The 55690-nt window shown below is 47.7% G+C and carries 45 protein-coding genes; 14 read left to right on the top strand and 31 right to left on the bottom strand.

The annotated features are described in order from the left end of the window. The 5 genes from OYT88_RS19255 to araD all read right to left on the bottom strand — a co-directional run. Positions 1–299, bottom strand: a 299-nt coding sequence (locus tag OYT88_RS19255; RefSeq protein WP_527194302.1) for a thiamine pyrophosphate-binding protein, incomplete at its 3' end; no start/stop codon positions are given. A gap of 147 nt (positions 300–446) precedes the next feature. Continuing rightward, positions 447–1169 (bottom strand): transaldolase, encoded by a 723-nt coding sequence (locus OYT88_RS19250; protein ID WP_274401989.1) that lies wholly within the window; start codon positions 1167–1169, stop codon positions 447–449. Next, positions 1150–1803: a sugar O-acetyltransferase gene (locus tag OYT88_RS19245; protein ID WP_274401988.1), complete on the bottom strand. Its 654-nt coding sequence runs from the start codon at positions 1801–1803 to the stop codon at positions 1150–1152. The genes OYT88_RS19250 and OYT88_RS19245 overlap by 20 nt, the downstream gene beginning before the upstream one ends. A gap of 339 nt (positions 1804–2142) precedes the next feature. After that, positions 2143–3567, bottom strand: coding sequence for an L-arabinose isomerase (gene araA, locus OYT88_RS19240; RefSeq protein WP_274401987.1), 1425 nt, complete (start codon positions 3565–3567; stop codon positions 2143–2145). Between the two features lie 23 nt (positions 3568–3590). After that, the gene (araD, locus tag OYT88_RS19235; RefSeq protein WP_274401986.1) at positions 3591–4295 is read right to left on the bottom strand and encodes an L-ribulose-5-phosphate 4-epimerase; all 705 of its coding nucleotides are present in this window, start codon (positions 4293–4295) and stop codon (positions 3591–3593) included. An 815-nt stretch (positions 4296–5110) separates the two neighbouring features. On the opposite strand from araD, the gene OYT88_RS19230 reads away from it, so the two are divergent. Together OYT88_RS19230 and OYT88_RS19225 are read left to right on the top strand one after the other, a co-directional pair. After that, positions 5111–6511: a sugar porter family MFS transporter gene (locus OYT88_RS19230; protein ID WP_274401985.1), complete on the top strand. Its 1401-nt coding sequence runs from the start codon at positions 5111–5113 to the stop codon at positions 6509–6511. Between the two features lie 39 nt (positions 6512–6550). After that, complete coding sequence (locus tag OYT88_RS19225; protein ID WP_274401984.1) at positions 6551–8152, top strand: xylulokinase; 1602 nt, start codon at positions 6551–6553, stop codon at positions 8150–8152. An 807-nt stretch (positions 8153–8959) separates the two neighbouring features. Here OYT88_RS19225 and OYT88_RS19220 read toward each other — a convergent pair. Beyond that, entirely contained in the window at positions 8960–10066 is a 1107-nt protein-coding gene (locus tag OYT88_RS19220) for a GntR family transcriptional regulator (RefSeq protein WP_274401983.1), read from the bottom strand. Between the two features lie 447 nt (positions 10067–10513). Here OYT88_RS19220 and OYT88_RS19215 point away from each other — a divergent pair, with 447 nt between their 5' ends. Continuing rightward, complete coding sequence (locus tag OYT88_RS19215; protein WP_274401982.1) at positions 10514–11551, top strand: aldose epimerase family protein; 1038 nt, start codon at positions 10514–10516, stop codon at positions 11549–11551. Between the two features lie 286 nt (positions 11552–11837). Here OYT88_RS19215 and OYT88_RS19210 read toward each other — a convergent pair whose 3' ends face one another. The 8 genes from OYT88_RS19210 to pfkB form a co-directional block, all read right to left on the bottom strand. Continuing rightward, positions 11838–13136, bottom strand: coding sequence for a WxL domain-containing protein (locus OYT88_RS19210; RefSeq protein ID WP_274401981.1), 1299 nt, complete (start codon positions 13134–13136; stop codon positions 11838–11840). A 30-nt stretch (positions 13137–13166) separates the two neighbouring features. Beyond that, positions 13167–14162: a WxLIP family cell surface protein gene (locus OYT88_RS19205; protein ID WP_274401980.1), complete on the bottom strand. Its 996-nt coding sequence runs from the start codon at positions 14160–14162 to the stop codon at positions 13167–13169. A 46-nt stretch (positions 14163–14208) separates the two neighbouring features. Then, positions 14209–14853 carry a WxL domain-containing protein gene (locus tag OYT88_RS19200; RefSeq protein ID WP_274401979.1) on the bottom strand — a complete coding sequence of 215 codons (645 nt, stop codon included), beginning with the start codon at positions 14851–14853 and terminating at the stop codon, positions 14209–14211. A gap of 602 nt (positions 14854–15455) precedes the next feature. Further along, positions 15456–16319, bottom strand: a complete 864-nt coding sequence (locus OYT88_RS19195; RefSeq protein ID WP_274401978.1) for an aldose epimerase family protein — start codon at positions 16317–16319, stop codon at positions 15456–15458. A gap of 136 nt (positions 16320–16455) precedes the next feature. Then, positions 16456–17220, bottom strand: a complete 765-nt coding sequence (locus OYT88_RS19190; RefSeq protein ID WP_274401977.1) for a DeoR/GlpR family DNA-binding transcription regulator — start codon at positions 17218–17220, stop codon at positions 16456–16458. A gap of 84 nt (positions 17221–17304) precedes the next feature. Beyond that, positions 17305–18309, bottom strand: a complete 1005-nt coding sequence (lacD, locus tag OYT88_RS19185) for a tagatose-bisphosphate aldolase (RefSeq protein WP_274401976.1) — start codon at positions 18307–18309, stop codon at positions 17305–17307. Positions 18310–18382: 73 nt separating this feature from the next. Further along, positions 18383–18856: a PTS sugar transporter subunit IIA gene (locus tag OYT88_RS19180; protein ID WP_274401975.1), complete on the bottom strand. Its 474-nt coding sequence runs from the start codon at positions 18854–18856 to the stop codon at positions 18383–18385. Between the two features lie 17 nt (positions 18857–18873). Further along, complete coding sequence (pfkB, locus tag OYT88_RS19175) at positions 18874–19800, bottom strand: 1-phosphofructokinase (protein ID WP_274401974.1); 927 nt, start codon at positions 19798–19800, stop codon at positions 18874–18876. 617 nt (positions 19801–20417) lie between these two features. Here pfkB and OYT88_RS19170 point away from each other — a divergent pair. Further along, positions 20418–20612: a hypothetical protein gene (locus OYT88_RS19170; RefSeq protein ID WP_274401973.1), complete on the top strand. Its 195-nt coding sequence runs from the start codon at positions 20418–20420 to the stop codon at positions 20610–20612. A 173-nt stretch (positions 20613–20785) separates the two neighbouring features. Here the strand turns inward: OYT88_RS19170 and OYT88_RS19165 are convergent, their stop codons facing one another. The 3 genes from OYT88_RS19165 to OYT88_RS19155 all read right to left on the bottom strand — a co-directional run bounded on the left by OYT88_RS19165 (position 20786) and on the right by OYT88_RS19155 (position 22328). Beyond that, on the bottom strand, positions 20786–21181 hold the full coding sequence (locus tag OYT88_RS19165; protein ID WP_274401972.1) for a hypothetical protein: 396 nt from the start codon (positions 21179–21181) through the stop codon (positions 20786–20788). A 120-nt stretch (positions 21182–21301) separates the two neighbouring features. Further along, complete coding sequence (gene lacB / locus OYT88_RS19160; RefSeq protein WP_274401971.1) at positions 21302–21829, bottom strand: galactose-6-phosphate isomerase subunit LacB; 528 nt, start codon at positions 21827–21829, stop codon at positions 21302–21304. Between the two features lie 46 nt (positions 21830–21875). After that, positions 21876–22328, bottom strand: a complete 453-nt coding sequence (locus tag OYT88_RS19155) for an RpiB/LacA/LacB family sugar-phosphate isomerase (RefSeq protein ID WP_274401970.1) — start codon at positions 22326–22328, stop codon at positions 21876–21878. A 505-nt stretch (positions 22329–22833) separates the two neighbouring features. On the opposite strand from OYT88_RS19155, the gene OYT88_RS19150 reads away from it, so the two are divergent. Further along, positions 22834–23139, top strand: coding sequence for a PTS sugar transporter subunit IIB (locus OYT88_RS19150; protein ID WP_274401969.1), 306 nt, complete (start codon positions 22834–22836; stop codon positions 23137–23139). A 45-nt stretch (positions 23140–23184) separates the two neighbouring features. Next, positions 23185–24591 (top strand): PTS galactitol transporter subunit IIC, encoded by a 1407-nt coding sequence (locus OYT88_RS19145; protein WP_274401968.1) that lies wholly within the window; start codon positions 23185–23187, stop codon positions 24589–24591. A gap of 67 nt (positions 24592–24658) precedes the next feature. Here the strand turns inward: OYT88_RS19145 and OYT88_RS19140 are convergent, their stop codons facing one another. Both OYT88_RS19140 and OYT88_RS19135 read right to left on the bottom strand, forming a co-directional pair. Then, on the bottom strand, positions 24659–25360 hold the full coding sequence (locus OYT88_RS19140; protein ID WP_274401967.1) for a YukJ family protein: 702 nt from the start codon (positions 25358–25360) through the stop codon (positions 24659–24661). Positions 25361–25694: 334 nt separating this feature from the next. After that, on the bottom strand, positions 25695–27287 hold the full coding sequence (locus tag OYT88_RS19135; protein ID WP_274401966.1) for an APC family permease: 1593 nt from the start codon (positions 27285–27287) through the stop codon (positions 25695–25697). 351 nt (positions 27288–27638) lie between these two features. Here OYT88_RS19135 and OYT88_RS19130 point away from each other — a divergent pair, with 351 nt between their 5' ends. Together OYT88_RS19130 and OYT88_RS19125 are read left to right on the top strand one after the other, a co-directional pair. After that, positions 27639–28724, top strand: coding sequence for a GerAB/ArcD/ProY family transporter (locus tag OYT88_RS19130; protein WP_274401965.1), 1086 nt, complete (start codon positions 27639–27641; stop codon positions 28722–28724). Between the two features lie 38 nt (positions 28725–28762). Next, entirely contained in the window at positions 28763–28921 is a 159-nt protein-coding gene (locus OYT88_RS19125) for a hypothetical protein (protein ID WP_274401964.1), read from the top strand. 139 nt (positions 28922–29060) lie between these two features. Here OYT88_RS19125 and OYT88_RS19120 read toward each other — a convergent pair whose 3' ends face one another. The 5 genes from OYT88_RS19120 to OYT88_RS19100 all read right to left on the bottom strand — a co-directional run bounded on the left by OYT88_RS19120 (position 29061) and on the right by OYT88_RS19100 (position 36463). After that, positions 29061–30251, bottom strand: coding sequence for a Ger(x)C family spore germination protein (locus OYT88_RS19120; protein ID WP_274401963.1), 1191 nt, complete (start codon positions 30249–30251; stop codon positions 29061–29063). 13 nt (positions 30252–30264) lie between these two features. Continuing rightward, positions 30265–31860 carry a spore germination protein gene (locus OYT88_RS19115; protein WP_274401962.1) on the bottom strand — a complete coding sequence of 532 codons (1596 nt, stop codon included), beginning with the start codon at positions 31858–31860 and terminating at the stop codon, positions 30265–30267. 971 nt (positions 31861–32831) lie between these two features. Continuing rightward, positions 32832–33245 carry a fluoride efflux transporter CrcB gene (crcB, locus tag OYT88_RS19110; protein ID WP_274401961.1) on the bottom strand — a complete coding sequence of 138 codons (414 nt, stop codon included), beginning with the start codon at positions 33243–33245 and terminating at the stop codon, positions 32832–32834. Positions 33246–33550: 305 nt separating this feature from the next. Beyond that, on the bottom strand, positions 33551–34912 hold the full coding sequence (locus tag OYT88_RS19105; protein ID WP_274401960.1) for a C1 family peptidase: 1362 nt from the start codon (positions 34910–34912) through the stop codon (positions 33551–33553). Between the two features lie 150 nt (positions 34913–35062). Beyond that, on the bottom strand, positions 35063–36463 hold the full coding sequence (locus OYT88_RS19100; protein ID WP_274401959.1) for an MATE family efflux transporter: 1401 nt from the start codon (positions 36461–36463) through the stop codon (positions 35063–35065). A 711-nt stretch (positions 36464–37174) separates the two neighbouring features. On the opposite strand from OYT88_RS19100, the gene OYT88_RS19095 reads away from it, so the two are divergent. From OYT88_RS19095 to OYT88_RS19085, 3 genes are all read left to right on the top strand, one after another. After that, a complete protein-coding gene (locus tag OYT88_RS19095) occupies positions 37175–37678 on the top strand; it encodes a glycosyl-4,4'-diaponeurosporenoate acyltransferase CrtO family protein (RefSeq protein WP_274401958.1) in 504 nt (167 codons plus the stop codon). Positions 37679–37692: 14 nt separating this feature from the next. After that, positions 37693–38835, top strand: a complete 1143-nt coding sequence (locus OYT88_RS19090; RefSeq protein WP_274401957.1) for an MGDG synthase family glycosyltransferase — start codon at positions 37693–37695, stop codon at positions 38833–38835. Between the two features lie 347 nt (positions 38836–39182). Next, the gene (locus tag OYT88_RS19085; protein WP_274401956.1) at positions 39183–40100 is read left to right on the top strand and encodes a lysylphosphatidylglycerol synthase domain-containing protein; all 918 of its coding nucleotides are present in this window, start codon (positions 39183–39185) and stop codon (positions 40098–40100) included. 1737 nt (positions 40101–41837) lie between these two features. Here OYT88_RS19085 and OYT88_RS19080 read toward each other — a convergent pair. Further along, on the bottom strand, positions 41838–42191 hold the full coding sequence (locus tag OYT88_RS19080; RefSeq protein ID WP_274401955.1) for a DUF4260 family protein: 354 nt from the start codon (positions 42189–42191) through the stop codon (positions 41838–41840). Between the two features lie 54 nt (positions 42192–42245). After that, entirely contained in the window at positions 42246–43367 is a 1122-nt protein-coding gene (locus OYT88_RS19075; protein WP_274401954.1) for an alpha/beta fold hydrolase, read from the bottom strand. Between the two features lie 153 nt (positions 43368–43520). On the opposite strand from OYT88_RS19075, the gene OYT88_RS19070 reads away from it, so the two are divergent. Further along, entirely contained in the window at positions 43521–44075 is a 555-nt protein-coding gene (locus tag OYT88_RS19070; protein WP_274401953.1) for a TetR/AcrR family transcriptional regulator, read from the top strand. Between the two features lie 770 nt (positions 44076–44845). Here OYT88_RS19070 and OYT88_RS19065 read toward each other — a convergent pair. Next, positions 44846–45352, bottom strand: a complete 507-nt coding sequence (locus OYT88_RS19065; protein ID WP_274401990.1) for a DUF3189 family protein — start codon at positions 45350–45352, stop codon at positions 44846–44848. A 1150-nt stretch (positions 45353–46502) separates the two neighbouring features. Here OYT88_RS19065 and OYT88_RS19060 point away from each other — a divergent pair. Continuing rightward, positions 46503–47717: a CynX/NimT family MFS transporter gene (locus OYT88_RS19060; RefSeq protein ID WP_274401952.1), complete on the top strand. Its 1215-nt coding sequence runs from the start codon at positions 46503–46505 to the stop codon at positions 47715–47717. A gap of 757 nt (positions 47718–48474) precedes the next feature. Here OYT88_RS19060 and gap read toward each other — a convergent pair. The 3 genes from gap to OYT88_RS19045 form a co-directional block, all read right to left on the bottom strand. After that, positions 48475–49479: a type I glyceraldehyde-3-phosphate dehydrogenase gene (gap, locus tag OYT88_RS19055; RefSeq protein ID WP_274401951.1), complete on the bottom strand. Its 1005-nt coding sequence runs from the start codon at positions 49477–49479 to the stop codon at positions 48475–48477. A gap of 733 nt (positions 49480–50212) precedes the next feature. Then, a complete protein-coding gene (locus tag OYT88_RS19050) occupies positions 50213–51076 on the bottom strand; it encodes a class I SAM-dependent methyltransferase (protein ID WP_274401950.1) in 864 nt (287 codons plus the stop codon). A 254-nt stretch (positions 51077–51330) separates the two neighbouring features. Then, a complete protein-coding gene (locus OYT88_RS19045; RefSeq protein WP_274401949.1) occupies positions 51331–51921 on the bottom strand; it encodes a TetR/AcrR family transcriptional regulator in 591 nt (196 codons plus the stop codon). A gap of 171 nt (positions 51922–52092) precedes the next feature. Between OYT88_RS19045 and OYT88_RS19040 the strand changes: the two genes are divergently transcribed. Further along, positions 52093–53973 (top strand): MFS transporter, encoded by a 1881-nt coding sequence (locus OYT88_RS19040; RefSeq protein WP_274401948.1) that lies wholly within the window; start codon positions 52093–52095, stop codon positions 53971–53973. Between the two features lie 1230 nt (positions 53974–55203). Here the strand turns inward: OYT88_RS19040 and OYT88_RS19035 are convergent. After that, on the bottom strand, positions 55204–55434 hold the full coding sequence (locus tag OYT88_RS19035) for a hypothetical protein (protein ID WP_274401947.1): 231 nt from the start codon (positions 55432–55434) through the stop codon (positions 55204–55206). Positions 55435–55690 lie beyond the last annotated feature (256 nt).

Here is a 55690-nt window from a genome sequence, read left to right as displayed (position 1 = left end):
GGCGTCCGGCTGCCCCACTGGCGGAACTGCTTCAGTTCCTCAAGCGGCAGCCCGTAGCCGAACAGGTGCAGCAGGCTGTAGAGCAGCATCGAGCCGTGGCCCGCCGACAGGACGAAGCGGTCGCGGTCGAACCAGTCCGGATGGGCCGGATTATGGTTCATCTCTTTCGCCCAAAGGGTATAGGCCATCGGCGCCGCCCCCATCGGCAGCCCCGGATGGCCGGAGTTTGCTTTCTCGATCGCGTCGATCGACAGCGTGCGAATCGTATCAATCGATAATTGTTCAATCTGTGTGGTCATACATCTGCATCTCCTTTAAACAGTCGTCCATCAGTCGTCGGATGGACCCTTTCCGACAAACGGCCTGTCCATCCATCATGACCGTTTATCGTGCAAAAACGAAGTTCACGTCCCGTAGCCCGTTTTACCGGCCCATTCGGCGGGCGTTCATTCCGTTAAAATGGAGAAGCCTAATTTCTGAATGTCCCGGTTAAAGCCGATCACCGTGTCCAGCGATAACTGCTCCGGCGTCTTGCCGACCTTCTTCAGCTTTTCAATGACGGCGGGCGGGCAGGTGATGATGTCCACCCCGAGCCGGTCGGCCTCATAGACGTTGAACACTTCCCGGGTGCTGGCCCAAAGCAGCTTCGCTCCCTTTTTCGTCCGGCAGATCCCGACGGCTTTCTTCATATAAGGAATCGGGTCCGCCCCCGAGTCGGCGATCCGCCCGGCAAAGACGGAGACAATATTTTCAACGTCCGGATTGAGCGCCGCGACCGTCTCTTCCACCTGTTTCGTCGTGAAGATCGCCGTGACGTTGAGCGAATAGCCTTGGTCCTCCAGCTTCTGAATCAGCGGCACGGACGATTCGCCCTTCGTATTCGTAATCGGGATTTTGATGAAGACGTTTTTCCCCAGTGCATGGATTTTTTCCGCTTCTTTCTCCATCGTCGCGAAGTCGTCGGCGAACACTTCGAAGGAAAGCGGGAGATCCGGGATCGCCCGGACCACTTTCGCGGCAAACGCGACATAGTCCGTCACGCCCGCTTTCTTCATTAAACTCGGGTTGGTTGTGAATCCGGAGACAAAACCGGTCCGGTAAGCAGCCAGCATATCGCTAATGACGGCCCCATCCGCATAAATCTTCACCTTAACATTTAAATGGCTCATCTGTTGATCGCTCCTTTTTATAATCCATCACCAAATGCCCTGGCACTTCTTTATCTTTAAAATAATATTTCTTATCATGCTCACTCACCTGACGGATCACACGGCAGGGATTGCCGACCGCGACACAATTGTCAGGTATGTCTCTAGTCACAACACTTCCGGCTCCGATCACCGCATGATCGCCGATCGTCACTCCCGGCAGAACAGACGCATTCGCACCGATCCAGACATTGTTGCCGATAACGACCAGAGCGGTATATTCCTGTTTATTCAATCTCAATTCAGGATCGATACAGTGCCCGGCTGTATAGATTCCAACATTCGGTGCCAGCAGAACATTGTCGCCAATGATGATTCTGTTGGCATCCAATAAAGTGCAGTTATTGTTGCAGAAAAAGTTCTCGCCGATTTCAACATTAAATCCATAATCGCAATGAAAGGGAATTTCAACGAAAAACTTTTCCCCTGTTTTGCCGAACAATTTTTTAATAATCCGCGTTCTCTTTTCCATATCGCGCGGCCGGCAATGATTGTACTCATATAAGAGATCGCGCGCTTGGAATCTAATTTTCAATAAATCCTCTGTCTGATGATACAATCTTCCCGCCAGCATATTCTCCAACTGATCAGACATAGAACGCCCCTTTCGATCATAAAAAGATACGCTTAAATTCCGCCGAACTATTTTTCGTTCAACGGAATTTAAACATCACTGCTTCTTAGCATTATCAAAGACTGGCATCTGCGGAGCATTCAAGCCGGATGAGAATCCGGACAGGCTTTTATCTCTTTTTCCGATCCATTCCACTTGACCGGTCAGACATAGGCTGCTGAACCCAGGATCAGCTGCTCTCTGCCAATGCTTTCCGGATCCTCAAATGCCGAATCCGGCACGGACCGGACCGTTCATGGAGTCAACCCAGCTGAAGGAGCCATCGTCCATGCAGAGTCCTCCTTTGATGTTAATCAGCAATTATTTAATATTAATAAATTCAAGATCTGCCAGCTTGGCAAAGTCTTCAATCTGATCGGCAGTTACATTTAAAGTGAACACGGTATGGTGGCCGCCGCCATTTTCAATCCACTGATGCACGCCTTCGTAGAATCCGGCTTTCGGAGTCCAGATCTGACGGGCAACCGGAAGATGGGGCGCCGCTTCTTCAGGTTTCTTTCCCTGGACTTCGTACATAACCAGTCGATGATGGTCGCCGAAGTCGGAAATGGTCAGATCAATGGCGTCGCCTTCCGATCCGTCAAAGACAAGTCTTGCCGGATCCTCTTTATCACCGATGCCAAGCGGATGGACTTCCACTCTCGGCTTCGACTGTGCCAGAGTCGGATCGACTTCCAGCATGTGTGAACCAAGAATTTCTTCATGGCCTTCGACCAGGTCGTAAGTATAGTCCTCCATGAACCCGGTGCCCTTATTGTGTGCCAGAATCTTAATCAGCCGATCCAGAGCCGCTGTCTTCCAGTCGCCTTCTCCGGCAAATCCGTATCCTTCTTCATTGAGCCTCTGAACCGCCATTCCCGGTAATTGTTTCATGCCCCACAGATCTTCGAAGTTGGTGGTAAACGCGCTGTAGCCGCCCCGTTCCAGGAACTTTCTCAGTGCAATTTCTTCTCTGATCTGTTCTTTCACATGATCTTCGAAAAACTGCGGATCATTGTCGCCGACAACGAATTCATATTTTCCCTGGCATTCTTTATAAGTTCTGTCAATTTCCGCGTCGGTCACTTTTTTCATCTCGGCAACCAGGTCGCCGATGCCATAATAGTCGACTGTCCAGCCTAATTGAATCTGCGCTTCGATCTTGTCTCCCTCAGTAACGGCGACATTGCGCATGTTGTCGCCAAAGCGGGCCACTTTGATATTAAAGCTTTCATTATAGGCGACCGCGACATCCATCCACTTGCTGATCTGATTCTGAACGCGCTTATCTTTCCAGTGCCCGACCACAATTTTGTTGTTTTTCCTCAGGCGTGCATTGATAAATCCGTATTCCCGGTCGCCGTGGGCACTCTGGTTCAGGTTCATATAATCCATATCAATCGTCTTCCACGGAATCGTGTTTAAAAATTGCGTCGCCAGGTGCAGCAGCGGTTTCTGCAGCAGTTTGGTTCCCCTGATCCAGTTTTTCGCCGGTGAGAAGGTGTGCATCCAGGTTATCACACCGGCGACCTTGTCCTGATAGTTCACTTCTTTCATAACCTGAGTGATGCTGTCGGCGGTTGTCGCCACTGTTTTAAAAACGATTGGATAAGGCAGATGGCCGTTCTTATTCAGCTCATCAATAATTTTCACCGTATCTGCTTTAACTACGTCCAATGCTTCTTTGCCGTACAAATGCTGGCTGCCGACCACAAACCAGAATTCATAATCATTTGTCTTTAACATTTAAACGACCTCCCTATAAAAATTTATCTATGATTTATCTGACCATAGTAAGCGTTTTTGCCATGCTTTCTCAGGAAATGTTTGTCAAGAAGATAGCGATCCATGTCAATCTGATGCGGATTCAGCTGCAGCGAATGATAGGTCATCTTAGCGACCTCTTCCAGAACGACCGCATTGTGCACGGCCTCGGCAGCGGATTTTCCCCAGGTAAACGGCCCATGGTCATTGACCAGCACAGCCGGGACCTGATCCGGATCAATCTGACGTTTCTCAAAGGTTTCGACAATGACATCCCCGGTCTGTTTTTCATACTCGGTAACGACTTCCTCTTCTTTCATGGTTCTCGAAACCGGAACCGGCCCGTAAAACGTATCGGCATGGGTCGTCCCTGCTGCCGGAATATCAAGACCTGCCTGAGCAAATGAAACGGCCCAGGGAGAATGCGTATGAACAATTCCGTTAATGTTGGGGAAATGATTATAGAGCACACGATGTGTCGGCGTATCGCTTGACGGGTTCAGGTCGCCTTCCACGACATTCCCGTCCAGATCGACAACGACCATCTTTTCCGGCGACAGTTTGTCATAATCGACACCGCTCGGCTTAATAACAAATAATTTTTTTTCACGGTCGATTCCGCTCACGTTCCCCCAAGTAAAGGTGACCAGATTATATTTGGGCAGCAGCATGTTCGCTTCATAAACTTCTTTTTTCAATGCTTCTAACATCATTCGATCAGTCCTTTGATGTTGATTGATTCATCAGGATTTTCAACCTTCATCGCATCATTCATGCTTTATTTCAAAGCAGCCGCGTTTTTTTAAACTTTTCATACAATTCCGGATCAGCCGTCCCGATGAAAATTTCTCCGCCGGGCCCGCTGGCCAAAGCAAAAAGCCCGGCGATATTTGTCCATCACCCGCAATCACCCCATCCGTATCACCGTATCATCCTTAACAGCCGAAAAAATGGCCGTTTGATAAGCCCGCAGGAACGGCCCGGGGCGGCAAGGATTCAAAATAACGTCACCCGTCTGTTCTTATGCCTGTTCACCTCCACTGATTAACCGCTTACAAAAAGAATACTATATCAATTGTCCGTATAAGTCAACAAAAATTATATTTATATGCATAAATAATAGCTGCTTTCCTGCCGGGAGTCCTTACCCGCGGACCGGAAATCCCGTCCATAAAAGATTAGTGCGCTGCAATGCCTGCTGACTCTTCTTCGGCCAGCAAAAAAACCGTTCGCATTTTCAGCTGCCAATTAAAAGCCGACGACCCATTACTATTCAAATATGCTACTGCCGATCCGAATAACTGACTTAAAAATTTTTTGTGCAAATGATCATTTATACGAATAAATATATTTATTGTTGATTTATTAGTATAAATATGCTAGCATGTAATTGCTGATTGGAAGCGCTTTTATTATCTGATCCGATGTGAATGATGAACAAAAGGAGGGTGGCAAAAAGTTATCAATGCCTTTAGAAAAGGATTTTTATATGATTTAATTTTTAAAATCTAAGGAGGAAATCTTAATGGCTGATGAAAAGAAAATACCGAGCGCCTTCATTTATTTTTTCGGCGCTTTCGGCGGCATTCTTTTTGGTTATGACATTGGCGTGATGACCGGGGCTTTACCATTTCTCGAACATGATTGGAACCTTCAGAACAGTGCCGGCGTAATTGGCTGGATTACCTCTGCAGTAATGTTCGGTGCCATTTTCGGAGGCGCCCTGGCCGGACAACTTTCCGACCGTTTAGGACGGCGCAAAATGATTTTAATCTCGGCTCTGGTTTTTACAGTTGGATCCATTTTATCAGGAATAGCCCCTAATGACGGGCAGTATTATTTGATCGGTGTCCGTATTTTACTGGGCCTGGCTGTCGGTGCAGCTTCTGCGCTGGTTCCCGCCTATATGTCGGAAATGGCGCCTGCACGTTTGCGCGGCCGTTTATCGGGCATTAACCAGACAATGATCGTTTCCGGAATGCTGCTTTCGTACATTGTCGACTTTTTATTGAAAAATCTGCCGGAAACAATCGCCTGGCGGTTAATGCTTAGTCTGGCAGCCGTACCTGCATTGATTTTATTTTTCGGCGTACTGCGGCTGCCTGAATCCCCGCGCTTTTTAATAAAGAACAATAAAATCGATGAGGCACGCAAAGTGTTAGGCTATCTTCGCTCTAAAAAAGAGACCATTGATTCTGAAGTCAAGCAGATTCAAGAAACGGCCAGTGAAGAAAAGAAGGCCAATCAAAAGGCATCATGGGGTACATTATTCAGTCCTAAATACCGTTATTTAGTCATTGCCGGAGTAGGCGTAGCGGCCTTTCAGCAATTCCAGGGCGCTAACGCAATCTTTTATTACATCCCTTTGATTGTCCAAAAAGCAACCGGACAGGCGGCCAGTTCAGAGCTGATGTGGCCAATTATTCAGGGAGTTATCCTTGTACTCGGTTCATTGCTGTTCCTGGTTATTGCCGATAAGTTCAATCGCCGTGCCTTGTTAACCATGGCCGGAACGGTTATGGGCCTGTCTTTCATTTTACCGGCCATTATAAATTTAATCGTCCCGCATGCAAATCCGATGATGATCGTTGTTTTCCTGTGCATCTATGTCGCATTTTATTCATTCACATGGGCTCCTCTGACTTGGGTGATCGTCGGTGAAATTTTCCCGCTGGTTATTCGCGGACGTGCGTCGGGACTCGCTTCATCCTTTAACTGGATCGGCTCTTTCTTAGTCGGGCTGCTGTTTCCAATCATGACTGCGACGATGTCTCAGGAAGCGGTTTTTGCGATTTTCGGTGTGATTTGCTTACTCGGCGTTTTATTTATCCGGACACGTGTCCCCGAAACGCGCGGACATACTCTGGAAGAAATTGAGGAAATCGGAGAAAAAGATGCGAAATTAAAAGCAGGAAATACTTTTTAACAGATTTATATAGATTTATAAGGTTCGGAGGTAAAGCAAATGAACTTAGTTGAAACTTCTAAGGCCATTCAGCAGGGAAATGTCTCATTGGGCATCGAATTAGGGTCAACCCGCATTAAGGCCGTATTGGTAACAGACGACTTTAATACCATTGCTTCCGGAAGCTACGTCTGGGAGAATCAATTCGAGAATGAAATTTGGACCTACTCATTAGATGAAGCCTGGAAGGGCATTCAAAGAAGCTATAAGCAAATCGCAGCAGAAATTCAAGGAAAGTATCACACGAATTTAACAAAAATCAGCGCGATCGGTGTAAGCGCTATGATGCATGGATATCTGGCTTTTTCAAAGAATGATACTTTACTGGTTCCCTTTCGGACCTGGCGCAACAACATCACCGGGCAGGCCGCTGATGAACTGACTGAACTGTTTCACTTTAATATTCCGCAGCGATGGAGTATCGCCCATCTTTATCAGGCCATATTAAATCAAGAACCGCATGTGAAAGACATTCATTTTATAACGACCCTGGCCGGCTATGTACACTGGAAATTATCCGGAGAAAAGGTTCTGGGAATCGGGGATGCTTCCGGTGTTTTCCCAATCGATGAAGCTGCCGGAACTTATGCTGAAGATTTGCTCGATAAGTTCGAAAGCCTTGAAAATGTGGCATCTTATCAATGGGCGATCCGGGATATCCTGCCTAAAGTTTTAAAAGCCGGCAATCATGCGGGAACATTGACCCGGGAAGGAGCCGAATTGCTGGACGTCAGTGGGAATCTTCAGGAAGGCAGTTTAATGGCTCCGCCAGAAGGCGATGCCGGGACCGGTATGGTCAGTACCAATAGCGTCCGTAAACGGACAGGAAATATATCCGTCGGAACGTCTGCTTTTTCAATGGTTGTGCTTGATCAGCCATTAAAAAAGGTGCATCGGGATATCGATATCGTGACCACGCCCAATGGAGCGCCGGTCGCGATGGTCCATATTAACAATTGCTCGTCTGATATTAATGCATGGGCAAATGTTTTTAAAGAATTTGCCGAACGCCTCGGCATCGATTTGAAAGCGGACCGTTTATATGAGACATTATTTTTGGTCACTACGAAAGCGGATCCTGATGCGGGCGGGTTAACGAATTACAGCTATTTATCGGGTGAAAATATAACGAAAATGCCCGCCGGGCGGCCGCTTTTTCTCAGAGTTCCCGACAGTTCGTTTACACTGGCAAACTTTGTCCAGACTCAAATCTATGCTGCATTTGCGCCGCTTAAAATCGGAATGGATATTTTGAAAAATGAGGAACACATAAAAACAGACGTGATGATTGCTCAGGGCGGCCTATTCAAAACGCCGGTCATCGGCCAGCAGATCCTGGCCAACGCCTTAAATACGCCCATTACCGTTATGAGCACAGCCGGTGAAGGCGGCGCCTGGGGTATGGCTGTATTAGCCGCTTTCGCCAGGCATGGAAATGCTCATCAAAGTTTAGAAGACTTTTTGGATCAGGAAGTTTTCGCCAATCCCGAAAGTATGACCTTAAGCCCGGAGCCTGAAGGGGTTGCCGGATATGAAGCATTTATTAAAAGATATCAGGAAGGCTTACCCATTGAATCTGCGGCAATTAAGTCCATTTCATAACGGAAGCGAACGTGACTGACGGCAGAAAAAGAAACCATCAGTTTATGGTAGGTATGCAGGGCTTCCGGAACTGAATTCAGTGCCCTAACACAACAGCGGCCTTCCGGAATGGAGCGCAGCAAAAGGGTATCATTCTTCGGAAAGCGATCATGAAAAACAGAAATCCGGCGGGACGGCGGAGATACAAGTGAAGCCGCTGAAACAGAACTGAATCTGTCCCATGAGATCTCAATTCATAAGGAATAGGGAATCGATCCCAATACAGTACTGAGCCGGCGAACCGGCTTCAGATGCCAGGTGCCTAGGTTGAAAAGATACAAATAAAACAATAGAAAAAATGAGATAGCGACAAAGCAAAAGTGTTTCTTCAGCATAAATGAGGAAACGCTTTTTGTTTGGACGCCTCAGTTTCTAATCAAACCATTTCCCCTTCATCAATATTCCATGCATTGCGAAGAGTCCGGCCTATCTGCGGAGGGCAGCAGTAGAAACAGTACGGAGATATAAAGGAGGCATCGGCGGAGCAATGATTAATTTAATGAAACGGAAAAAAGAGGCCCCCTCTGACAGGCCCTTTCCTTATTCCGGGACACGAAAAGCAACCGATGCAGGCGTTAATTTGAGTCGGAAAGAAGACCATTATACACCAAAAGTCTGTCCGTTATGCGAAAACTCACTGTATCCAATGACCCGGGCCGCAGCAGGTTCACTAAAAAATATTTTCAGCCAGGGAAAAAACTCATGATTTTTTATACGAAGCACTCTTCTTAAGTTCGGAATTTAGGCCGTCTGCTTCTCTCTTCCGAATTATTTTATTGAAGACGCATCCTGGGACGGGCGAATCGTTCTTACAGAGTTCCGTTCGATAATATCGGGTTCATATACTTTCGATGTTACCGGCCTCTTATTCAGCATATCGATAATCATCTTTCCGGCATCCAGTCCCATTTTTTCCTGCGGGTGACGAACGGTCGTTAAGCTTGGTTTGATATATTTCGAGAATCGATAGTCATCGACGCCGACAATGGAGAGATCTTCAGGAATCTTCAAACCCATTTCCTGCACAAAATTGATAACCTGGATCGCCAGTTGATCGTTATAACAAATAATCGCCGTCGGAACAAACTTAGATTGCGTCAGGATGGTGTGCAGCTTTTTAAACAGGTTGATTTTATTTTCTTCCGTCTGATACATCATGATTTCACTCATATTGGAAATCTCAGGATGTTCCTGATAGGCTTTAATGTAACCGTTCATTCGGTGAATGCCCTGTTTATCGTCAACTTTAAAAATGCCGATAATTTGTTTGTGTCCCCGTGCAATTAAATAGTTTGTCATCATTTTTCCGATTTTTACATCGTCCATGACTAAATAGGGAACATCCAGATCATCGTAGACAGCATTGAAAAACAGCATCGGTATCCCCATTGACTTGATGTTATCATAAATGTTTTTATTGGCATTATTTAACGCGCTCTGTGTCGGCTCAACGATTAAGCCGGATAATCCATTCGACAACAAATTCGTCAGGCTCTTGCGCTCTTTCTCAGGATTGTTCTGTGTATTGGCAATCAGAATGGAATAACCGTAATTCGATATAAAATTATCAATTCCCGTGATAATATTCGGAAAAATGTAATCTGATGTATAGGTTGTAATCAGGCCGATTGTTTTATTTCTGATCTCGGTTTTTGGTTTGGATTTCCAGTCATCGACAAAAATTCCTCCCCCCTGAATACGATAAACATAATTCTCTTTCTCCAGTTCATCAATCGCGTGCCTCACTGTGAAACGGCTCACATGATAAATCTCCATCAGTTCCGACTCGGTCGGCAGCTTCTCACCTACTGTGTATTCTTCCGCTAAAATTTTCTCACTGAGATCCTGTTTGATCTGCTCATACTTTTTTGTCATGTTACATTTCCTTTAATTAAATTTATAGATAGTAATAAAACAGTGATTTTAATAATAATACCATACTTCCTCTTTATGAAGAATTCAAAATCGGCCTCTTTTTGCATTTAATGATAGATGATCAGGACATTATCTTCAAACATTTTATTGCATAATATATTTTTTAATTGACATTTATACGTATTAATTATATCATGAAAACGGATTCAAAGAAATAATCAAAGGTCATTCTGGCAGCGGTACACAGATTTTTTCGTTATCCGAACATCATCTCATTTTGGCCCCGGAAGCAAAAAAAGTTCTGGAAAAGGTCGAAAGGTCCCGGATCGCAAGAAAGCGAGAAATCATTTACAAAGAGGGCGGCTTTTTGACGGTGAGACGTTTTTCTGTAAACGGGTTTAGTGAAAAACACTACAGATTATAAGCTGCGAAAGAAGGGCGATCACAGTGGTTACAGTCATTACGCAAGAAGTAGTAAAAAGCGAAGCGGGCAATTTTACAAAATATACGGCCGACAATGGCGACGGGTACGCGTTTTCCTGCATTAATTACGGTGCAGCGCTGACATCGCTGATTATGCCGGACAAATCGGGAGATTGCAGTAATATTCTGCTGCAGTTCACTGATCCTGCTTCACTATATCGTGACCAGACTTACTTTTTCGGTAAAGCGATCGGAAGAGCCGGCGGCCGCATCAAAGACGGCTCTTACCGGCTAAACGGCCGGCAATACCGTCTGCCGCAGAATGAAGGAATGAATACTCTTCACGGCGGGGCCGACGGATTCCACCATGCATGGTGGAATGCCGGCATCACGAAAAACGGCATTGAGTTTTCACGCGAAATCAAACCGGAAGAAGACGGTTTTCCCGGAATACTGAAAACTTCCGTCGTCTACCGATGGGGAGAAAACCATCAGTTTCATATTGAATTCAAAGGATTTGACGATTCGGATGAAACATCTTTATTTAATCCGACCGTTCACAGTTATTTCAATCTTAACCAGGATAAAACGCGCGGACTGGCAAATCATCAACTGGAAATTCATGCAGACCGGGTTGCCGAGCTCGGCGGCGACCTGGTTCCGACCGGCAAACTGCTCCCGGTCGAGAACACGTCCTTCGATTTTCAGCGATCACGGCCATTGGACAAAATGATTGAATCGGTCAGAAAAGACGGTTTTCCGGGATACGATCATCCTTTCCGGGTTTCCGGATCCTTAATCGCAACGCTGAAAAATATCAATAATGGACGCCATGTCGATCTGTATTCCGACCGCAACGGATTAATCATGTATACACTGAATACAATCGCCGGTCCTGAAAACGTTAACGGGGGAACGGATTTGAAGCCTTTTATGGCGGTCGCTCTCGAACCGCAGACATTGCCCGATGCCGTCCATCATCCGGAGTTCGGGGACATCCTTTTACGCCCGCATCAGGAACAATCCTATCACATCGTATACGATTTATCCGTGGATACCTGACTCGGCCGGCAGTCTCATTAATGGAGCGGCCGAATTCCGTAAGGTCCCATTCGCCGAAGAGAAATTTTTGATAAGAAGAGCAAGGCAGGAAAAAAACTGCTGCCACAGGATACCTTGCCGGTGGCCTGGAGCTCAGCCGGAACGGCAGTTAAAACTCGGGATGAAGACCCATCCCGAGTTTTTTCCGGTTTAAGCGATCACGAAGAAAAGCCCGCGTCTGACATGTTCCCGTGCCCGCCTCTGACAGATTAAAGTATAGGGCTAAAAAAATGGCCGTTCCCGATGATCAGGGGGCATCAATCAGCGTCCAGGTCAAAAGAGAATGGTATGTCCCCGCATAGGCGTCGCCAGGGGATACATGCAGCAGCGGCCCGCTGTCTTTATCCCACGCAATCGTTTTATATCCCTGATCGGACGGATAGGTCGTTCCGCTGACGACTTCGTGACTCTGGCCGTCCCCCAATTGGGCTGTCATCTGGGAAGCATCGCCGGCCCCGCCATAGACGGATAATGTTCCGGCCTGCAGGGAATCGCCCGACGCATTCATAAGCCGGGCGGCACTCACCCAGATCGACCACCGGCCTTCCGCCTCGCCGCGTAAATCCTCTATTTCAATGACCCAGTCGGACGGGTTGGCCCGTGCGATCCACTGCGGTTCCGATGAAATCACGGCTGTTGCGAAGGTCAGCTGACCGGGGACACTTACAAACGACAGTCCTCCGGGAACGATTCGTACGGTAACGGTCCGGGCCGCACGGATACCGTAGCTGTCCGTCGCCTGATAGGTAAGCGGGTAATCTCCCGCCAGCCACAAGTGGCCGCCGCTGTTCACATCGTCCGCCGTTACGGTCACCGTCGCATCCGGAACCGCATCGCCCGTTTCTTCATCGATGACCTTGACCTGCCCCAAGGGATTGAAGGGTTCCCCGTTGTTTCCGACCGGAAGAGTCAGAACATTAGTGCTGTCTGCCGCCGGATCAAGCAAATGAATCCCCAGCTGACGATACCACGTCGGCAGTGAAACAGAAGATGTCTGGTCAAGGAGCGTGCCGGTAAACGTCAATTCTTTGTCAGGGTTCGGCGGCAATTTTGTCACACCCATCTGATCGAGATGAATGGTGAGCGAATGCGACACGTTCAACGTACCGATGAGATTGAGCAGACTGACATAAGCATAGCTCACGGTGAAGGAAATATCCCCCGTACCCGCGTCAATCTGCATGTCATCGCCGCTGACCGTCTGGGTTCCGTAACCGGTTATGATTCCAAGCAGATTAATAAAAGGATATTGATAGGACGCAGATATATTATTCTTGAATGCGGCCGGATCATCCATCAGGTAGCGCAATTCTTCAGGAATAGTGAAATGGACAGTATAGCTCATATTGGACAGATCAAGGATATCGGCTACACGGGCTGTCCCGTCCCAGCGAAGCACGACCGTTCCTCCCGTCAGGTCATTCGGCTGGTGTGTCAGGGAAAGGGGATTCATGGTCACGGGAGAGGCGGCCGCGTCACTGCTGTGTACATTCAGTGTAAAAAAAGAGAGCGCCGTCAGCAGAAAAAGCAAAAGAAATTTCTTCATCTTTTTTCGTCCGTCCTCTTTTCTCCGTTTTTACCCGTTTTTTCTCTGATGTTTGCCAAGCCGGTAGAAAATGATCGCAATCAATACGATGAACAATGCGCCTCCCAGCCATTTGTAAAGGGATGAATAGGCCTGCGAACGATGAGCAGGCACCGTTTCATCTCCCTTAATGACAAAGGTCCTGTCGGCTGTCCAGCTTTTCCCGTTCGCTTCGGCAAAAAGATGGACATCATATTTTCCGGGCCGGAGACTGGCAACATTCTGGATGATCGGCATATCGAAATTTGAATTCGGCGCCATGCGCATATTCTTCTTTGTACCGGACTGTATGATTTTTTTGGACCCTTCTTTCATGACCCGCGTCTTAACGGACAGATCGTGAACAATGACGGCCCTGCTGTTCTGAATGTTCATGGCCGCAATTTCCTGATTGTTCAGCGCATACATTTTGATCGACTTAAAATGAAGGTCGGGCTGAACCGCCGTTCCCTCATTCAGCTTCAGCCCGATAACATAAGCATATTGGTTTTGAATCAGAATGGCCGAATGTTTTTCCGGCTTTGCAGCCTGATCGCTCTTTTCAATGAAATGAATGCCTCCCAATATCACGCCGTTTTGTTTTTCTTCCGGCATCACCAGACGGAGATCAAGCAGCCTGGACTCGCGGCCGTTCAGAGTGACGGCATGCACCGGCTGCACGATTGATGTCAGCGGAAATTTCAGGCTTTCATCCGCTTTTGCATGTTCATCCGTATAATTGATATCCCCGTAAAGAGTAGTCGTTGCATTGATGATCGACGGGATGACCGTCATTTGACGGTCGGAATGATTGTCGATTCTCACCTGAATCGTCTGAGTCTGCTTCGGTTCCATTCTTAAATCAAAATAAGTTTGATTTTTATCGATTTGATTGCTCGGAATGACGGCCGTAACGGTAAAGTTGGTTGAAGCAGCATGGGCAATGTTTCCCGGAACCATACCGATTGCTAGACAGACAATGACAGACAGCCATTTGATCCTTTTCATTTAACGAACGCCTCGTTTATGAAGGATGCCTTTCAGTTTTCCGGTTTTACTGAACCGGAGTATCATTCAAAGTCCAGGTGATCGTCGTTGTATACGTTTCGCCGCTGTATGCTTCACCGGGGTTGATTTTTAAATGGATCTGATTGTCCTCCCAGTTGATCGCCCATGTTCCCATTCCCTGATGCTGATCGGCCTGGGCACCCGCAATTACGACCGGTACGGGATTGCCGTTCGTGTCCGCGGTATCTGCTGTCACCGATTGGGAAACCGTCGGCGGCAGCGAGACACTTCCATTCCCATTGAGATTCTGGGCCTGATCAATGACAATATTGCCTCCGTCCAATGTTTTTCCGGACGGGGTCTGCAGTTTAGGAGCCTGTACAGTGACTTCCCAGCCGGCGCCCGTTCCCCGGTTATCCGTTACCGTCAAAGTCGGATTGCTTCCCGGGTTAAGCGTGTCATCCTGCGGCTGTGAGGAAAGTGTCTGCGTCCCGAAATTAAAGGCGTCCGGTACCTTGTCCAATCTTAGCGCTCCGGTGTTGCCTCCCGAACCCCCGTTATCCTCCGGTTGAAAAGTGACGCTTGCCTCTGTGGCAGACGACTGCGGCACCGCCGCAAAAGCACTGGTACTGATCCCTGTCAATAAGCCCGCCGCGAGCAATCCTGTGAGTACCGCTTTTGCAATGTTCATCTTGATTTCCTCCTTCGTGAGACACTTTGTTCCGCATCGCTTCATCGAAAAAATACTCCCTCGACCGAATCGTTGAGAACCCTATATTATAAAGCGCTTTCATTTACCGGTTCGCGCTTAAAAAGAATACAGATCTTGCATCACACTGAAGGCCTTGAGGACTAGTTCTCCTGTCCCAAGAATATTTTACCAATACGACAACCGATTGTTAATGCTCCTTTACAAAAAGATGTGACGTTCTGTTTACGAGGCCGATCCGGCTGCCCGATTTCCCTCTTTTAAAAATAAGAATAAAAAAAGTTCAAAAAAAATGAACAGACGGAGAAAATACGTTTTTAATTGCCGCTTTGGCAAATAACGGTTTTTGCGGAAGCCGGGACGGCCGTAGTTAAAAGCAGTGACCGCTGCTTGGAGCCTCTTCAAGGGACCCTAAAGTAACTCTGCTGTGTTCCCAGAAGTTCACCATTTATGGCGAGTAGTTCACACGTTTTCTCACACTGCAAAACCCCCTTTTGGATGAGCAGATTTTATGATGTCTTCTGTCAATCCAAAGGGGGTTTCTGCCATCAAGGAGACGGCCTCTTCCGTATCTGTTCAAGGGCTCACGAGCGTTTTTTCAGATAAATAGCCACTGAGAGCTGAAGCGGCTGCTCTTTTTTTACGTATAAGAGTTCCTGCTTCTCATTAAATTCATTTTTCTTCGCTGTCCAAGGTTCAATGCACACATAATCCTTGTCTCTTTCCGTCCAAAGCACGATATAACGAAAAGCCGGATCCTTTTCAATAACCAGTCTGTCCGATTCATCGAAGCCGGCTTCCACTTCATCTGAACGGTCCCGAAACACGACTGCCTCGGCCAGATCGCTCATATCAATCGTTCCGTCAAACGGCTTGATCGCCTGATCATTATAATCGAGATATTGAGTTGCATCCGTCTTCACGTTGACGACTTTATTCGGGATATGGAAATACGGGTGAAAACCGGGATAGATCGGCATGGCATCCGAAGAGAGATTTTTGTAAAGCTGCTGAATCGTCAATCGGCCCTTTTCAAGTCTATAAGTCAGGACAACTTCGAAGTCAAAGGGAAACGATTGTTTGGTTTCCTTGTTGCTAAAAAAAGAAACGGACAGTTCCGCATGCCGCTCATCGGCAGCTTGACCCGCAACCGTCCACGGCCGGGTCCTCGCCAGTCCGTGATTCGCCATTTCATAGACGGTTCCGTTCCATTCGTAGCGGCCGTCCGTTAACTGGCCGCCCATCGGAAATAGAACCGGAATACCGCCGCGGACATTTTTGGTCCGATCAAAAAGCGTCTGTTCATTCAAAAACAGCACATCTTTACCTAATGTGTGAAAAGCAGTCACGATTGCCCCGCGTTCCGGGCAGACATCCGCATAGGCACCTTCTCCGGAAAGCCGGATGAAGCTCAATCCGCCTTTTTTGTACTGGGTGATCTCATACATGTTTTTATCCCCTTTTCTTTTGCCTGTTCGGCGTTTGACAGATAGAAAAGCCGATTCCGCGCCAAACCTTCAATCAGCCGCCTGCACCGAAAAAGTTCAAATCGGTAAAAGATTTTCCCGAAACGGCACGGACTGACTATTTAATGATCTTTACAAATTTCTCATAATACGCAACAAACTGAGGATCAATCGACGGATCGGTAATGATCGCAGTCAGGTTCCGGACATCATATAAATTATGGAACGCTTCAACGCCGAATTTTGTGCTGTCCGCTAAGATATAGGTTTCTCCGGCATTATCGAGAATAATCTTTTGAGCGGTTCCTTCTTCCTCATTAGCGGTCGTAACACTCGTCTTCACGATACCGTTTGTTCCGATAAACGCCTTATTGACATTAAACTCGTGAAGCATTTTGTTTGTAAAATAGCCGACGAAGGTTTCGGTTCTGGAGCGGTATCGGCCGCCGACCAGAATGATCTCAAAGCGGGGAAAATCATTTTTAAATTGCTCAAAGACGGTCACCGAATTCGTTACGATATCCACATGTTCATAGCGCTCTTTATCAAGAAATTCATAGATAAAACCGGCGGTGGTGCCCGGTCCGATAAAAACGACGTCATTATTTTGAATCAGGTCCGCGCAGTGCTTGGCAATAAACCGTTTCTTATCAACGTTGATCGTCTGTTTTTGAAGATGCGACAATTCCTTATAATCATTGTCCTGTTTTTTTCTTGCTCCGCCATGAACGCGGACCAGCATGTCTCTTTCCTCAAGATCGCTCAAATCCCGTCGTACGGTCATCTCGGTCACCTTTAATTTTTTCGCCAGATCCGATACACGCACGATACGATTGAGTTCAATCTCTTTTAAAATTTTATGATAGCGCTCTTCTCTCAACATGGTATTCACACTTCCCCCAGCATACGACATGCATGACTTTGTCAGATAAACTGCATCGGCTTTTAAAAATGGCCGGCCTGAAATTCATTCGACGGTAATCCGCTCTTTCCCGCCATATGTTTCGTACCACGGCGTGGCACTCTCGGCAAGGACGGCATTCAATGCTTCGATATTCTTTCTGCCCTGTGTCCGCAGCCATTCGGCGGCTTTCTCCTCTCCTCCTTCCCCGTAGGCTTTTACCCCCTCGCGCCACGTTGCCCGGCCGCACAGCACGCCATTGAATCTTGATCCGGCCTCACGGGCGAAGCGCAGCGTGCGCTGGAACAATTCCGCCGAAACGCCGGCACTCAGCCAGATGTAAGGAACTTTAGCCGCTTCATCGACCTGTCTGAAGTATTCCCCGGCCTGTTCATCTGAATAAACCGCTTCATTTTCGCCGATGCCTTCTACACGGCTCATATCAACCGGAACCTGCAGCTTAAGAACGTCCACGCCATAACGTTCTTCGGAAAATACCTTTACGGCCTCAATAACCTTTTGCGGTTTTATCCGTGCGTAATCCGCCGGGGCGCTCACCTTTTCATCATAAGTGACCAGTTCAAGGAAGAAAGGAATATCTTCCGCCCGGCATTCCGAACCGACGCGCTCAACAAATGCTTTTTTTACATCATTAATTTGTTTGCTGTCGTCTTTATCATAGTAAACCAAGATTTTAGCGGCGTCGCTGTCCTCTTCTTTGATTCGTTTGACCGACCAGTTCGCCAGAAGATCGGGCAGGCGGCCGGGCGTATGTGCATCATATCCGGTTTTTTCATAAGAAGTGATCAGGCCGCAGTGGCGGTCGCGGTTTCTGCCCGCCGGCAAACCGAATTCCGGATCAAGCAGAATGGAGCTGGCATAAGGCGTCAGCTCTTTCGAAATCAGCGTCTTGAAATCTGTCAGCTCTTCAGTCGTCGCACCGCTCCCTTTGGCGGCTCCGATCATTTTTCTCAGAGATCCGCGCTGATCAATGGCTAACGCCGCAATAATCCCGTTCTTGTCTGAAAGTCTTTCGAGTGCTCCGAACTTGCCCTTTTGAATGCTTACCATGCCGCAAACCCTCCACATATATTTTAGCTCAAATGACTGCCGCAATGCGATAAAGTTCCTAACTCCGATCCGATTAAGAAACAACAAACTGATAAATTTCCCGACCCGTTTTAAGTGAATCCAGGCGGGACATCTTGTCCTCCGCAGTAAAAAAGGACATGAGATGGGAAAGTATATTTGTCTGGCTGTTTTTTTCATTGTTCAGGATAAAAAAGGCGTAGCGGACCGCAATACTTTTGTCGGGCGCTATCATATTGTGAAAAATGACCTCTTCTTCCAGGCGGGCGATAACAATGCCTTTCCAGTTGCAATAATCAACTTCCGTATGCGGAATAGCAACGTTGGATGAACCGGCCTTCACGACGCCAAGATCAAGCCCTGTCGGGTATTTATTCTCTCTTTCCGTAATGGCTTCAATATATCCCTGATTCACCAGATTCTTCTGCAATAATTTTTCACCGACCGATTGAAACAATGCTTCTTTGCTTTTCACATTTTCAAAGAAGACGAGATCTTCACGAAACAAGCTCTGAATATCCGTACTCACTCTTCTTCTCCCCCTTTTCAGCCGACTGTCCTTATTGCTATTTTTTTCTTAAAAGCTTCGACCTGCGCTTGATCGACATAGCCGGTACGCGCTTCCATGGCATTTAGTGTGCCGAAAGCGGCACCGTAGGCGAGCGCCTCCTCAGGAGCAAGGCCGCGGTCAATACCGTAGGCAAGACCCGCAATCATCGAATCGCCCGACCCGACGGCATTGACCGCCTGAACGGCCGGCGGTTCCGCAATGAACGCACGTCCGTTAAAATACCCGAGAGCGCCTTTCTTGCCGAGCGAGACGACAATAAATCTGACGCCTGTCTCTGCCAGCCGCCGCGCACTGGCGACCAGCCCGGCTTCGCCGGCCGCCTCTTCTCCCATTAAAGCGGCCAGTTCATCCTGATTAGGCTTTATCAGGTAAGGAGATGCCTTAATTCCTGCCTTCAACGATTCCCCGCTCGTATCCAGAAGAAATTTTCTGTTTTTCCTAGCCGCACGTTCGATCAATTGCTGATAAAAGGTCTTTGGCAGCCCCTTGGGCAGACTGCCGGAAGCTGTGACAACCGTCGCCTGATCAAGAAGACGATCGTATTCCCGCAAAAAAGCAGCCGCTTCATCTCCGGAGATGGACGGTCCGTCCTCGAGAATCTCCGTCTGATTCCCTTCATGCATGATCGCCAGGCAGTGCCGCGTGCTGCCTTTGATCGTTACAAAATGATGCGAGACACCTGCATGATCCAGCTCATCGGCTATGAACTCGCCGGTCTTCCCCCCAAGAAAGCCTGCTGCCAGTACCTCTGCGTTTACGCATTTTAAAACACGTGTGACATTCAGTCCTTTTCCCCCTGCAGTTTTGATGACACGGCCGCAGCGATTCACCTGATTAATCGTCAGATGTCCAAGCTGATAGTTCATGTCAATGGCGGGGTTTAACGTCAGCGTTAAAATCATCGCAATTTCTCCTCGAGTCGTATTAAAATAGTCTCTTTAAGTTTCATAATAGTTTTTGCGAATATCCCTTTAGTTCATTTTCCTGCTGGGCCGCCGGATGATGATCGACTTTTCCTGAGACCGTCAATCTCTCAAAGACGGAGAGTGCTTCCGGCGATCCATAACTTCCGCAACGGTCGATCAACGCCTGTTGCGGTTGATAAACCGGGTGTAACTGCTGAAGACCGATTAAGCGCCGACAATGACCGATAAACTCCCCGCGGTGACCGAAAAGCAGCGTCTAACGACCGATAAACTCCCTGTGATGACCGAAAAGCAGCGTCTAACGACCGATAAACTGCTAAACTCCCTGCCACGGTCGGATTCGGTGCGACTTTTCGCTATTTTGGTGCGTCTGTAACCGGATTCGGTGCGACTTTTCGCTATTTTGGTGCGCCTGCAGCCGGATTCGGTGCAACTTTTCGCTATTTCGGTGCGTCTGTAGCTGGATTCGGTGCGACCGCTCCTGTTCGGTGCGCCTGCAGCCGGATTCGGTGCAACTTTTCGCTATTTCGGTGCGTCTGTAACCGGATTCGGTGCAACTTTTCGCTATTTCGGTGCGCCTGCAGTCGGATTCGGTGCGACTTTTCGCTATTTCGGTGCGTCTGCAGCCGGATTCGGTGCGACCGCTCCTGTTCGGTGCGTCTGCAGCCGGATTCGGTGCGACTTCCCGATGTTTCGGTGCGTCTGTAGCCGGATTCGGTGCAACTTTTCGCTATTTCGGTGCGCCTGTAGCCGGATTCGGTGCGACCTCGACCCGATTGGATACATGAGTTGAGAACATCTTATCCCGGCAGCATCGGTACCACAGGCTAGTCGCCTAGATTCATATCCCTGCAGCGATCATGCTGCCTGAAACGGGACGCAGATTTTCTATTTCGGCACGTCCGTTTTAGGAAAAAAACAATCCCTTCCTTTGAAAGGATTGTTTTTTCCTTTTTTCGAATCAGGATGTCTTGCGGGATGAAGATTTCGGCGGCGACAGATACAGGTATACGAATGAAAAAGGCACGGCTAAAAAAAATCCGAACAGACTCATAATCAGCTTGGGAATGAATCCGATCGGAACGGTAAAGCCCGCAGCAAAAAGAACAATACCGATCAGCACGGCCCCTTCAAGCAGAAGCTGCGAGCGTGCGGACAAATATCTGCCTTCTTTGCGCCGTTTGCTGTGGCTGAGCAGGACAACTGCAGGAGAAACCGTCCCAAGCATCATGTAGCACCATCCGTACAGGGAATAGATGCTGCCGGCTTTCAGAAACTCCTGCAGACCCCAGACGACAAAAACGAGGCAAATTCCCAAATAAATGAACTTTAGGCCGTTCGATACTGTTTTCGGCATGTTCTCTGCATCTCCATTTCCATTCATTTTTCCCGTACGGAACCGCCTTACCCGCGATTGGGCCGGCGAGACAGCGTCAGACCGATCACCGCAACGGTTTTACGGTCCCGCCGCCCGGAATCAGTCGTGATAGTAGCCCTCTTCCCATTTCTTTTCGAATTCGTCAAAGAAATGCTCATTGCCTGTCTGTTCAGGTTTCGGACCTTCAAGTGCGTCGATTTTACGGATCAGGGCGTCATGTTCCGCAGTTTTCTCGTACTCCGTCGTGATGAATTTATCGACGATCGCAGTAATCAGATCGACCCCGGTAATATGTCCGCCCACAGCAACGACGTTAGCATTCAGCGCTTTGCGTGCGTAGACGGCTTCCGATACGTCGCGGACAAGGGCGACCCGGGCGCCCGGAACTTTATCGGCGGATGAACTGATTCCGACGCCGGTCCCGCATAGAACCACTCCGAACTTAGCCGCGCCGTTGACGACTTTCTCCGCCGTCTTCTTTCCGTAGATCGGATAATGTGTCCGCAGTCTATCGTACGTACCGTTATCGATGACTTCATAGCCTTCTTCTTTTAAATGCTCTGAAAGCCGCTCCTTAATATCTGTCACAATATGATCATTGCCGATTGAAATGACGGTTTTGGCCATTGTTACTCACTCCTTCAATCATGATAAGATTTATCCGTTCGCGCCGTCAGGCCATTTTGTTGACCATGTCAATTCGCACCATGTGACGGCCGGCATCAAACGGTGCTTCGAGATAGGCTTTGACACAGCTCTTCAGAAGCTCCGGACCAACGACGGCCGTACCGAGGGTAATCATCAGGGCTCCGTTGTGGCGCCGGGTCATTCGCGCCGAGTGCTCGTCGGAAACGTTGGCGCAAATCACATATTTTAATTTGTTGGCCGCCATGAAGGCGTCGGTCCCCCACTTATCAATGACAATCCCGCGCGGAGCCCCCTCGCTCTTATCTTTGCCATTGTCCGTTTCCTTGAGCGTTTCTTTGGCCACCGCTACTGCGACGTCTACAAAATCCTGCCCCTCTTCTGAAAGATCAAGGATTCCATACCCCTCGCTCTTTAATGCTTCGATCAGATCGTCCTTTGCCTGTGCTCCGTCTTTGTCTGCACCGATAATGACTTTCATCAAACTTACCTCCTTAAACCGGAATCACTGATGTTATATAATGTTTGAATTTGTTTACATTAACAACTTAGCACCCATTAATCGCAATGTCAACATGAATATAAAACTATAAAAAATTATTATCAAACTTTAAAAGAAATAAATAGCACAATTTTATATTGACAACGCTTTCGTTTCGTTTTATCTTAAACATGTGCTTTAAAAATCAAACAAACAAGAACATATTAGAACGAGAAGGAGGACTGACACAATGGCCGCCGGTGTTTAATAGAAGATCAGCACTTTTAAAGCTGTTATTCCCGAAGAATCAGGAGATAGGATGGAAAGCCGAAAGTCAGGAAGAGCATTTCCGGATCTTCCCGCATGATCCACGGCGCAACGTGCATCACGCTGTGATTTCGGCTTGTGCGGAAAATCTTTACAAGCCTGCATGAATAAGTCAGTATGCCGCCTGAAGGATCAAAGTCAATCAAAAAAGAACCGGAATAAAGAGGAGGAATTTCAAATGATACACATTTTAACGGCTTGCGGAGCCGGCGTAAACTCAAGTCATCAGATCGCCGACGCTTTGGAATCGGAAATGCACAATCGCGGATATGAGGTCCAGTGTGATGCCGTCATGATCAAGGATGTGACGGAGGAGATGGTTTCCCACTATGATATTCTCGCTCCGATCGTCACGCCCGATCTCGGATTTGAAGTCAGAATCCCGGTGGTCGAATGCGGGCCGATCCTTTACCGCATTCCGGCTATGGCACAGCCTGTTTACGACAAGATGGAAGAAACAATTAAAAGCCTTAATAAAAAATAACCAAACAGATTCTGTTCTTTTTCAATAATTCGGAGGTGAAGATCATTGAATTCGATCATTCATTTTGCCAACAGCATTTTTAACCCAATCATTGCCCTCGGCGCCGCTCCGGTCATGCTGATTGTTTTAACGATAATAGCTCTTATCTTTCGCGTTAAATTCACAAGAGCGTTGGAAGGCGGCATCCGGCTGGCTATTGCCTTAACCGGTATTTCAGCAGTGATCGGCTTGCTGACGACCGCTTTTTCAACAGCATTGACCGAGTTTGTCAAATCCACGGGCATTCAACTAAGTATCACAGACGTCGGCTGGGCCCCGCTGGCAACGATCACATGGGGATCCCCGTACACGCTGTTTTTTCTGCTTATCCTTGTCTGCCTCAATATTGTCATGATTCTTCTGAATCGGACCAATACACTGGATGTCGATATTTTCGACGTCTGGCATTCGGCTTTTGTCGGTCTGTTATGTATTTTCTCCGGCGCTAATCTGCTCATCGCTACGCTGCTAGTCCTGATGATCGGTGTCCTGAAGATCATCAACTCCGACCTGATGAAGCCGACATTTAACGACTTGCTGCATAACGACAATAACCCGATGACGACGACGCATATGAACTATATGATGAATCCGACCATTATGGTATTAAATAAAATATTCGATGTCATTTTTCCATGGCTCGATAAATTCGATTTCGATGCAGCCAAACTGAATAAAAAAATCGGTTTCTGGGGCAGCAATTTTTCGATCGGCATCTATCTGGGCGTGTTTATCGGATTAATGTCGCATCAGGACCCTAAGGCTATTTTCACGCTGGCGTTTACGGCCGGCACGTGTCTGGAACTGTTTTCGCAAATCGGCAACTGGTTTATCAAAGCCGTCGAGCCATTATCGCAAGGCATCTCAAATGTAGCAACCAAATATTTGAAAGGCCGAAAATTCAATGTCGGACTGGACTGGCCGTTCGTCGCCGGCCGTGCGGAAATTTGGGCGGCAGCCAATGTTCTGGCTCCGATCATGCTGGGTGAAGCGCTGATTCTGCCCGGCAACCACCTCCTCCCGCTCGGCGGCATCATCGCCATGGGCGTCACGCCGGCACTGCTGGTTGTTACACGCGGAAAAATTATCCGGATGATTGTCATCGGCGCTCTTGAACTGCCGATATTCCTCTGGGCTGGCACGCTGGCCGCACCTTTTGTCACGCATACGGCTAAAATAGTCGGCGCCTTCCCGTCCGGAGTTCCGAAAGGCCAGTTGATTTCCCAGACGACCATGGAAGGTCCGATTGAAAAATTCCTGGCTTATCTGGTCGGCCACGCAACGTCTCAGGCGGGCATGTACATTGTCTATGCTCTGCTCGCGATCGCCGGTTATATTTTGCTCTTTACCTGGTATGCTTTCCAGATGAAGAAACGGAACAGAGCTTATGCTGAAGCGGCAGCAAATAAATAAAAGATCGGAAAAAGAAGAGAGTCGGAACAAAGTCAAATGACGATTTTGTTTCGGCTTTTTTTTTACATCAGGAGCGGCCTGAGTGATGGATAAAAGAATCATGGCCGCATTCTTCCGCCGATTTGAGGGCATGTCCGTCCTGATCCGTACACCAGGATTGCGATTGAAAAGCCAGAAAGATCGCGGCCCATCTTTGCTCCCGTTCGAAATAAATGAGAAGGCCTCCGTCCTGCCATGTCCCGTCATCCTTTTTATATTTTTCAACATTTCCCTGATTCATATGAATATCATGAATGCCGTTGCCGGGAGAAAAACCGAAATACGGATCCGTTTGATTGAGCTCGGGACCCCATCGATCGCCGAATGCGTAAATGATCGCCCGTTTATCCATTGCTTCTTTGATATAATCTTGAATTTTTTCGTTTAAATCGTTATCGGAACCTCCTGCATCGGCCGGAAGAGGAATCATTTGTCCCGGATCAAATAAGTTTCCCCTTATAAAGTCAAGCCCAATATCCGGATGATTCTGTCTGATCGATGTAAAACCGGATTCCAGAGCAGATAAACGGGCCGTTTCTTCTGCACGGAAGTCGTTCGTTGCAAAATATAAGACCTTCGAAGGGTCGGTCTGCGATTTAATATTGACAGCGACACGATACTCAGTCCCTTCTCCATCTTTGATCAGGATCTGGTAGTGGGACTTGTCCTCCGCTGCCTTTATCGTACCGGCCGCTTCGCCCTTAAGAACCCCGTAATTTTTTAACGGCAAATGCTATCATCTCCTCATTATAAAGGTATGATCCTCACCTTCTCTTATTCTCATTACTTTGATTTTACTGTCCTTTACCGGCATTTGCTACCTGCAATTATGAAAAAGACAGATCAGGAGAAGACCGTTTGACGAGCGTGGTGAAGGGACTCTGGAAGCCTTAAAATAGGAGGATACCAAACGTAAAACGCCTGCAGCTCTAAAAAATCAGCAATAAATAAGGGAAGCCGTCTTCCCTGCCCCCCTTATCATTCTATTTCGCTGTGGTTGTTCCGATAGGACGGAATCTGCACCCGATTTTCGCCGGACCGGACTCGGATAACGCCGTAATAGTTTATAAAGCCTGCTTTTCCTGGATCATGTTTTCCTGCTTCTTTAATTGCTCCGTTAACCAGCCGCTTTTAATGCCCCAGATATAGAATCCGATGCTAAATGCGGCAATAACAAGAAAATCATAGCCAAACGGGATAATATTCAGCCCGCCGAATTTGCTGCTGCCGATCCAGGACATGATCAGCATGAAAGCAAGATAGACAATCAGCCAGGTTCCCGCTTTAAGGTCGCGCTTAAAGCCCTCGAAATGCGCCTTCGCCTGATAATAGAAATAAACGGGCAGTCCGATGAGAATGATCAGCGTCACTTTCCCTGTCAGCGGCCACGTCGCCCAGTAATAAATCATAGAGGCCGAAATGAAGGCGATCGGAGCAATGATCGGCATACCCTTTATGTGAAAAGAATGGTTGCTGTCTTCATCAAGGTGCCTGAATACCATGACGCAGATCGGTCCCGTGACATAAGAAATGAGCGTTGCCACTGAAATAACGCCAGCCAGAGTGCCCCATCCGCGAAACATAAAGAGGAAAAAATACGAGACAGCAAGATTCAGCCACATCGCTGCGCGCGGAACGCCGACGGTCCCGTTCACGCGGCCGAACACCCGGGGAAAGAATCCGTTGCGTTCCATTCCATAGATCATACGGGCGGTAGTTGCCGTGTAGGTGATGCCGGTCCCCGACGGCGAAACAAAAGCGTCTGCAAATAAAAGAAGTACGAGCCAGTTTAGGCCTAAAGCCATGGCCAGGTCCGCAAACGGTGAGCTGAGATTTAAATGGGACCATCCCGACTGCAGCATCCCCGGCGCCACGCCGCCGATAAAGGTGACCTGAAGCAGGATATAGATCACGCCGGCCATGAGAATCGAACTGATGACTGCAATCGGGATCGAGCGGCCGGGATTCTTCGCTTCCCCGGCCAGATTTATCGGACTCTGAAATCCGTTAAAGGCAAAGACAATGCCGGAGGTGGCAACGGCCGTCAGGACACCGGACCAGCCGTTCGGCATAAATCCGCCCTGTGCCGGCGCGACAAAATTATGAGCATGAAAACCTGCAAACAGAATGCCGATAATCGTTGCCGACGGAATAATAAATTTAAAAACGGTAATCGCCGCATTCACCCGCGCAAATAAACGGACCGTAAAATAATTTAAAAGAAAATAGACAAAAACGAGGGCTGCGGCAATGCACAGCCCGGGCAGAGTCAGTTCGGAGCCGTTATAGAGACGATGGGCCCAGGCAAAGTTCCATGAACTGAGGTATTGAGCCGAAGCGACGGCTTCAACGGGAATTACGGATACAATAGCAATCCAGTTGGCCCATCCGGAAATAAAACCGACCAGTGAACCGTGCGAAAACTGGCCGTATCTGACCATTCCGCCCGCTGTAGGAAATAAGGATCCCAGCTCGGCAAAAGTCAGACCTATGAACAATATCAGTACCATCCCGATGATCCACGAATAAACAGCGGCCGGACCGGCTACACTGGCTGCTTTCCAGGATCCGAAAAGCCAGCCGGAACCGATGATAGAACCCAGCCCGGTCATAGTCAGAGCAAAGGTAGATATCTCACGGCGCATTTTGTTTTTCATCTTACGTCCACACCTTTTGTTTATTATATCTCTTTTCCTTTGAACAGAAATATTGCGTCAAACGTCATCCGGGTCATATCGTCAATGAAAACTCATTTTTTTTAGACCATTTAAACAGTTTAACATTTTTCTGTTAAATCGTCATCAAATCTTTCCATCGCCTGACGATAGCGAAACAGTCCTTTTGCGGTTCACGGCGGCGCTTGAGGACGGACCATCCCGTTTTATATTTTTCTTTCTGTCTCAGCGATTTATAAACTGGCGCTCTCGCGGCCGAATCCGTGCAGGAGTGAATACAATGACGAAAAACGAACAAAATAGTTAATATGAAACGACAAGCAGGAGTTTAAGATGGAGAAAATCAGTAAGCACCAGTTGTTCGTCCTGGTGATGATGGAGCAGATTGGAAGCACCAATCTGTGGGCATTGGGTATAGATGCCAAGCGGGATGCATGGATCGTTATCTTACTTTCCATGCTGCCCGGATGTGCGCTGATATGGGTCTTTACCGAACTGCAGAAACACTTCCCAAATGACAATACTGCCGAACTGACCATGACACTGCTCGGAAAAATAATCGGCTGGCCGTTAGGCCTGTTTTATGCTTTTTTAGATATCTTTAATTCGACAAGGAATGCCGGCGAATTTACCGATCTTCTCAATATGACATTTCTTCAAAACACACCCTCGGCCGCCATCATTTTTATCTTTCTGATCACCATTATCTATGTATTATTCATGGGTGTCGAAACATTCGCACGTTTAACAGAGATTCTTTTGCCTATAACTATCATCTTCATCATTTTAATCTATATTCTGGTCCTGGCTTCCGGAAGGATCGACCTGAAAGAATTGACTCCGGTACTGGAAAACGGCATCACGCCCGTATTAAAGGCGTCCTATCCTGTCGTCGTCAATTTTCCGTTCGGCCTTTCGTTTATCTTCATGCAGTTCTGGCATTTCTCCAACGATCAGAAATCAATCCGTAAAGTTACTCTTTCAGCAGTCATTCTAGCAGGGATTCTCCTGGTGTTCACTCAGATTACGATCGTTTCAACGCTCGGCGCCGATCTCGCCGCCAAGTCGACGATTCCCATTCTTGAAGTTGTCAAGCTGATCAGTATCGGGGACATCATTACCAATCTTGACGCTCTCGGAATCCTATTAATTTTTATCGGCGGTTTTTATATGACGATTATCCATGTCCTGTCATCGGCCATGATCCTGGCAAGCCTGTTTAAAATGAACGATTACAGATGGCTGCTGATTCCCATCAGTGCCTTTATCTTCTGGTATTCGGGCGTATACGAGCCCAATTACCCGTTCCACGTAAAATATCTGGTCATACAGGGTTTCCAGCAATACATTCCTTTTTATAACGCCATCCCGATCCTGCTGCTGCTTATTTACTGGTTTAAAAAATACGCACGGACATAGGGGAAACAGACTCGGCTTCTATTCCGGGGGGAGATATGATGCTTCAGATCATTCAGCGGCTGATTCAGGGGACGCTTCAATACGGCATAGGGCAGGCAATCATTGCTTTCGGAGCATGGATGTATGTACTCATTCTGTTTCTTATTGCCGCTTACTACGCTTTTTTATGCTTGATAAAGTTTTTTTTCCATCATTGACAACCGGGCCGGATGCGGCGGGATTCGGCCAAGAGGCTTACAGATTGTATTCATGGCCGGACATCCATTGCAGCCTGTCCAAAAAGCCGGGAGGACACGGCTTGCACTAAGGTGACGTGTCCCTGAGGAAGCTGAAGTCTTATTTTCCCTCTAAAGGAGCCAGCTGCAGGCCTGTCTGTTTTATTTCGGTTTCAACTTGAATGCTGAAAGGCTCATCGGGAAAGTAGGCCGTCCATTGATCCTTCACCCGCTTCCAGCGCGAGGGATATTTTTCTTCATAGGCGCGGCCGAAGCCGACAATATCGCTTTTATAAACTTTCTGCGCTTTGAATAACACCGATCGGACGTCTCTTCGAATAGATGCCTTGAACTCGCGGTTGATCATCTCCAGCTTTTTCTGATCTGAAACGTCGGTGGCATCATTGACTTCCGAAATATTCCCTTCCGCTTTAATCTGAATATTGAACGTTGTTTTTCCTTTTGAGATAACCGGGTTTATTTGCACGTCGGCTTTTTTCAGTTCAATGCCCGTATATTTATTTTTTTCTGTAAGCGAGGGAACATAAATACAGCCGCTCTTCTTCGCATTGACTAAATAATTCAGCCCTCTTGTGTCTCCATTATTTAAATACCCGACTAACTTATCCTTTTTAAAAACGGCCGTCCCGGAAAAGATCAGCCCCTGTTTCCATTCGGGCCGATTATCCGGCGCGGCAATGCTTCTTTCACTCTGAGTGGCAAATACCCCGGCCACAGGGTTCGATCCTTCGCCCGACATCTTATTGATAAACCCGATGGTATCCGTCACCGTCACGTTTAAATTTGCATTCTGCGTTTTAATAATCCCGTCCATATAGGAGGCCTGAACCGTTTCAATTCCATGTTTAACTTCGACCACCCTGCTGATTTCATCCCGTGTCACAATAAGCCAAGTCGTATGTCTTATTTGGTGTGTTCTGGAGATATAATCCAGAAGATCGCTAATTCCGGCGCGCGCCTCTTTCTCCCCCACAACGATGACCTTCAGGTGAGAAAAAAAGAACTTTCTGTCCAGTTTCTTATTGGCTTCTTTGATCGCATCAAACATAGTCCTGCCCGAGGATACGACGACGTCATAAGGCGATTCCTGACTGCCTCCCTGCGGCCTGTTCAGCGCGCTCGGCCGGATAACCTGAATCGCTAAATGTATCTCCCCGGTCTGAACGTCCTTATCGACTCCCATCGCCATGACAATGGCCAACTCATTCAGTTCCCTTTTGTCCCAGCACCCGGTCAGAGTCAATAACGCAAAAACAGTTATTAGAACGGCTGCACCTGTTTTTTTAAACAAAGGCTTCCCCTCCTCATTTTCTGCGCGGGCCGGGCTTCTGGAGATCAGCCTGGCGTTCGGAGCGTTTCCAGGTGATCGACTGCGGCCGCCGCTTCATCATCCATGTAGGAAGCCTTAAGAATGTATCGTCCCTCAGTTCATTCCAGAATACCGGAGCAAAGGGCGTCATAAAGGGAGTCCCGAAACTTCTGAGCGAGCAGAGATGAGCGAGGAGACAGATTAATCCGATCACCACTCCGTATAAGCCGAAAGATCCGCCCAAAAGAATCAGAAAATATCTGAAAAGAACGATCGCATTATATATTGCCGGAAGCATCATGCCGGCAAGCCCTGACAGAGCCGTAATAATGACCATCGGAGCACTGATGATACCGGCAGTCACGGCCGCATCCCCCATCACCAGCGTGCCCACGATCGTTACCGCCGTCCCGGCCGCCCGGGGCATCCGGATACCCGATTCTCTGATCAGCAGAAAGATTGTCTCACTGATCAGAGCTTCAATGATCACCGGAAAAGGAATACCCTCCCGGGCGGCCGTCAGCTTAACCAGAAGGATGGTTGGAATCATTTCCTGGTGAAAAGTTGTGACGGCAACATACAAAGCCGGCAACGTTAAAGTAATGGCAAATCCGACAAAGCGGACGAGCCGTGTAATGTTGGCGTTGAACACCCGCGAGTAGTAGTCGTCGGGAACCTGAAAAGCCTCAATCAGCAGATACGGAACGGTGAGTACCACCGGCGTCCCGCTGCATAGAATCGCAACCCTGCCCTCAAGCAGTTTGGCGGCGACCTTATCCGGCCTTTCGCTGTTGCCGATAGTCGCAAAAGGCGAAAAAACACTGTCTTCAATCAACTGTTCAATGTAGCCGGATTCCATCACCGAATCAATGTCAATACGATGTAAACGTCTTCTGACCTCTTCGACGATCCGATTGTTGGCTATGCCTCGAATGTAGGCAATACAGATGTCGGTATGTGTCTGTTTCCCCAGCACAAGGGGCTCGAATGTCAGATTGGGATTCTTAATGATCCGCCGCAGCATCGACGTATTGGTCCGAAGAGTCTCTACAAACGCTTCGTGCGAGCCGCGGATGACAATCTCATTGGATGCCTCTTCGACCGCTCTTCTTTCGCCGCCCCTCGTGCTGATCGAAAGCCCGGCATCACTCCCGTCAATCAGCAGACAGGTATTGCCGGACAGTACGCTCTCGACGGCCTCGTTAAAATCATGGACTTCTTCGGCATTGTTAATCGTAAGCAGATGTTTTTTAATTTCATTGAACTGATCTCTTCCTTCGATCCGTCTGCCTTCCGCATCGATGATATGAATATCCACCATTAATGATTTGACGATGCTGTCAAGTATCAATTTTTGATCGCCCAGGCCGTCAATAAAGAAGACGAGCGCTTTTATCTGTTTTCTTACGCCAAAGTAAAACTCTCTGAAAATTAAATCGTCACTGTCTCCAAACACTTTTTTCAGCTCGGAAGTATTCCTGTCTAAAGACTTGCTTAACGGATAAGTTGTATCTGCGTAAACCGGTCTTGCAGATCCGGCCTTTTGCTTTGTTTTTTGATTTCGGAAGTAGTTTTTGATAATTTTAAACATTTGCTCACCCTAACGTTCCGGCTGTTTTTCACTTTAGTATGAGCATTTAAAGCTTTTTTATGATTTTATGAATAGATGTCGGTCATTTTCACCGTTAAAGAGGGCGTCCCGCAGTCGAAACACAGTCGACGGGACGCCCTTGTGATGAAGCAGGAACCGGCAGCTCCTTTTCAGGTGCGGTTCGTTCATTCTCCTGCCGGGCCGTGAGACGATGATCGACTTTTCCTGAGATCGCCAATCAAAAGACGGAGAGCGTTCCGCAATCCATAAACTTTCGCGATGGTCGATAAACTTCCCGGCGCGGTTAATAAACCGGACATATCTGCTGAAGACCGATTAAGCGCTGGCGACGACCGATAAACAGCTACTAACGGTCGATAACTCGGACGTAACGACCGATAACTGCTAAATTGCCTGCATGGTCAATAACGGACTGAAATCCGATCGATACAGCCAGGCGGCCGGCCCAGTACCGGCCTCGTCCCGAAAAATTTACTAATCGGCCTGAAACAATCAGCTATCGCCCTAAAATGGCTGCGATTCACCCTATTCCGGCGGAGTATCGCCCCGTCAAAGTTTTTCACCCCGAAAAAAGGATGAAGCGCCCTGAAACAGCGAGCGATCGCCCTAAAATGGCCGCGATTCGCCCTATTCCGGCGGAGTATCGCCCCGTCAAGAGTTTTTCACCCCGAAAAAAGGATGAAACAGCGAGCGATCGCCCTAGAATGGCCGCGATTCGCCCTATTCCGGCGGAGTACCGCCCCGTCAAGAGTTTTTCACCCCGAAAAAAGGATGAAGCAGCGAACGATCGCCGGCGTTTTTGTGCCGCGGTTCCGATTGGATACATAAGTTGAGGGGATACCCCCATTTTCCGTTACAGGGTGTTACTATCCGGCATCGAAATCCGCTTTTTCTAAGTTGGTACGCCGCTTGTGCCGTGCCATTCCGCTTTGTTTTTATTATTTGCGTGATCATATTGCTATTGCCGAAAAGAAGAAAACAAATGCCGCTGCGAAATTTGCCCGCAGCGCAGTCCCGAGGAGCAGGCCGAGACCAATCGCTAAAATGCCGAGAGAATAAGAACCGGCAATGTACATGATAAATGCTTTACTTTTCTTTCTGCGGACCAGCTCAATATTTTCAAGATTAAACGTTGAAAATGTAGTGTATGTGCCGATGAATCCCGTTCCCAAAAGAAGTGCAAGACGAGGATCGGGGCCTAAGCCCGTCACGAAGCCAAGGAATAAGGCGCCTGACATATTGACAACAAATGTTGCCAGCGGAAAAGTATGGATCCATTTTCTTTTAATCCAGTTCGAGAGTAAGACACGGGCCAGGGCGCCGAAAGAAGCGCCTATGGCGACCATGAGAAAATCAATGAACATTTTTTATTCGTCTCTTTCTTGGAATCAGGAATTGCCGGAGTGCCCGATCGCTTCGAAGTTCTCCGTGCCTCGACGGAATCTTTTCTTCCTTAAAAATAAAAAGATCTGCCCTAAAACCGCCTTCTTTCCAGGCTTTAAGACAGACGTCATCAACTGCAGTACGCAGCATTTAACGACAAACGGCATCGCCTATCCATTCTTTTTAAGAAGATAGCATATCCGGGGGGCAAAAGCAATTATTTATCCAATATTTGACGGCCGCCACGGAAAAAAATTTCAGTCTGAGTGTGCGCCGCCCGGCGGCTTCATCTCATTAAAGCCAATGAACCCATAGGATCCCACGGTTTCAATTCAATCGGTGTTTGATCAAGAGCTGCCCGCAGTTCTTTGGAAAGATATTTCTTATTAATGACCACTTGATACGTGTACTCATCCATCCAGCGATCACTCATCACAAAATAGCCTTTATAGCCGGAGTCCTCGCCCCAGCTGTTTTCCACTTTCCATCGGTTCGGCCTGCCGTTGATCAGATTGACTCCGGTCAGGACCATGGCGTGTGTCAGCCGGCTTTCCATGTAATCCAGTCGTTCCGATTTGTTTAAAGCAAACGGAATGCCGAAAGTTGACGTAAAATCATACAGTTCCGTATCCAGAATCCCTTCTTTGCGATCCGAATAACGAACGACGTCACTTCCGAACCAAACCGGTTCCTGATCCTGGAGCTGGCTGACAGCCAGTTGCTTCAGCGTTTCCATTTCAACATTCAGATAACGGATCGGCTGGCCGCCGATCACATTGCCGAGATACTGGACCGTATAAGTTTTTCCGAAATACTTATCCTCAGTCGGCGCATTAATAATGCTGACATAGTCCTCTAAATGAATACCGATGTACTTGGTGAAGAAATCCTGAGGGGTCAGATCGCTGTCCCTGTGAAAATTATTTTTTTCATCTCTGTATTCAAAAGTAAATTGCCGCGGGGGTTCGCCCAATGAATAGGCAAGAATGGTATAAATGTCTCCAATCATTTTTTCTTTAACGCTTCTCAGATCTTCGGCCGGATCGGCCGTTTTATGGAGAGATCTCAGCCGAAACGCACATTCTCTCAGCTTCTCGTCCAGCACGGCGTTCAGGTCCTTTGACCGGCTGCTTTGATAGGTTTCCGGCATGATTTGTTTCGGAACAATCCCGTATTTCCGGATCAAGGCAACGAGCATGTCCCACTGGCCGCCGTCTTGCTGAGGGGCTGTCAGCAGCCAGGAAAGAAGCCTTCCGTTCAGAGGTTCGTCCAGAGTCTTGAGAATGCTTTCCAGAAAATAGTTGGATTTCTCCAGCTTATCCCAGAACATGATATAACTCTGCGATAGTTCAAAATCCTTCAGATTGAATCGTGCGTTCATTTTGCGGCGGAATGTATTCAGTGCCGCAAAAATCCAGCATCGGCCGCTCTGTTTTTGGTTGGCCGCTTTTTCTGTTTTCAGTTCATCCGAAAAAACCGGATTCATGGCGACAACCGATTCATTTCTTTGAGCAACCGCAAAAATTCCTTTGGACATGATCGCATTTTTTTGAGGCGTGTTCTTCGTCTTCTCATAAATTCGATTTGAATAGCGTTCGAGCATTTTTTCCGATATTGCGCTGGCCTGATCAGATACGGTATTTGTCATTTGGCGATTTCCCCTTTCTTGTACGTATTATGGTCCATATTCGGGGGATTACTCAGACAAAAAAACCGTAAAGACCGGTTTCAATTATTTTCCATCTGCATTGTGCCGTTCTTACCGGCTCCGGCAGCAAAACGGGCAAAAACCTATGAATTACGTTGTTTCGGATGCGGTTGCCGATTTCCCAGGCTCAGGATCGTTTCGGCCGGACCGCTCTGCCTTTTCTCCGGATGCTTTAAGTACTCGATTCATCTTTATATAGGGGCCGATCAATACGAGCAGTGCACCCAGCCAGGCAAGCGGGTTGGCCATGCTCGCTCCTGTAAAGCCCCATTCCCTGACCAGAAAAATACCGGCGACCGACCGCATCAGCAGCTCGACAAAGCCGGCGAGTGTCGGAGCCAGACTGCGGCCGAGGCCCTGCAGTGTATAACGGATAATGAACAGCAGTGAGAGCAGCGTGTACATGCTGCTATTGCATAAGAAGTAGATCTGTGCAAGCTGTGTCACAACCGGCTGCCGGGCACCGACAAAAAGCCGGCACAGCGGTACACCGAAAAGGATCATCAGCGCTCCCATCAGGACACTTAATGCGCAGGAGAACCCCATCGTTTGCCGGACCCCTTTGCGGATACGGTCATAGCGGCGCGCACCGAAATTCTGTGCGGCAAATGTTGCCATCGTGATCCCGAAGGAAAGGGTCAGCTGGGTGGCGAGAAAATCAATCCGGCCCGCAGCCGTATAGGCAGCGACTGCATCCGATCCGAGTGTATTCAGCATAATCTGGACAATCACCGCGCCGATCGAGATCACGGAAGTCTGAAAACCCATCGGCAGCCCGAGTTGCAGATGCTGACTGATCTGACCGCGGTTATAAGAAAATGCGCGCCTGGAGAGGACGAGTATCGGCACATAACGTTTTATGTAAATAAGGCACAAAACAGCGGAAAACCCTTGTGCAACGACCGAAGCAAGGCCGGCTCCCGCTACTCCCAGCCGGCAATAAATGATGAAAATGAAGTCGAATAGAATATTAACCACACAGGCGAGAGCCAGAAAAATCAGCGGCACACGGCTGTCGCCGAGTGCCCTCAGCGTGTTGTTGAAAAGGTTGTAGAGCACCGTTGCCGTGATTCCCCAGAAGCAAACGACAATGAATTTCTGCGCATCGTCAATGATATCGGCAGGCGTTCTCATCAGCACCAGGATCGGCCGTGTGAAAATCACCCCCAGCACGGTCAGGAGAACAGAAACGGCCAGGCTGATGAGCAAATTGACGGCGAAGCTCTTTTTCACGCCCTTATAATCGTGCGCGCCGTACCGCTGTGCGGTAATAATCGTCAGACCGGCGGTCATCCCCTGAGCAAAACCGATGACCAGAGCAAACAGGCTGTCCGTGGCGCCGACCGCGGCAAGCGCGTGCACACTGATGGTCCTTCCGACAATCAGTGTATCGGCGACGTTGTACAGCTGCTGAAACAAATTGCCGATAAACAGCGGAATCGTAAAAATAATGATTTTTTTTATCGGACTGCCGGTCGTTAAATCCCACATGGCGACATACCCCCTGCGCAAACGATAAATACATGATACACCACGTCCGCAATCCAAAGCCAGCAGCGGCCTGTACCGGCGAACCTGACTGAAGCTCTCCGGACAGGCGCGCAGCACCTGTCTTCAAATATTTTGCAATTTATCTCTTTTTTTTTAATCGATAAATTGCAATAATTAATAAGCAGAAGCTTTTAAATGAGCCGTCGGCAATCGTTTCCCCACGCTGTCAGATCCGGCAATTGCAGCATTCATTCACATGTAATGATCATAGGCTCCACTGTTCAACCGGAAGCTCCAACTGGGTTCCTGCCGATGCGTTTATCCTCACGGCAGCCGCAAGCAGGGCAACAGGCAGCTGTCGGCGGCCGATTTGAGAATGTTTCGTGCAGCATGTTATATTGATTTTGATAGAAAAAAATAATATTTTGGAGCCAGGATGAAACGGGGGTGGCAGAATCAGATAAAAAAACAGCGAAATAGTGTAGAATAGTTACATCTGTTGCAGAGCCCATCTAAGTTCAGTGCCGGAAAAGCGTCAGCCGGCCGGAAGCAGCAAACAGCACCCTGTTCCGCGGTAAAACGGTCGTCATTCAGGAATCTCCCTTTGTTGCGGGCGCCCCTATTGTCCGGAAATAAACCGGGGGGTTCTGTCTTTTCCCTTTCTTGCATTTTATTTTACGATCTCTATTATAGAAAAGAGAAACGAACGTTGTGAAATTCATAACACTTTTCAATAATTTATTTGTTTTCTTGATCATCTCTGTTATAAATACGGTTATTTCGATAGCGCTCCCCATTTCCCTATTTCATTATGACAGCTGGCTTTTCAGAGAAAGAAACTGGGAAAAAAACGGGGCTGTCTATCAGGGCTGTCTGGGCGTGAAAAAGTGGAAGAACCTATTGCCGGAACTCAGCGATTTTTTAGCGTTCCTTTTTCCAAAAAAGAAAATAAGGCAATACAGTCCTGATTATTTATACAGATTTGTTTTAGAGACCTGCCGTGCCGAACTTGCCCACTGGTGCATTATTATCAGCTCGTTTATTTTTATAATATGGAACGGCACCGGCATGTCCGTCTTAATGATTTCTTTAGCTGTCGTATTAAATCTCCCGTACATCATCATACAGCGTTATAACCGGCCCAGGATTCTAAATATCCTTGCCAACAAAAAGAACAAAAGAATGATAAAAAATGATTCCATCCAGGATATATAAAGGAGAAGTTTGCTGTGACTAAGATTCTGTTTATTTCATCGGAAAAAACAGGCGGCGGACATAAAAGTATCACAAAAGCGCTGATCGAACAACTTGTGCTCCTTTCCCCGGATATGCAGTTTACAGTCATTGACGGATTTAAGCTTGGCAACTGGCTTCTCCGTTTTCCCAGCCGCATTTACGACTTTTTAGCGGTTGAAATTCCCGCCTTGTGGGGATTTTTCTATCGGCTGAGCAATCCGTTTAAAGCACTTGTCAATCAGGCCGTTGCCCAGAACATCAGAAAATCTCTATTGGAGCAGATCCAGGCTTTTCATCCTGATTTAATCGTATCCGACCATGACATTTTTGTCGGTTCGATCATAAAAGTTTTAAAGCGGGCTGATTTGGATATACCGGTGATCTCATTGATTGCCGATCTGGACAATGTCACAAATCTCTGGGTGGATAAAGATGCAAAATATATCATCTGCCCCTCCGAAGAGGTGAAACAAAGTATGCTGAAAGAAGGCATTGCCGAAGATCATTTGTATCTGACTGGTTTTCCGGTCCGCAGTGCCTTCTGTGACCTAAATCTTCCTGAACCTCACTGGCATCGTAAAAACAAAGAATATGTTTCCGTTCTTCTGATCAGCGGCAGTCAGGGATCGACTCAGGTGCTGAAAATAGCCAATACGTTGTTAAAATATGAAAACATCCGCGTAACGATTATTGCCGGCCATAACACGGCTTTAAAAAAATTCATGGAGAAATATTTGTCAAAGTACATTGGAAACAGAGTGACGATCTACGGATTTATCAAAGAAGTCAAAGAGCGGATGATGGAAGCCGATATCCTGATCCTGCGGGCAAGCCCCAACGTATTAATGGAAGCGGTCAATCTGTGCAAACCCGTCATCATAACCGGGGCACTGAGGGGACAGGAAGAGAAAAATCCTCAGTTCGTGCTAAAACACCATTTAGGCGTCTATTGCCCGGACATCGGAAAACTTCCGGACACGATGACATCACTATTGGAAAACGATGGCGAAAAGCTGATTCAAATCTCTAAAAATCAGTATCGGTTCAGAAAACCGGAAGCTGCCCGCGATATCACTAAATTACTCATTCAAACAGCGAAAGAAAACAATGAATCGCGTGATCGCCCAATCGCCTGAGCGTGCGGCTTCTCCTTTTTGCCCCGTGTCGTATGAATCGAATCCACGATGTTCCTGCCGCTTTTGTCGGTCCCGGCACATCTCCGGCTGAGCCGTACCGGATGATCGACGGCAACTTATCTGATTTTCCGGCAGATCATTAGATAATTTTTCTGATGTTATAAAAACAATTGAAAGACTGTGAGCAGAGGCAGAAACGTCCCGCTCAGGACGTCTCTCGCCGTAATCTTTTTTTCATAAGCTTTCGCTTTGTGTACTATAATCAATACTAGAGATGAAAATTAAAGCCAGTTGTTTCGAACCGATCCATCCATCGCAAAAACAAGGTTTCACCAGGGAGCAGTTGAATGTCAACAAAGACAAAGCTCAAATTAATAGTAGGTATTGTTGTCACTATTTTGATTATTGATTATACATTCAGAGCACTCGGCCGCCTGGATCTGAACCATTTATTGGATATAAAAATCAATTGGTTTCTTGCCTTTGTTTCGGTTGTCATCAACATATTTTCCAATTATGCGCGCAGTCTGGGCTATACTCTGGGTATCGACCCGAACATTAATCGCATGACCGCTTTCCAAATCGTCGGGATCGGACACGCTGCCAACATGGTCCTGCCGCTGCATATCGGTGACGGATTACGCTTCGCTTTTTTCCCGGGCGATTACAGTCCGCTGCGCCGGACAAAATTGGTGATCATACCGAGTTTGGCGGATTTTATTGCCATTATAATGTTATCGCTGCTTGCCGTCCCCTTTTCCGGTTTTAGGGATCACAGATTAGTCAGGGCATTATGGATTCTTTTCTTTTTATGTATCCTCTTCATTGTCTTATCTCTGGCCGTTATTTATTTTGTACCTTTATTCCGCAGTTATTTTAATGAATTTCTAAATGTCGGCATGCTGAAAATGATGTATTGGGTCATTTTATCGTGGGTTCTTTTCCTTCTGGCAACATGGCTGGGACTTGTCGCATGCGGATTCCACCTTATTCCGTCCTTACGTATGTCGTTTGCCGTTTTCGCCGCAACAAACATTGTCAACCTCATACCTGCCTCGCCAGGCGCTGTCGGCCTTTTTGAATACGGAGTCATAATCGGCCTTGCGGGGCTGGGAATCGGCGAGAGTGCGGCACTGTCGGCAGGCCTGCTGCTTCACCTGATACAGTATGCTGCGCTGCTTCCGATCGGTGTCGTCCTTTTCATTGTCGCCCTTCGCGGAAAATACGGGAGAACAATCAGAAGCCTGTTGCGCCAGAAATTTTAACTGATGAGCAGCCGCTAGAAAACCTGGCTTCCCCAGGCCTCCGGCGCAGACGAAGCTTTCTGCGGAGGACGGGCCTAGTCTGCAGGATGCGGCACCGCTGTTCTGTGGCTGAGAAAATTCCTTTTTTCATCAGTCCGGTGTGAAGAAACTTTCGATCAGCTTCAGCACAATCTGATCAGAACCAAACGTCCCGGATTAACCATGGGCTGCTGCTACAATAAAATCTTATCGTCTAAAAGACGTAGAGTTCGCCGTTCTGCTCCTTGTTACCGCGAAGAAAACAAGCGGGAAGGCCGAAAAGTCGATAGATGATATCTACAGATAAAAATGTTTGCCGGCACGAATCAGCAGTTTTTTGTTAAAATAAGCGGTCAATTAAAAAAAGCTGTTTACGCATGCAGCCATTTACTGACACGGCTGATGAACAGATTGATTATAGAAAAGCCTTTTACGCTCATGAACGACTGCGTGATAAACGGAACCTGTGCAACAGCTCGACCAAGTGTAGAAAGCTGAACCCCATCATGGGAAAGACGCACCGAATCGGGCTGAACTCGCACCGAACCAGAGCAGTCGCACCTAATTCGGTTTGAGACGCACCGAATCATGAGACTGTCGCGCCGAAATACAGAACAGCCGCTCCGAATCGGGCTGAACTCGCACCGAACCAGAGCAGTCGCACCTAATTCGGTTTGAGACGCACCGAATCATGAGACTGTCGCGCCGAAATACAGAACAGCCGCTCCGAATCGGGCTGAACTCGCACCGAACCAGAGCAGTCGCACCTAATTCGGTTTGAGGCGCACCGAATCATGAGACTGTCGCGCCGAAATACAGAACAGTCGCTCCGAATCGGGCTGAACTCGCACCGAACCAGAGCAGTCGCACCTAATTCGGTTTGAGACGCACCGAATCATGAGACTGTCGCACCGAAATACAGAACAGCCGCTCCGAATCGGGCTGAACGCGCACCGAAATAGAGCAGTCGCACCTAATTCGGTTTGAGACGCACCGAATCATGAGACTGTCGCGCCGAAATACAGAACAGCCGCTCCGAATCGGGCTGAACTCGCACCGAACCAGAGCAGTCGCACCTAATTCGGTTTGAGACGCACCGAATCATGAGACTGTCGCGCCGAAATACAGAACAGCCGCTCCGAATCGGGCTGAACTCGCACCGAACCAGAGCAGTCGCACCTAATTCGGTTTGAGACGCACCGAATCATGAGACCGTCGCACCGAAATACAGAACAGCCGCTCCGAATCGCCGGAAACTCGTTCTGGATCGTTGGAAATTCGCACCGAAATCCAAATTGGACCCGGCTGAGTCAACATAACTAAAAAGTTTCTCCATTCTATATCTTTTCGGTTTCTTTCTTCATTCTTACCGATTTTATACATCGTCCGACGCTGCTGATTCATTATCAGAAAAGGACTTTTTTGTCCGGAATCAATTTTTTGTAAATCAATGAATAAACGCAATATATTACTTTTGGCGCACGTTTCTTTTTCCAGCCGGATTTCCGATTCCCATACAAACGATAAAGCAGCGCCCTTCTATGCCGGACAGGGTGCTGCTTTGCCTATCGTGTGCTATTGAGTTTCAGATCATTCTGCATCAGGCGGCCGCACTCGGGAGCCCGCCGCAGATCTTTTGCGAAGCCGTCCCATATTTCATTGATTGATGGATTAACAATTTACATGAAAAACAGTTTATCCTCAGTCCCGCTTCATTCTTCATCCATAGGTATGCCGGGCATCGTCCGTATATTTCAGACCGAAACCGATTGTCCGATCAAGAAAAATATGACTCAACCAGATGAAGCCCAGTCCGATCAAAACCGCATCCGTCAGAAAAAGGCCAAGCAGCGCAAGAAGCACCGGAAGAAACAGCACGTGGATGGCATTGTAACAATAGGCTCCGACTGCAGGATTAATCAAATAGCCAATCCCGCTGATATCCGGAACTAAAAGAAAAATCAGGAACCAGACCCATGAATAATGAAAAACAGAAAAATAGCCGTACAAAGTCAGCACCAAAAGCAGTGCATTTTCCATCCTTATTAATATCATTGGCTGTATCGGTTTCATGAATCTGTCCCCCCTCCTTTAACTACAGTCAGCAAACACTAACATTGGATTTTCTTATTTTCTCTGCAGGAAGCGGATAATTGCATCATAAGCCAGCTGTTTCCTGCCGATCTGGCAATGCTGCTCGCCGCCCGTACGTTCATCAAATACTTCGCCGGTCACTGAATGCGCATTGACCAGACGCTGCTTGAGAAGGCTATAACGCTCAAACGGGACAAACTGATCGTGCGTGCCGGCAAGCAGCAGCACATCCTGAGTAATCCGATCTTCAATTCCGTCGAGAGTATACTGCATGACGGCCTTTATCATTTCCGACGGCTGGTCTGTATGCGTGATATCATATGTCTTTTTCAGTTTAAACGCTAAATCGACGTCTGTCTCCGCTTTTTTTGTAAATATTTTATCGATCAGAACCGCTCCGGCTTCCGTATTGATGCCGCCGAGCAATTGTTTGCCGGACGCATCCATCTTCATTGTCAGGGAGTCAAACGCGCTGTACATGATATCATAAGCGACGACGCTTTCAATGCGCGGTTCAAAGGCGGCCGCCCGCAGGCACAGGTAGCCGCCGAGCGACATGCCGAGCAGATCGGCACGTTCCAGGCGATAATAGTCCAGTACGGCGCGCACCGGTTTCTCCCATTGCGGCGTCAGGGCGAGTCCGGCCCGGACTGCTTCACCCTGTCCCGGCCCTTCAAACATAATAAAATTATACTCTTTCAGGGCATCCAGCTGCTTTGAGAAACTGATCAGTTCTTCAAGCCGCGAATCAAATCCACCGTGGAACAGCAGTGTTTTCTCTGCACCGTGCCGGCTGACCCGCACACACGGCAATGCCTTTCCTTCATAAGGAACCGCAGAAAATTCAAGTTCGGAACGGTCGACCGTCTGATAAAAATTCGCCCTGAATTCTCCGTACACCGCCCGTTTCCGAGGATCATCCTCACTCAAGTAAAAATCAGCCAGTTGATAATAAGAAGCAGCCAGACCGTACCGGTGATCAGAATCGGCCTGTCCGGCAAGTGCTGTCCACGTTTCGTACCAACTTTCCGTATCAACGATTTGAGCCGCCGCCCGGCGGACGGTTTCTTGAATCGCGCTATCCTCATAATAGGGCTCAAGAAATCGATTCATCTGAAAATTGAACTGTTCATTCTCCAAATAAGTTTGAAACATCGCTGAATTCCCCCTTTGCACTGACTATTATTACCCGATATCGGCAGGCAAGCCAGAGTTAAAAATCCGGCAAATGGCACATATGGCACAACAGCAGTACAATGAATACCATAAGCGACAAATTGATCGAAAATGGCGGCGGGAGGCGGACGCGTGAACGATTCGGATCTGCGTGTCATTAAAACAAAACGATTACTGGCCGATACACTGATTGCTTTATTGAGAAGTGAATCTTTTAAAGAAGTTACTGTACAGCAGCTATGCGATGAATCGCTGATCGGCCGCAGTACTTTTTACCGGCATTATTCGGATAAATATGCTCTGCTCGAAGAGATGGTCGTACGCTTTGCCGACGATTTTGAAAAGTACATCAATGAACGAATGCATGAAAAAGATATTACCGGAGTGATGCAGCAGCTGGCCGGCCACCTGGAGACGAACCGGCAAGCGATTATCCGCCTCCTGGATGTCCACGAAGAACATGCGGACTTAAGCGCCGCATTCCGGACGATCCTGCACAGACAGATTTTGAAATTAATCATGGATCAGCGGCTGAACGAACACGTACACGTTCCCGCCGATTATCTGGCCGGCCTTTATGTGGCCAATGCCATGACATTTATTACCTGGACGCTGATCCACGGGGAAGACGATCGGATTGTGCTGATGATGAACCGGATGCAGAGCGTACTGATGATTGATAAATAGGGCCTACGCACAGAAAATATATCTTTTCTCTCCAACATGTGTTTGCAGGCATTCCACAAAAAGCGGGCATTATTGCAGGGATTTATTCGTCCTCTGTCAGAGAACGGAATGACGGATTCGCGAGTATAGTTTTATAGAAAATGAGCTTAATAACTTCGGACACCGCGGAACCGCCTGACCGGAATTTATCAGTATAAAAACATAAAAAGTTTATCATTAATAGGAATAGCGGCTGGCGCGGCTGGCAAAATGGGTCCAAACAACGGCCATGCCAAAATCGGAAGCAGTTGCCGCACGCAGGAGGAAACTGAGCTGGACAGACTGATGCGATAAAAAAACAGGCTCCTATTTTGGGGAGCCGCGCGATTAAAAAAAATATGGCCGTTAATGACGGGTTTTTTATTAAACCTAAAAGTTCCGCCACATTTCATTAAGAAATAAAGTCCGGTTCAACGACCGGTCTTATAACCGGCAGAGCTATAAAAGCAAAAAAATTTTCAGAATGTAAAATCACTTTGCATCATCGTTTATAAGGGCCGGGTTTCTGAAAGTCAGCCCCCGGTCTTTTGATTCCGAATGTATTTCACGATATTTTTAAACATTGGCTCACCTTGTGTACCGGCGCCTTTTACTTTGGTATGAGCATTTAAAACGTTTTTAATATCCCCTTTGAGCGATAGAAATGTCCCAAAGCATATCATTGTCACTTTCCGGGGATTGTCCGCCTGATTTTTGCCGCAAAGCAAAAAGACCCGTGATCGGTAATTCAATTATTTAAACGAATCATTGTATAATACTTGTACCTTTTCCTCTGTGGCATGACCGGATTTCTTGGTGTAATCAACAAGCCGAATCACATTCCGATAACATTGTTTTGCCCCAAGCACTAAAAACGGCACTCCGATAAAATCTATTTTCAGCCATCGGGAAAATAATCCGCCTATTGTCATGGCAAAAGGCACAGTCGGCGATGTATTGGAAAAAACAATTTTTTCATTGCCATTATATTTTTCATGTAACAATAAACTTAGATTGTTAAAAGCCGTTATCATGTGTTTTGAAGCACCGCGTCCAACCGTATAAACGGGATTCCCATCATCGTCAATTCCGTGAAAAATAAACTTACCCATGTCCGATGAGTTTAGCTTGTTGAAGTATGGCACCGCTAAAATTTCTTTTTTGGTTAATTTGCGACCTCCAGGTATGAGCTTTAGATGATAAGCCGCTGCTAATGCTGTCGTGTGCGTTCCACCAAAATCATTATATATGTAAATCACATAATCATCCTTTACCGCTGGTCTCATTATTTACTTATTGTTTCCATAAACCGCCTGATTAACCGGAAGTTTATATACTTTAAACGATTGATGAAGATGTTCTTCATGATAAAACTGCAAGGATCTGATTCAGACCATTTGGGCACACAGCCACTGATTGACTGCCGGTCTCCGGGAAGTATGCCGCTACCGGCCGCGGCTCAAAATCGTGCACCACGGGGAGCATCCAGCTTTACGAGAAACGAACACTGGCCGATCAAAGGTGCTTTATCGGCGCCCGGCCCGCTGTCAGGGACCGGCCTATGACAATATCTAGGCGTATACCGTCTGCGCGGCTGTCGGTTATTTTTTGCCTGCGGCGCCATCATGCGGCGGAAGCTGCCAGGCCCGATATGTGGAAAAGCTTCGAGGATGGAGCCGCGGCGGAAAAAGAGGCAATGGCTGCCGCCGGTCAAACTGTTGTTTCCAGAAACGTATCAAGGGGACCCGCGGAAGCTTCTTCATGATCTGTCGCTTTCCAAATCATTAAACAGAGATTTCGTTTCGCTGACCGGAGAAATCGAGAAGACGTATCGTATCGCGTATGATCAAATTCCAACTCCTTTCTGCCGCAGAAATTCAGAGCATTTTCCCACCCCAGACGTCCGGTTCCAGGGGGCATTGGGGGTTTTGTTTTCCTTAATGAAATGATGGCACCGGCAAAATTCTGAGAAGAGAAGGAATTAATGAGCAAGACCGATACCTATGATCGACGCGATCTTCCTTTCTTTAATATGGATTCCAATCTGCGCAGGATCGAGTGTTACCGGCCCCATAATACTAAACGAATCTGCGAGTTGCAAAACTTGTGATACAATATATTATTACAAATAGGGATAAGAGTCGCAGATGAAAAACGCAATGACAGAAAAGGCCGCGAACCTCTTGATTGCTAACCCGGGCAGCAGCTCGAGTGAGGCAAGCACGGCAGCACGGCGCGGTGCCGCCGGCTGTTTCGAGCCAGGAGCTGGCCCGAAACCGTGCCAAAGTCCAGCATCACGAATTCAGATTTTGGTTTTATGCAGTCGGGGGGACGGCCGCTTCAGACATTATAGGCGTGCATTCTTTGCGCGAAAATAAAATAATTGCCGGAGGAAGGTGAAATTTCAGCATGGTAAAAAAACAACGTCAGAAAAAATGGATTCTTTTTCTTTTAGTTATTTTACTCGTATCGGCCTGCCTCCGGGCACCCTTTACCGCTGTCGGCGCTCTGATCGATTTAATCCAGAAGGACACCGGACTAAGCGGAACGCTTGGCGGATTGCTGACTTCGCTGCCTATGCTTGCTTTCGCATTTATTGCACCGGTCATACCCGCAGCTGTCCGAAAATGGGGAATGATCCGCACGCTGTTCCTCAGCATGGCCGGGCTGACTGCAGGCATTTTCGTTCGTTCTTTAGTGCCGGGCATTTTCGGTTTGCTGGCCGGGACAGCAGTTGTCGGAATCGCTATCGCAGCAGGCAATGTGATCCTTCCGAGTTTTATTCAGCATCGGTTTCGGCAGCGCACCGGCTTAATGACCGGAGTCTATCTCGTTTCGATGGCACTTTGGGCCGGGCTCAGCTCCGGTTTCAGCCTGCCGCTTGCCGAAGGCGGACATTTGGGCTGGAAGGGAAGTCTGCTGATGTGGTGTCTGCTGTCCGTACTGGCTCTCATTGCCCTCTTCCCTCTCCTGCGCGAGGAAATTGGTCGATCCGGAGAATCTGTACAGGAAAAAGGAGACGAAAAACCGGCGGGCTCGATCTGGAGATCCGGTCTGGCCTGGTTCGTGACCTTCTATATGGGCACTCAATCAATCCTTTTTTATACCGTGCTGGCCTGGCTTCCCTCCATGCTGAACGAACAGGGACTGTCAATGAGCCAGGGCGGATTGCTGCTGCTGGTGATTCAGCTTATTTCCCTGCCGACTTCTTTTCTGGCGCCGATTCTGGCAGCCCGATCAGAAGGACAGACAAAGCTTGCTGTGTCAACCGGCGTGTTATATGTGATTGCTTTCGGCGGCCTGCTCAGCGGGCACTGGATACTTCTTTGGTCGATTCTGATCGGGCTCAGCAGCGGCGCTTCCTTCAGTTTCGCCATTTCTCTCTTCAATTTGCGGACAAATACGGCAGAAGAAAGTATTAAACTTTCCGGAATGGCGCAATCTGTCGGCTATCTCATGGCCGCCGTTTCTCCGGTAATCACCGGCTACATTCATGATTTATCCGGCAGCTGGCAAGCGGCAAAAATTCTTCTTTTTATCTGTGCCGTCCTGCTGACTGCTCTTGCATTTATCGTCGGGCGGGACCGTAAAATCCGCTTAAGAAGCGTACGCGGACAATCGTGATGACATGGCGGTCAGCCCCTCCAGACGTTCAATGGCTTCTGTAATTCTCCGTTCTGAAAGCAAAAGACCTTTTCACGGCGGACAGAGGATCAGGGCAGGAGTATTGGAGACCTGAAATTCATCGTATCCTGCCAAACACAATCGTGATCATATCGACTTGAAATAGCAATGCACAGTGTCTTGATACAGGCCGGTTTATAATAGTGAGGGATTTGCGTTTTGAAATCTGAAAATCTTTCAAGAAAAAAATGATGCAGCGCCCGAACTTTTCCAGATTCATTGGAGATGTTTTTACTCAATGTGTGAACCGGAATCAGGCAAATGATCGAAGAACGTTGTGCGGGAACGAGCATGCCGTTCCGGATTATCATAATATGCATTTGTTCAATGCCCACAATTCGGCAATCAAAAAAGTTATCAATTTATCCTTGCGCCGGCAGTTGGGAAAATAAAACCTGCATTCCCGTGTTTTTATATTAAGGTCATGGAAAAGCCTAATGTTAAGGCTTTTTTCAGCAACAGCACGAAGCAGAGACGCTTAACCGGAAATCCTTTATTGGCGCGGATTTACAGACACCTTGCTATCATTTCCCGGTAATCCCGGATAGAAATGGTATCCGAAAAAGATTTTAGAATTAAAAGGGCACCGGCCGGCGCTTGTGCCGGCAGTGCCCTCAGAGCCTCTTATTGCTGGCCCATTTTTATTTAATTTTGCAGCATGCTCATTCCGATATGAAGATTCATTGTGAAGGGGCCATTACAGACTGGCATACTTTTTCAGCGTTCGAATCATTTGAGACGTGAAACCATGTTCATTGTCGTACCAGGCCACTGTCTTGACAAGCTGCAGGTCTCCATAGGTACTGACTTCTGTCTGCGTTGCATCGAAGACGGAGCCGAAGTCAGTGCCGATAATGTCCGTAGACACGATTTCTTCTTCAGTAAAGCCAAAGGATTCATTGCCCGCAGTGGCTTCTTTGACAGCCGCATTGATTGCTTCTGCAGTGACATGTTTGGAAAGGACACTGACCAGTTCAGTGACTGAGCCGTCAATAACGGGAACCCGCTGCGCATGTCCCTGAAGTCTGCCGTTTAATTCCGGAATGACAAGACCGATCGCTTTGGCAGCGCCAGTCGTGTGAGGAATGATATTAACGGCCGCAGCTCTTGCAGCCCGTAAATTATTTCCGCGCGGTCCGTCCACAAGCATTTGCGTACCGGTATAGGCATGAATCGTTGTCATGGTCCCGAGCCGGATACCGAAGCTGTCGTTAATGGCCTTAGCCATAGGTGCCAGGCAATTGGTGGTACAAGATGCCACCGAAATAATCTTATCATCCGCCGTGAGTGTATCATCATTGACACTGTAAACAATTGTCTTCATGTTTCCGGCCGGCGCGGAGATCAGGACCTTTTTGGCACCTGCTTTCAGGTGGGCGCTGGCCTTAGCTTCAGAAGTATAAAATCCTGTCGATTCGATGACAATATCCACTTTTTCAGCGGCCCACGGGATATTCTCCGCATTGCGTTCCGCATAGACCCGAATCGGTTTTCCGTCCACGACAATGGAATCTTCCGTCGCTTTTACTTCACCGGGAAACCGTCTGAACGTCGTATCATGCTGCAGGAGATGGGCCAGCACTTTCGGGCTTGTCAAATCATTGACGGCAACGACCTCCAGCTCTTTGCCGACTTCCTGGATACGGCGATAGGCGAGTCGCCCGATTCTTCCAAATCCGTTGATTCCAATTCTGATTGCCATAATGGTACCCCTTTTCGTCAGTTCTATTTGAACATCTTTAGTGTAAGCTCAAAAAAAATTGAAAACAAGAATATGATACCATGCACGTCCCGTTTAAAAACAATTGGATTTTAAAATGCCCCGCAAGCCCAAAGAGGCAGCAGTGTTCCTTTAAATCTTGTTTGGCTGTCATTATATTAAATGATTATCTTCCTTACTCATTCAGGACGGTAAAGTGCGCTTGTCAGTCAGCCGCGATGATTGATCCGGGCCAGCGGATGGCGCTTGTCGGTCATCCACTATGATGCATCCGGGCCGGCGGATGGCGCTTGTCGGTCATCCACTATGATGCATCCGGGCCGGCGGATGGCGCTTGTCGGTCATCCACTATGATGCATCCGGGCCGGCGGATGGCGCTTGTCGGTCATCCACTATGAAGCATCCGGGCCGGCGGATGGCGCTTGTCGGTCATCCACTATGAAGCATCCGGGCCGGCGGATGGCGCTTGGCGGTCATCCACTATGATGCATCCGGGCCGGCGGATGGCGCTTGTCGGTCATCCACTATGATGCATCCGGGCCGGCGGATGGCGCTTGTCGGTCATCCACTATGATGCATCCGGGCCGGCGGATGGCGCTTCGCCGTATCAATCCACGCTTCGCTCATTCGGGCCGATCGTCCCGCAGCCGTTGAAAGGAGTCTATCGCGGCAGTCTAAGCCGCGGCAGAGAACGTGAAAAAACTTTATACACTGATTAAATCTTTTCGGCAAATACCATGTGCTCAAGTTTTGACACGGTTAATTTGCGGCCAGTCGGTCTTATGTAGCGATCAGCCATTTGGCTGTAATCCGGATCTTCAATCAGCTTATAGCCATAGCCGGATAAAAAATTGCTTACATTCTCCGGCCTCATTCCATAGATAAAAATTTTACGCTCCACAAAGCGTTTATATCCGCTTTTCCAGCCGAACAAATTTTTCCCGTCAATAAAATCCTGATGAATATATGTAAACGTGATCAAACTGCCGGATTTTGCCCTTGAAAGAAATGAGAAAGCAGCATCAATTCCTTCTTTTGTCAAATATTGCGTGACAGCCTCCCATATAAAGAAAGTCTTTTTTTCAGGTTCGAAGCCGTTTTCGGTCAAGGCGTCCATAATGCTTTCCCGATCAAAATCAATTGCAATAAGTTTTATGTTGGGCGGAATTTGATTTAAAGCACGGGTGAAAGCCCTCCGCTTCTTTTGAATATTTTCGGCCTGATCCAGTTCCCAGACTGGCAAATCATTTGTTTTATCCAATCTGAACAGGCGGGTATCAAGACCCGCTCCCAAATTTACAATCTGCTCCACTTGACTGATTGAGTCAAGCAGTTTTTCGTCAATATAGCGTTTCCGGCACAAAAGCCCGCCCCACAAACCGGGCGCGGCACTTTTTTCGGAAGCTCTGAGCATCATGTTCATGAAAGGCTTTGAAAGTCCGATAAAAAGCTTAATCCCGAGCGGCTGTATTTTATACGACAGCTCATCAATCAAAATGCGTTTTTTAATAGGAAAATTCTGTTCGAGTGCAGACAGCACGGTTGGTTCTGAGCCCGTTTGAGCCGCTTCTTTCGACATGGCAGGAGCCTCCTTGTCCAATCAGAGCCTTTACATATTTGCGATGATTGTCCGTATCTTCAACTTTATCATGCCTCATTGTACATTAGGAAAATTCATGAAGCAACAAAACAACCGGCATTGCCTGTCGGGGACGAAAAGGCCGGCGGTCCCCACGAATACAGCAGATAAACGACAGCTATTCCTGCCTGGCCTTTTTTCACAAACGGAAGGGAATTGCCCGGCAGACAGCAGGACAACGGCTGACTCTTCCATTAGTCTAAATTCAGCCCATGAATCGTGCCGAAGAGCGTAAGCCGGGTAATCAATCGGGCAATCTCTTCTACCGGTTCCCGGGTGCCGTTTTTTAACCATTCAAGCATCAGACTGAAGTGAGCAGACAGCAAATAGGCCGTAATATAATGCATGGGATAAGGCAATTTGCCGCTAAACTGTTTGGCGGCGATGCACTCTATATGCTTCTGTGCTCCGGCCATCAATTTTTCGCGAACAGATGGTTTTTCTCCGCTTTCTAACAGACCGAGCAGCAACATCCTGTTCTCCTTGTAGTAGTTTAAAACCGTTTCGAGTCCCGGAAGCGGCCGGCCACTGTGATAGAGTGCCCGAATATCGACTTCCAGCATCGGCTGCGTCAGACGATCGGCACTGCGGAGCAGCCGTTCTTCACAGGTCCGGATCAATTCATATTTATCAGAATAATGCTGATAAAAGGTAGCCCTATTGATATCTGCACGATTGGCAATATCTCTGACAGTCAGCTGATTGAAGCCCTTCTCATTCAGCAGCGTGATAAAAACGTCGATAATCTGCTGTTCTGTTTTAAGGAACCGGCGATCGTGTTTCATCTAAAAATCCCCCTTGTTTGACACATTTTCCCTATCTGTTGCTTATGCAACACGGCACCTTCGTTTGCCGATAGTATTTCTCTCTGCACTCAGTATACTTAAACTGTGCAAAGATAATCAACACCGTGTTGCCAATTATCTGTTCAAGCAATTTCTGGAGGAGGAATCATCATGCATTCTTCGGTTAAAAAAATCTTTGGATTCGGCGCGGGGACACTCGCCTTCGTGATGGCCATCCTCGACACAACCGTCGTTAATATCGTACTGCCGGATATTATGAACGATCTGAACAGTTCCGTTTCAACCGTCTCCTGGCTTCTGAATGCCTACAACATGGCTTTCGCTGTCCTGCTTCTAAGCGCGGCACGACTAGCCGACCAGTTCGGCCGCAAGCGGGTATTCCTGCTCGGCATCATCCTTTTTACGGTATCTTCGCTGCTGTGCGGGTTTTCATCGGATATCGGATGGCTGATCGGTTTTCGTCTGCTGCAGGGCGCGGGTGCGGCCGTTCTTGTACCTGTTTCCATTCCGATTTTGCTGTCGCTTTTCCGGAAAGAGCGGCAGACATTGATCATTGCAATCTGGGGCGCCTGCTCGGCACTGGCTTCGGCGTGCGGACCTGTGATCGGCGGATTGCTCGCTAATTACGGATCATGGCACGACGTCTTTTTCGTCAATATTCCATTCGGTTTTCTGGCCTTCGTGCTTACCGTCTTCTTTGTCCGTGAATCCTACAATCCATCGGCCCGCCGGAAAATAGACTGGCCGGGCATGCTTGTCCTGTCCGCCGCAATCGCATCGCTCACCTTTTACTTGATTAAGGGCAACGATTACGGGTGGAAAAATCCATCGATGCTTTTTCTGCCGGCTGCCTGTGCCGCTGCCCTGACACTCTTCCTGATTATCGAGCGGAAATCACAGGCGCCGATGCTGCCGTTTACCCTATTCAAAAATCGGACCTTCCGCTGCAGCAACTGCGTCATCCTGCTCATCGGCATTGCCATTAACGCCATTATGTTCATCTGTTCGCTCTATCTGACGCGGCTGCGCGGCCTTTCCATCCTCCATGCAGGGTACTTGCTGAGTGCTCTTCCAATCGGCACAATGATTCTGTCAATCATTTGCAGCCGGTTGATTAAAAAAATAGCACCGGCTGTCCTGCTGGCCGTTGCAACCTGTATTATCGGCATTTCGGCACTGCTGATGAGTCAATTTACCGCAGACACTCCTTATCCGACGATCATTTCTGTCTTGCTGCTGAGCGGCTGCGGATTTGGCATCAATCTGCCGGTGATTATGAATTTAATTATCGGGGGTGTACCCGGCGGCAACATTAACATGGCCTCCGGTTTCGCAAACATGGCACGTACGCTCGGCGGCATTGTCGGCGTCGCTCTCATTGTTGCCGTTCTCACCGGCAGCCTGCAAGGATCGTCTGATCAGCTGAAATATGATGCCATTAAAAAGGTCGATCATGACGCCGTCCTCCTGCCCTCGATAAAGAATGCCATAAAATCGACAATCAAAGCCATAAAAATGAACGCTTCAACATCCGGATCGGTTTCTTCGAACATTTCACAGCTGCGCAGCTCTATTAACAGGAAAATCACTCTGACACGCAGTGAAGAAGCGAAACAATTAAATCGGGAAATAAACCGGCAGGCCGCCTTAAAATGGACGGCGATCGAGCAAACATTCAAGGACCGGAAACAAGCGCTGCAGCGTCTGCCTGATTCAGCGAAACGCTCTACACTGCTCACACAGCTGAATACAGAAGAACAGGCAGCGGCACAGAATTTCATTCAACAGAAAGCAGCAATGAATCAGCAGGCTGTGGCGGCATTAGATACGAAACTCGATCGGCAGCGGAGCGAACTGCTGTATCTTATTAACTGGGTACAGAGTCAAACAAACAAAAACACGGAGCAGGCCTTCAGCGCTTCCTTTGACGCGATTGCCGCAATCACCTTTGCCGTGTTCCTCTTTTGTCCGTTTCTAAAACGCTGGCAGCCGGAAAAGCCGATGAATCAACCCATGCTGGCAAAAAAGTGAAGTATTTGAGATTGTGAGGAGATGACGACGATTCAAAGTACGGGTTCAATGCCATTCCGAGCAATGGTAACAAGGAAAGATTTATCTATGAGATACGGACGGTAAATCTCAGGCCGGCACTCCTTTCGGCAGGCATTTTCTTGAAAAGGAAGATGCACAGAACCTGTAAAGTCGATCAATCAGCCGGTTCTCAGCTGGCAAAGTTATAAAAAGACATCAATCGCTATAAAATTAAAATCCTAAAAAAACGCATGGAATCTGCGATTTTGAGGATTTCTAAAAAACGATCAATTTTTTCAAAGGGACACTAGAAGTCGGACTTACATCATCGAACACCGTTTTCTCCATGTTTTCAGATCATACTGTACCTCCCCATTCTCCGCCTCAAAAAAAGAAATTGTCCAGGAAATTAACCTTGCCTCAGGGCCGGAATGACAAGGGCCGTGGCCGGCCTTTGTCGAAATGATTCGTAAGAAAAGATTATTCTTATATCGATGTCTTCCAGACACCGCGAGAAAAATGAACGGATTAAAATGTATGATTTTCCCCATAATCCGACAGCTTTTTCATTAATAAGATGTTACGATCAAAAAGTAATCCAGAATAAAGAAAGAACCATTAACCTTAACACAGTTGAATTGTTGCCTGCTTCAAATCCGAACGCATATGCCTTTTCTAATAATCTATCCACCCACTTTACAAACAGCCATTGATTTTTATGGGTGAAACCGACCGGGGTAATATATCCGGGTTCAGGAATCACACTTGGGGTATTTAGATTCCACGCCCACTTGCAGCTCCGATTGTTTCGTCTTCAGGAGCTGCCATGAGTGTACCAGGCGGCATTGGATTTAGTCTGAACGTTTGCTGGCTATCAGTTGGTCCCGCGACAGCCAGCCTCAGAGGCATCAGTAATAGACATTTTCAATAGATTTGGGCAGGCTAATGATGAAAAAATTTCATTTCATATTGAGAATTTTGATAACTCTAGTTGCTATTTTACTGTTTGCATGCTCATATTTCAGAACAATTTCTGTATCAGCAGCAGCTCAAATAGTTATCGCTATAAGCGTATTGTATATTGCTTTTACAACAACGGGTACAAAAAAATGATGATGGAAAATGTTTACCCAGCATCAATAGGTATGCCTGCCCGCAGTTCGGGCATTTCATATGTTATTTAGCGAATTTCAAAAATGTTTATTAATATTCTTTGGATGCGTTAAGCTGTTAAAGATGAATTGATAAAAATCCCATCTTTATTTTTTGATTATGTGAATATCCCTTTAGCTCATTTTCCTGCTGTGCCGCCGGATGATGATCGACTTTTCCTGAGACAGTCAATCCCTTGAAAGACGGAGAGCGTTTCCGGCGATCCATGACTTCCGCAGCGGTCGATAAACTCCCTGTCGCGGTTGATAAACCGGATGTACCTGCTGAAGACCGATTAAGCGCCGACAATGACCGATAAACTCCCTGCGGTGACCGAAAAACAGCGCCTAACGATCGATAAACTCCCCGTCGCGGTTGATAAACCAGGTGTATCTGCTGAAGGTCAAGTCCTAATTTGTGTGTAAATTATCTCAGCTGGATGAGCCTCATCATGAACGGATACTGGCTACCTTGGCGGTTGCTGTTGCAGCGTGCTGCTGCTGTTTCTTTTTCCAGTCCCAGTAAAGGCCCATATTCAGGTAGCGGCGCTCCTCCGACCAGGTTT

It is taken from the genome of Sporolactobacillus sp. CQH2019 (assembly GCF_028765345.1).
Classification (GTDB): domain Bacteria; phylum Bacillota; class Bacilli; order Bacillales; family Sporolactobacillaceae; genus Sporolactobacillus.
Note: the sequence above shows the minus strand (reverse complement) of the source record. Positions and strands in the feature narration are given on the sequence as shown.

Coding starts and splice junctions, on each gene's coding strand:
- OYT88_RS19130 (WP_274401965.1), top strand. CDS start 27,639: ATGGAGAAAATCAGTAAGCACCAGTTGTTCGTCCTGGTGATGATGGAG.
- crcB (WP_274401961.1), bottom strand. CDS start 33,245: ATGTTCATTGATTTTCTCATGGTCGCCATAGGCGCTTCTTTCGGCGCC.
- OYT88_RS19250 (WP_274401989.1), bottom strand. CDS start 1,169: ATGAGCCATTTAAATGTTAAGGTGAAGATTTATGCGGATGGGGCCGTC.
- OYT88_RS19205 (WP_274401980.1), bottom strand. CDS start 14,162: ATGAAAAGGATCAAATGGCTGTCTGTCATTGTCTGTCTAGCAATCGGT.
- OYT88_RS19080 (WP_274401955.1), bottom strand. CDS start 42,191: ATGAAACCGATACAGCCAATGATATTAATAAGGATGGAAAATGCACTG.
- OYT88_RS19230 (WP_274401985.1), top strand. CDS start 5,111: ATGGCTGATGAAAAGAAAATACCGAGCGCCTTCATTTATTTTTTCGGC.
- OYT88_RS19165 (WP_274401972.1), bottom strand. CDS start 21,181: ATGCCGAAAACAGTATCGAACGGCCTAAAGTTCATTTATTTGGGAATT.
- pfkB (WP_274401974.1), bottom strand. CDS start 19,800: ATGATTTTAACGCTGACGTTAAACCCCGCCATTGACATGAACTATCAG.
- OYT88_RS19245 (WP_274401988.1), bottom strand. CDS start 1,803: ATGTCTGATCAGTTGGAGAATATGCTGGCGGGAAGATTGTATCATCAG.
- OYT88_RS19155 (WP_274401970.1), bottom strand. CDS start 22,328: ATGAAAGTCATTATCGGTGCAGACAAAGACGGAGCACAGGCAAAGGAC.
- lacD (WP_274401976.1), bottom strand. CDS start 18,309: ATGGTAAGCATTCAAAAGGGCAAGTTCGGAGCACTCGAAAGACTTTCA.
- OYT88_RS19045 (WP_274401949.1), bottom strand. CDS start 51,921: ATGAAACACGATCGCCGGTTCCTTAAAACAGAACAGCAGATTATCGAC.
- OYT88_RS19195 (WP_274401978.1), bottom strand. CDS start 16,319: ATGTATGAGATCACCCAGTACAAAAAAGGCGGATTGAGCTTCATCCGG.
- OYT88_RS19135 (WP_274401966.1), bottom strand. CDS start 27,287: ATGAAAAACAAAATGCGCCGTGAGATATCTACCTTTGCTCTGACTATG.
- OYT88_RS19085 (WP_274401956.1), top strand. CDS start 39,183: ATGTCAACAAAGACAAAGCTCAAATTAATAGTAGGTATTGTTGTCACT.
- OYT88_RS19210 (WP_274401981.1), bottom strand. CDS start 13,136: ATGAAGAAATTTCTTTTGCTTTTTCTGCTGACGGCGCTCTCTTTTTTT.
- OYT88_RS19220 (WP_274401983.1), bottom strand. CDS start 10,066: ATGACAAAAAAGTATGAGCAGATCAAACAGGATCTCAGTGAGAAAATT.
- araD (WP_274401986.1), bottom strand. CDS start 4,295: ATGTTAGAAGCATTGAAAAAAGAAGTTTATGAAGCGAACATGCTGCTG.
- OYT88_RS19125 (WP_274401964.1), top strand. CDS start 28,763: ATGCTTCAGATCATTCAGCGGCTGATTCAGGGGACGCTTCAATACGGC.
- OYT88_RS19190 (WP_274401977.1), bottom strand. CDS start 17,220: ATGTTGAGAGAAGAGCGCTATCATAAAATTTTAAAAGAGATTGAACTC.
- OYT88_RS19100 (WP_274401959.1), bottom strand. CDS start 36,463: ATGTGGGATTTAACGACCGGCAGTCCGATAAAAAAAATCATTATTTTT.
- lacB (WP_274401971.1), bottom strand. CDS start 21,829: ATGGCCAAAACCGTCATTTCAATCGGCAATGATCATATTGTGACAGAT.
- gap (WP_274401951.1), bottom strand. CDS start 49,479: ATGGCAATCAGAATTGGAATCAACGGATTTGGAAGAATCGGGCGACTC.
- OYT88_RS19105 (WP_274401960.1), bottom strand. CDS start 34,912: ATGACAAATACCGTATCTGATCAGGCCAGCGCAATATCGGAAAAAATG.
- araA (WP_274401987.1), bottom strand. CDS start 3,567: ATGTTAAAGACAAATGATTATGAATTCTGGTTTGTGGTCGGCAGCCAG.
- OYT88_RS19040 (WP_274401948.1), top strand. CDS start 52,093: ATGCATTCTTCGGTTAAAAAAATCTTTGGATTCGGCGCGGGGACACTC.
- OYT88_RS19115 (WP_274401962.1), bottom strand. CDS start 31,860: ATGTTTAAAATTATCAAAAACTACTTCCGAAATCAAAAAACAAAGCAA.
- OYT88_RS19200 (WP_274401979.1), bottom strand. CDS start 14,853: ATGAACATTGCAAAAGCGGTACTCACAGGATTGCTCGCGGCGGGCTTA.
- OYT88_RS19060 (WP_274401952.1), top strand. CDS start 46,503: ATGGTAAAAAAACAACGTCAGAAAAAATGGATTCTTTTTCTTTTAGTT.
- OYT88_RS19050 (WP_274401950.1), bottom strand. CDS start 51,076: ATGTCGAAAGAAGCGGCTCAAACGGGCTCAGAACCAACCGTGCTGTCT.
- OYT88_RS19075 (WP_274401954.1), bottom strand. CDS start 43,367: ATGTTTCAAACTTATTTGGAGAATGAACAGTTCAATTTTCAGATGAAT.
- OYT88_RS19225 (WP_274401984.1), top strand. CDS start 6,551: ATGAACTTAGTTGAAACTTCTAAGGCCATTCAGCAGGGAAATGTCTCA.
- OYT88_RS19150 (WP_274401969.1), top strand. CDS start 22,834: ATGATACACATTTTAACGGCTTGCGGAGCCGGCGTAAACTCAAGTCAT.